Consider the following 57,671-nt stretch of genomic DNA (forward strand, 5'->3'; position numbering starts at 1 on the left):
TTAAATATGGTATCCCATAGGGGATTCGAACCCCTGTTACCGCCGTGAAAGGGCGGTGTCCTAGGCCTCTAGACGAATGGGACACAGTTGATACGTTATACTCTGTATCGAGTGAATACTCATTGATGTCTGTAGGCTAAACACCAGTGCTAGTTACCTATAATGAAGCACAAAACCCTAAGGATTCGAACCCCTGTTACCGCCGACTCTTTACAAACCAAAGTGGGCGATGTCCTAAGCTCTATTTCTAGACGAATGGGACACAGTTGATACGTTATACTCTGTATCGAGTGAATACTCATTGGTGCCTGTAGGCTAAACATCAATGCTAATATCTATTTAAAGATAGTTAAGTAAGTGGTGGAGCTACACGGGATCGAACCGTGGACCTCTTCACTGCCAGCGAAGCGCTCTCCCAGCTGAGCTATAACCCCTCTTACTTAATGCTTTTGGATATGCTACTAGAAAAAACTAACATCATGTCTCAACTGCGAGGCGCATTCTATGCAGCATACCCAAAAGTGTCAACTCGTTTTTTAGGAATTTATTCTATCTGCTACAAATTCAATCGCTTTGGATATTCTTTGTGCAGATCTTTCTTTTCCGATTAAGAACAAGGTTAAATCTAACGCAGGAGACTGCCCTGCGCCTGTCACGGCAACACGTAAAGGCATACCCACTTTACCCATACCGACATCAAGTTCAGTTGCTGTCGCTTCAATAACGTGGTGAATATTCTCTACACTCCAATCATTTAGCTCAGATAATTTTTGATTAAACAATGTTAGAGGCTCTAGTGCAACGCCACGTAAATGCTTTTTAGCTTGGGCTTCATCAAAATCTGCAAAGTCTTCATAGAAGTATCGGCTTGAAGCGGCTAACTCTTTTAGCGTTTTCGCACGTTCAGATAGTGCCGTAACAATTTCAGTTAGCGCTGGGCCATTACTAGTATCAATTTTCTGATCATCCATATGCCACTGTAAATGCGATGCGACATAAACAGGATCGAGAGACTTGATATAATGTTGGTTTAGCCAAACGAGCTTATCAGTATTAAAAGCTGAAGCCGCTTTATTAATATCATCTAATTTAAACAGCGTTTTCAACTCGTCCATTGAAAATATTTCTTGATCACCATGAGACCAACCTAAGCGAACAAGATAGTTTAATAGTGCTTCAGGTAAATACCCGTCATCACGGTACTGCATAACGCCTACAGCACCATGACGCTTAGATAGCTTGGCGCCATCGTCACCTAGAATCATCGACACATGAGCATATTCAGGAATAGGTGCGCCTAATGCTTTAAGTATGTTGATTTGGCGTGGAGTATTATTGATATGATCTTCACCGCGTACAACGCAGGTGATGCCCATATCCCAGTCATCGACTACAACACAGAAATTATAAGTAGGTACGCCATCGGTACGCTTAATAATTAAGTCATCAAGCATATCGTTAGAAATTTCGATACGTCCACGGACGTGATCATCAAATATCACACTGCCTTCGATAGGGTTTTTAAAGCGAACAACAAAGGGCTCATCAGTATCACGAGGTGCAAGGTTACGACAGCAACCGTCATATTTTTGTTGTAGACCTTGTGCAGCTTGCTCTTCACGCATGCTTTCAATACGTTCACGAGAACAATAACATTTATAGGCAGTGCCTTTATCAAGCATTTGCGCAATAATTTCATTGTAACGATCAAAACGCTTAGTCTGGTAGTAAGGACCTTCATCCCAAGTCAAACCTAACCAGTTCATACCATCAAGGATAGCGTCACAGGCTTCTTGAGTTGAACGTTCAATATCAGTGTCTTCAATACGAAGTACAAATTCACCATTGTTAGCACGAGCGTGCAACCATGAATAAAGTGCTGTTCGAGCACCACCTACATGAAGAAAACCAGTTGGACTTGGAGCAAAACGCGTCTTGGTAGTCATAATCGGACACTAACCTATTTATAAACGTCTAAAGAAGACAAACAAAAAAATGTGACGCTATTCTAACAGTCAAACCCAGCAGTTGAAATGGCGGACATCTAAACCTAGGGTTGTTTTTGAATTTTCTTTATTATTGAGTACAATCCCTTGTTCAACAAAGCATCAAAGCGAACAATTTTAGCCCGACTGGCAATATTTTAAATAAAAAGCGTTGACAGGTTTTGCTTGCCCCCTATAATACGGCCCCACACAGCGAGGTCGATTAGCTCAGCTGGGAGAGCACCTCCCTTACAAGGAGGGGGTCACTGGTTCGAGCCCAGTATCGACCACCATATTTTTATTTATGGAACATTACTGTTAATTATATCCCAGGTCGCTTAGCTCAGCTGGGAGAGCACCTCCCTTACAAGGAGGGGGTCACTGGTTCGAGCCCAGTAGCGACCACCATATAATTTTCAGAAGCTTTTGTGTAGAGTCCCAGGTCGCTTAGCTCAGCTGGGAGAGCACCTCCCTTACAAGGAGGGGGTCACTGGTTCGAGCCCAGTAGCGACCACCATATCTTTTATAGATTGATGGACTCAAAAGTAAAATATCCCAGGTCGCTTAGCTCAGCTGGGAGAGCACCTCCCTTACAAGGAGGGGGTCACTGGTTCGAGCCCAGTAGCGACCACCATATTTTACTAACAGTTATAAAAAGATTGATATCCCAGGTCGCTTAGCTCAGCTGGGAGAGCACCTCCCTTACAAGGAGGGGGTCACTGGTTCGAGCCCAGTAGCGACCACCATATCAATTTAGTTTTGCGCTATATCCCAGGTCGCTTAGCTCAGCTGGGAGAGCACCTCCCTTACAAGGAGGGGGTCACTGGTTCGAGCCCAGTAGCGACCACCATCTAGCCTCATCCTCAATATCCAACATAATCAAACACCATCTAGCTTCATCCTCAATATCAAACATCATCAAACACCATCAAAAATAATCCCAACCTAATTAAACAAAACATCATGATTTTTTGATTTCCATTATCATATCTGTTCATTTTTGCTGTTGGTCTAATCGCGAATATAGCTGTTTGTGTTGAATCCTATTGTTTATACCACAATAAAAAAACCACTCATTGTGTGAGTGGCTTTTGCAGTAGAGGTGAGTTACAAACTATCTCGGGTAAGTTTTAATCTAAACCCAAAAAACCACCGGTTTGGTGAGCCCAAAGCTGTGCATATATGCCTTTAGCGTCAATGAGTTCTTGGTGAGTTCCTTGCTCAACAATACAGCCTTTATCTAATACAATTAGCCTATCCATAGCTGCAATCGTCGACAGTCGATGCGCTATCGCTATCACTGTTTTGCCTTCCATTAATTCATACAATGATTCTTGAATCGCGGCTTCAACTTCAGAGTCGAGCGCTGATGTTGCTTCATCAAGTAATAAAATGGGTGCATTCTTTAATAATACTCTTGCAATGGCAATGCGTTGGCGTTGGCCACCAGATAGCTTGACTCCGCGCTCACCAACTTGGGCATCGAGTCCTTTGTTACCAAATGGATCAGTTAAATTATCAATAAACTCTGCTGCTTGTGCTTGAGTGATAGCAGCTACTAGTTGCTCGTCACTGGCATGTGGATCGCCGTACAAAATGTTTTCACGAATTGAGCGATGCAGCAAAGATGTGTCCTGAGTAACCATACCAATGTTTGCCCGTAATGAGTCTTGGGTAATATCTGTTATAGGTTGGTCATCAATGAGTATTTGGCCTTTTTCAACATCATGAAAACGCATTAGTAAGTTTACTAACGTCGACTTTCCTGCACCAGAGCGTCCTACTAAACCGACTTTTTCGCCCGCTTTAATATTCAGGTTTAGCTGTTCAATGACTCCTGCTTTTTCGCCATAATGAAAACTCACTTGGTTAAAATCGATTTTACCCTGATCTACAGTAATGTCTTTGGCGTAGGGTTTATCTTGAATCGCAATCGGTTTCGATAAAGTATTCATTCCATCGGTAACGGTACCAATGTTTTCAAATAGCGAACTGATTTCCCACATAATCCACTGTGACATACCATTTAAACGGAGGGCTAAACTTACAGCAATGGCAATTGCGCCAACCGTAATCGCATTGTCAGCCCATAACCAAATAGATACCGCAGCGATAGTAAACGCCAACACATAATTAATGATTTGTACTAAGACATTAATGATCGTTACCAGGCGCATTTGGCCATAAACAGTTTTTAAGAAATGTGTCATGCTGTCTTGCGCATAGTCAGCTTCTTGGGTGGTATGTGAGAACAGCTTTACGGTAGAAATATTGGTATAACTGTCAACAATACGCCCGGTCATGGTTGAACGAGCATCGGCTTGCTCAGTGGATATCGCCTTTAACTTTGGCACTAATTTCCACTGAATTAAGACGTAAGCAGCCAACCATACCAGCATGGGCAGCATCAGGCGCACATCAGCAGCGGCAATCATCACCAGCATCGAGGTGAAATAAACCAAGATATACATGAGAACGTCGAGTAATTTCATCACCGTTTCACGGACCGCAAGCGATGTTTGCATAACCTTAGTGGCTATTCGTCCGGCAAAGTCATCTTGATAAAATGAGATGCTTTGTTTAAGCAAATAGCGATGTGCTTGCCAGCGAATCGCCATAGGGTAGTTGCCCAATAGTGTTTGATGCACGATAGACGCATGCAGCCAGACAATCAGCGGAATAACCACTAACACAAGCACCGACATGATGATTAATGTTGTACCTTCATCTTGCCATAAAGTTTGCGGGTTTTTGGTCACTAACCAATCGACTAATTTGCCCATAAACCCAAAGAGCGAGACTTCCAACATCGCCAATATGGCCGTTAGCACCGACATCACAATTAAAGGTAACCCAAATCCGCGGGTATAATGGCGGCAAAATGCATACAGGGTATTGGGGGGCTGGGTCGGCTCTTCTTGTGGCAGTGCTTGGGTCAATGATTCAAAAAATTTAAACATCTAATGCTCTAACGTAATGGTGAAAATTCTGCTGACTAGGATAACGTAAATCTACCAAATGTAATCGGTTAAATTGTTACATTATACGAAACGATTGAGTTCCGTTTTCCGCTAGTCGTGGTTGTTGTGTTTAGGTAAGATAATTACTCAAATACGCAGTGCACTGAAAAAGGTTCAGTTTTTCTATTGCACTTGACTAAAGTTAACGAGGTTAACGTAATTAATGGTACAGATTAACAGCGATTGCAATATTACAGCTCAGATCTGCCAACAGGCGAGATTGAGTCGTGATGCACGCTTTGATGGTCAATTTTTTACTGGGGTACTTACCACCGGGATCTATTGCCGCTCAATCTGTCCCGCCCCAGCGGCCTATGAAAAAAATGTTCGTTACTTTGATTCTGCTATAAAAGCGGCGAATGCAGGGCTCCGGCCTTGTCTGAGATGTCGACCAGATAGTGCTCCAAGCTCCTTTGCGTGGTTAGGCACTCAAACAACATTAATGCGAGCCATCAAGTTAATTGAACAAGGCTTTTTAAGTGGCGACAACGCTGGAACTGTCGAGTCGTTGGCACAAAAGCTCGGCATTAGCAGTCGCTATCTACATAAACTCTTTAATCAAGGAATGGGGACATCGCCTAAACGCTTTGCGTTATATCAGCAGTTGATGTTTGCTAAACAGTTATTACACCAAACACAATTATCAATGACTGAAGTTGCTATGGCTGCAGGCTTTAATAGCATCAGGCGGTTTAATGAATTTTTTAAACAACAGTTATTGTTAACCCCGAGTGATTTGCGCCAAAAAAGCCGAGGTTCAACGGACGACACTCATCCTTATAACGATAACCAAGTGAGAACTTACATTAAACCAATTACATTAGCATTATCTTACCGACCGCCTCTGAGTTGGAGTAAAATGTTAGCTTTTTATGCATTTCGTCAAGTCGACAATATGGAAGTTATTGACGATGAATTAGGTCGTTATGGTCGAACATTTTCATTTGATGGGGTTGACGGTTTTTTTTATGTTTCGCCTAATATCGATAAACCCCAGCTGGATGTGAGTATTTACTTACTAGATGCTAACGATATTAAATCATTACATCATATTGTATTGCAGTTACGGCGTATGTTCGATTTAGATGCTGACATGGTCGTTATTCGCCAAGCATTGTTACCCATTATTACATTAGGAGCTCAAATTGACTCTGGCTTGCGTATTCCAGCCACGGGCAGTGTGTTTGAAGCTGCTTGTAGAGCTGTGTTAGGGCAACAAGTGAGTGTATTGCAAGCGACTAAGTTATTAAATTTACTGGTTAAGCATTATGGTACAACACTTCTCATTGATGGTAAGACTTGGCGATTATTTCCGACGCCAGAAACTATTGCTGCAGCATCATTGGATGAACTAAATATGCCTGGTGCTCGAAAATTAGCATTGAATGCTTTGGGGAAATTTGTACATCAACATGCAGACTCAACACCTGACGACTGGCTTGAAGTAAAAGGTATTGGTCCGTGGACTGTCGCGTACGCTAAGATGCGCGGCTTAAGTGATCCAGATATGTTTTTGAGTTCTGATTTAGTTATCAAAAAGCGCTTGTATGCGTTACATGAACAGGCGGGTCAATCCATTGAAACACCAAAATCATATTTAAGTATTGCTGCTGATATGACAAAACAAGCATCACCTTGGGGCAGTTACTTAACCTTTCAGCTTTGGGATCACGATCCTGTCGCTGCCAAAAACGGATAATTTTATGACCCATTTTACGTCGCCTAAGTGCCATGCCTTAGTTACAAGTCCTGTTGGCTTACTGTCGCTTAAAGCATCTGAGCATGGATTAACCCATTTACAGGTTGAGGATCTGGCTCAAAGGAGTTTAACGGTAAACGTTCATGCTCAAGTTGCTTTACCGCAAAGCGATATCGAGCCTGATCGCGCTATATTACTAGAGGCGCAGCGCCACATTGATGAAACTGTGATTCAGTTAGCTGAATATTTCGCTAAGACAAGGCAACAATTTGATGTGACCTTAGCGCCGAAAGGGACTGTGTTTCAACAAGAGGTTTGGCAAGCATTGAGTCAGTTGCCATTTGGAATGCGTTGCAGTTACAGTGATATCGCTAATACCATAGGTAGGCCTAAAGCGGTCAGAGCGGTAGGTGCAGCAAATGGCGCCAATCCGATAGCGATAATTGTCCCTTGCCATCGCGTGATAGGCAAGGGCGGCAAGCTAACTGGTTATGCTTATGGGCTTGAGATGAAACAGTGGTTACTCGACTTAGAAGGGATTGAACAAATTCGTTAATTTATCTGACTGCTGGGGTAAAGTACGTTAAAATGCGCGATTGATATTCATTTTTTGAGCGCATTTGATACATGACCCAAGCTTCTCTCGCGACGACTTTTGCTGAATTTGGCCTGCATACTCCATTGTTGGCAAGATTGGCTGAGCTTAATCACCTTCAGCCGACCCCTATTCAAGCTGAAACTATTCCAAGCACGCTAACTGGTAAAGATTTACTAGCAGGTGCCAATACCGGCTCGGGTAAAACAGCTGCTTTTGCGCTACCAATATTGCATCAATTAGTCAGTCGTCAAGCTGTATCATCTAAAGGAAATTTTGTTAGTGCGTTAGTTTTAGTGCCTACAAGAGAGTTAGCCAAGCAAGTTGCCGACAGCTTTAAATCCTATGCGGTTCACTTAAATGGTGACATTAAAGTGGTTGCGGCCTTCGGTGGTGTGTCTGTTAACACTCAGATGTTAGCATTGCGCGGTGGTGCTGATGTTGTGGTCGCAACACCAGGTCGTCTGCTCGATTTAGTTTCGTCTAACGCATTAAAGCTATCTCAAGTGTCAACCTTAGTGCTTGACGAAGCTGACCGTATGTTAAGCCTAGGTTTTACTGAAGAGCTTACTCAGGTGCTTGACTTACTTCCTAAGAAAAAACAGACGCTATTGTTTTCTGCCACTTTCCCTGATGAAGTTCGCCAACTAACGCAAGCGCTGCTAGTCAATCCGCTTGAGATACAATTACAAAGTGCTGAAGCAAGCACCTTAGTTCAGCGTGTCATGACGGTTAATCGTGAAAAAAAGACTGCCTTACTGGCTCATCTGCTTCAACAACATCAATGGCGTCAAGTGCTCATTTTTGTCGGCGCTAAAAATAGTTGTAATCATTTAGCTCAAAAATTAGCTAAACGTGGTATCACTGCTGAAGTCTTTCACGGAGATAAAGCGCAAGGTGCGCGAAGTCGGGTATTGGAAGGTTTTAAAGCCGGCGAGATTCAAGTGCTCATTGCAACAGACATTGCTGCCCGTGGTCTTGATATTGAAAAATTACCAGTGGTAATTAATTTTGACTTACCGCGCAGTCCAGCAGATTATATGCATCGAATTGGTCGAAGTGGACGTGCAGGAGAGGTCGGTTTAGCGTTGACCTTGCTGTCCCATGATGAGTATCATCACTTCAGTGTTATCGAGAAGAAGAATCAGATCCGCCTTGAGCGTGAACAAGTTGTTGGATTTGAGGCTGATGATGTAGTGCCCGAAAACGTGCTGGAACAACCTAAGCCAATGGCTAAGCCTGAAGGCAGTGGTAAAAAGAAACGTAAAAAGTTGTCCTCAGTTAATGTTGATATTTGGGCTAAAAAACCAGATTAGTAGTAGGTAATATGAAACATATTTTTTGGTTAGTTGATGGACAAGTTGCAGGTCGTAGTGGTCCAAACAAAGATGCATGGAACTTAGCTGAGTTACAGCAAGCGGGTTTCGGTGCAATTGCATCATTAAACAATGGTGAAGGTTGCGACACTAAGGCCATGGCAGAGTTAGGTATTCGTCATAAAGTATTTAATTTACCTGACAATATTCCACCTGAGCCTGAGGATTTAGCCATTTGTGCTGAAATACTACCTCAGGTACTCGCATTTATTCGTGAGTGTGAAGCTGATAATTTACCTGTGTTACTTCATTGTCGTTCAGGCATTAATCGTACTGAAGTGGTAATGGCTTATTACATGATGGAAAATGGTGCTGCGCCCTTACATGCCGTTAGTCAAGTGCGTAATGCCAGTGGTTTAGCGTTTGATGCTGATGGTTGGGATCAGTTTGTGTATGACGTGCTCTACGAGCTCCAATCTGCTTCAAACTAATTGAGTTAAATTTAAATATTGCATCAGGGAGACAATAGATGAGATCAATCATTGATTTCATCTATGTCTCCCTTCGTTGTTTTAAAGGGCCTAGATCAGCGTAAATATTTATGCTCATGAGTCATTTGATATATATTTTAGGCAGTTATGTCAGGTAATGCCTATAATGTGAATTGTCACACAGCATTTAGCTATTTGAAGTTTACGTTATTTTTTGAGCTGCCTTTTCCGTTCTATATAGACTAATCGTGGTGACAAGAGTATTGATAGCAATAGTCATCAGCGGCAAGCGGTTAACGTAACTTGATAAGTCGGTAATATTTATCAAGGATTAATGACAAAAAATGATTTATTGAAGCGTGATCGCAATCGGCATTATATCAGTGCTGACTATTATCAGGTGAATTGCTAATTTTGTGATTTGTAATGCTATTTGTAGATAAATACCGATAAAAGCTAGTCTACATATTGCCAATAAATGCTATAGTGAAGTTGATTTCAGTCTTCAGATGAAGGGGTAATAATGAGTCCTAAAATAAGCAAAGCGAATCAATCACAGGGGCTATTGCTTTTTAAGTTGAATCAAACACAATTATTTGCCTTGGGTACTCTAAAAATTCGTGAACTCGTACCGTATACTCCTTTAACTAAAATCCCGCATTCTCACCCTGCTATTCTTGGCGCGGCGACTATTCGTGGTATGACTATACCGGTTATTGATATGGCGGCTTCTATTGGCTATAAACCTGTGAGTGAATCTGAGCGAAAAGATTGCTACATCATCATTACCGATTGTCAGCGAATGGTCATTGGTTTTCTGGTGCGTGGCATTGATAAGATCATTGAGTGTAATTGGCGTAATATTGAGGCGCCTTCTGGCAACTTAGGCAAAAATGCCTTTTTAACTGGTGTCACTCGTTTTAATGATCAATTAGTGCAATTACTTGATGTCGAATTGTTATTATCGAAAATATTCCCTGATGATCCCATTAGTAATCGAGCAATATTAACCGATGTTCAACGTGAAAAATTATCACCATTGCGTATTTTGTTGGTGGACGATTCCAAAGTTGCCCGTAAACAATTATCCGATGCTCTGGACTCCATTAATATAGCGTATCAAGTCACCGCAGATGGCCGTGATGCATTGCAAATGATGCAGCTAGCCGCCGCAGAAAGAAAACCTATCGACTTATTGGTAAGTGATATTGAAATGCCAGGTCTAGATGGTTACGAATTAGCCTTCGAAGTTAAAAATAATCCGGCAATTGAGCATGCATATATTATTCTTCATACCTCATTATCGAGTGAAATAAGTGTCAGCCAAGCCAAGCAAGTTGGCGCAAATGAGGCATTAACGAAATTTGATGCTAAAGAGCTGATTGAAGCAATGCTTAGAGGCGCACAGGCATTACAACCAAGTTAATGGTGATATTTTTTGATATTTATTCATTTTTAACATGGTTAACAATTTTGTAGCAAGTTGTCGGTAAGCTTCAATTTAATGCTTTCTTTATGAGCGAAGCTTAAATTTTTTTACTCATTTTGTATCAATACTAGACTTATCACACACCATCCTGATATATAGCTATGAGGCTTTTACAGTGTTCAGTATATTCGCTGTTCACAAGGTAATGCTTAACTTTAATGAGGGAGTGCTATCCCTGAAAACGGAATGATTGAAGTGTGTTAATTGAGCGTGTTGAATTGATCGTACATCAATGAGTAAAACAGCAGGGTGTTTTCAGTAATAGCATTGATATTATCAATGATGTTGTCAGTATTAAAACGTATGTTTTATATCACCACATGCAGTGGGTGATAACTGTTCAGATATGATTAACATTTTGATGTTTCCCTTTCTAAAGATAAGTAAAACCTTGATCATAAAAAGCTATAAATATAATAATCATAGGTTAAGTAATGAATCAAAAAACATCACTATTCGCTCGTATCGCTCACGGTAGCCTTGTGCTTCAAATTATCAGCGGGATCATTTTGGGTGTGGTCCTGGCAAGTATTTCCACAACTGGTGCCAACAATGTGGCTTTTTTAGGCTCACTCTTTGTGGGAGCTTTAAAGGCGATTGCGCCAATACTGGTTTTTGTTTTGGTGGCATCATCTATTGCTAATCAAAAGAAAAATAGCCAAACCAATATGCGTCCAATTATTGGACTATATCTTCTGGGAACCTTTGCAGCAGCATTAACCGCAGTGTTATTTAGTTTTGCGTTTCCAACCACTTTACTATTAACCGCCGGAATTGAAGGCTCAAATCCTCCTCAAGGCATTAGTGAAGTTATCAATACCTTATTATTTAAAATTGTCGATAATCCAGTTAATGCATTATTAACCGGTAATTATATTGGCATTTTGGTGTGGGGGGCAGGCTTAGGGATAACCATGCATCATGCCAGTGACAGTACTAAGAGAATGCTTTCTGATGTCAGTGATGCAGTGTCGAATATTGTCCGCTTTGTTATCCGTTTAGCACCTATCGGTATTTTTGGCTTAGTGGCTGCTACCTTTGCCGAAACAGGTTTTGAAGCCATAGCAGGCTATGGTCAATTACTGATGGTGTTAGTGGGATCGATGCTATTTATTGCTTTGGTGGTTAACCCTATTATTGTGTATGTCAAAATTAAACGTAATCCTTATCCATTAGTGTTTAAGTGTTTACGTGAAAGCGGGGTTACGGCATTTTTTACTCGTTCTAGTGCAGCCAATATCCCGGTAAACATGGCTTTATGTGAAGAACTTAAATTGCATAAAGACACCTATTCAGTGTCTATTCCTCTTGGTGCAACCATCAATATGGGCGGTGCAGCAATTACTATTACGGTATTAACTTTAGCTGCTGCAAATACATTGGGAATTCAAGTCGATTTTATGACGGCACTGTTATTGAGTGTTATTGCTTCTGTTTCAGCTTGTGGTGCATCAGGTGTTGCCGGTGGGTCGCTATTGTTGATTCCATTAGCATGTAGCTTATTTGGTATTTCTAATGATGTTGCGATGCAAGTGGTGGCTGTTGGCTTTATCATTGGAGTGATCCAAGACTCTGCTGAAACAGCATTGAATAGCTCTACGGATGTGATATTTACCGCTGCAGCATGTGAAGCCGCTGAAGCGAAAGAAGCTGCTCAAGCTAGTTAATGTTATGACACTGATTAAAAAATGCTGACGTCACCGCGTCAGCATTTTTTTTCGTCTAATCTGGCTTCACTTATATTATTAAAATGGATGTTGACTAAAAAAAGTCATTTCAGCTTGGCTGTAAGGGTGAGTAATTGTCAGTGACTGTGCATGCAAGTTTAAACGTTTACTGGCATTGATCGTTGCTGCATCACCATAAAATTCATCGCCTAAAATAGCATGACCAAGGGATAACATATGCACCCTAAGTTGATGAGTGCGACCCGTATGCGGCTTAAGTTCCATCAAGGTTGAGTGTGGTCTATGTTCAAGTACTTGGAAGTAGGTTAACGCAGCTTTGCCTGTGCTGGTGAGCATTTGAAATGGCGGCGAATCAGGATTTGGGCCGATAGCAAAGTTTACTTTCCCCTGCTGTTCATCGACGTGGCCAGTGACTTCTGCAATATACACTTTTTTGGCTTGGCGATTTTGAAATTGAATTTTTAAATGTGATTCGGCTTTTTTGGTTCGCGCAAAAATCATAATACCCGAGGTGTCGCAATCTAAACGATGGATCAAAATGGCTTCAGGATGGCATAGTTGCAAGCGGGTTATTGCGGTATCAAATGTGTCTGGCGAGCGTCCTGGGTTTGATAATAACCCAGAAGGTTTATTAATCACGATAATATCACGGTCTTTATAGCGAATGTCCAACCAAGGAATAGATGGCGGCTTATATGTAAAGATGTGCATGATAAGGTGTTCTCTTTGATTGAGTCTGATTCAGGTAAGATGTGTGGCACTGATGCTTATGAGTACTCAGCCATGCGCACTTATGGTGCGAATAATAACAAAATTTTGCTAATAACAAAAAATCAATTATCCAATTGATATAGAGATGTTTGGCTAAAGGTTGTTTACCAAGTCGCTAACCACAAGCGCAACGACATGCCCCAACTGCTGGTTACGCCTGAGGTGACAAAGCGAATATTGTTATTCGTATCGATGATATAAATCGCGGGTAGAGCCATTGCGCCCCATTGTTGGCTTAATGATATTGCCTGAGGTTGGTTTTGTTGATTGATCACCTCAAAACGATAATCATGCTGCTGCATAAAGGTTGTTATTTCAGCATCGGTACCTGATGCAACTGCAATAGAAACCACTTGATAATCTTGATCTGAACTGACCGAGTTAACCATAGGCGAGGTGACTTGGCATATCGGGCACCAAGTACCCCAAAAATATACCAACGTAGGTTTATTGCTGATACTCAAAGAGTTGGATTGCTGTTCCATCTCAACAGATGTTGAGGTAAACAGTGATATGGGTTTATTGGTTATCGAGTGTGCTTCAATTGGGACAGCAGCACCTTTGCGCATATCTCGTTGCAAATAACTGGCAATAAAAAATAATGCTATTCCAATGAGTGTGATATCACGAAGGCTTGTAAGCCAAAATCGCTTGGATTTGAGGGTAGATTTTAGGTTGATTACCCATGATGGCATTCTTAATTCACTCCTGTTATTACTCTCTATAATGGTAAATATTCAGCAGGCGTTTTACGACTATACAATCTGCTATAGGCCATCAATTGCGGATAAAAGGTTCTAAATGCAATTTCGATGTCAACATAAATTTTATCAATATCTTTAATGGCATGGTCAAACAATTCAGGTTTTGATAATCGCTTACTTACCCCCTTAATCGCCTGGTTTAACCCTAGTCTTGTTTGATAACTACTTAACCAATCCTGCTCAATAATTTGTGGCGCTATTGCTTGTAATGTCGAAGGGAGTTCAAGTGTCGTATTGAGCTGATGGTAGGCTTTTTGACAAAACTCATCTAGTGGCTGGTGATGGTACTCTTCCCAATAAAAGGCTAAATAATGATCAAATACAAGGTCAATCAATATGGGGGCTACCCGACGTGAGGTTTTAGGGAATAACTTGAGCAAATCGATAATAATTTCATGACTGTCAGTAATTTGGTCTATTTGACGGTGTAGCCATATTCCTTGCTGCAGATGCTTCGGATGTTGGCTAATGTTACCTTTGGCGAAATCTCCCGACAAATTAGCTACTAGGTGAGTATTGCTGATGTCGGCTAAATGTAAGTGAGCTAGAAAGTTCATAAATGGTACTTCTAATTTTATTATTTTACAGTATGATACAAGCCGTTTGTAACGAACTGTTACAATTAGGCTAGAGTGTGAACTTAATCATAACGATTTATATAAAAATGTCATTGAGTATTGGACATCATTATTGTTGTGACATGCTCAAATATAACAGCCGTTAAAGGGTATATGATTAATCTTAAGGGTCAAGGATGATGAAGAGTTTGATAAAAAAGTTATTAGGTCGGTCTACAGTACCTAAGAGAAATAAAGTACACATAGATATGCGCTACGAAGAGCATTCATATAAGTCGAATCAACCATTTAATGACGCTAAGCCTAATTCGATTGATATAGATGATATTGCTACAGAGGTTATTAAACAAAAACCGACAAAAAAGTAATCAGTAAACTTGATCTTAACCGGCGCTCGCCATAGACTAGCGGCCGTTTTTACTGTTGAGATTATACCATGCGCGTTGCAGATTTTTCGTTCGAACTCCCAGATGAGCTGATTGCTCGCTATCCGACAGCACAACGCAATGCTTCGCGTTTACTCACGCTAAGTGGCGAAAACGGTCAGCTTGCCGACAAACAATTCACCGATTTACTCAATTTGATCAATACTGGTGATTTGATGGTGTTTAATAACACTCGAGTTATTCCAGCGCGATTATTCGGGCAAAAATCTACGGGTGGGAAGCTTGAAATTCTCGTAGAACGTATGCTTGACGACAAACGTATTTTGGCCCATGTTCGCAGTTCTAAATCCCCTAAAGTTGATACTCTTATCGACTTAGATGGCGGATATCAAATGAAAATGTTGGCCCGTCATGATGCCTTGTTCGAACTTGAACTACTGTCTGATAAAAGTGTTTTAGCAGTGCTTGAAGATGTCGGTCATATGCCTCTGCCTCCTTATATCGACCGTCCAGATGAAGACGCTGACAAAGAGCGTTATCAAACGGTATATAACCAAACGCCAGGTGCTGTGGCTGCGCCAACGGCAGGTTTGCACTTTGACGATGCCATGTTGGCTGAATTAAAAGCTAAAGGTGTCAATATTGCTTTTGTGACCTTGCATGTAGGTGCAGGTACGTTTCAACCGGTTCGAGTTGATAATATTCTTGAGCACAAAATGCATTCAGAGTGGGCTAATGTTGGCCAAGATGTCGTTGATCTCATCGCGCAAACCAAAGCCAATGGTCATCGTGTGATTGCCGTCGGAACAACGTCTGTTCGTTCGCTTGAAAGTGCAGCCAGAGCCAGTGGCGATGGCCCATTACAAGCCTTCTGTGGTGATACAGATATTTTTATTTATCCCGGTTTTCAATTTAAAATCGTTGATGCCATGGTGACCAATTTTCATTTGCCTGAGTCGACATTGATCATGCTATTAAGCGCTTTTGCTGGTTTTGATGAAGTGATGAACGCTTATCAACATGCTATTACGCAGAAATATCGCTTTTTTAGCTATGGTGATGCGATGTTTGTGACGAAAAAAGCCCCCTAAGCAACGAATTTGATTTAAAATACTCGCCCACAATAGTGGGCGTTTTTTTGATTTAATGTCTCAGTAACCTTGAAGCATTAAGATTTGCCCTCATTACTATAGAAACTAAACGAGTCAGACTGTTTATCTGGCAAGGTGATTTATGAAATTTGAATTAGATACAACAGATGGTCGTGCACGTCGCGGACGTCTTATTTTTGATCGTGGCACCGTAGAAACGCCAGCATTTATGCCTGTGGGAACATACGGAACCGTAAAAGGGATGACGCCGGAAGAAGTGCGCGCGACGGGTGCCGATATTTTATTGGGTAACACCTTCCATTTATGGCTTCGTCCAGGTGAAGAAATCATGCGTAAGCATGGTGACTTGCACGATTTTATGAATTGGCAGCGTCCAATTCTAACGGACTCAGGCGGATTCCAAGTGTTCAGCTTAGGTGACATCCGTAAAATAACCGAAGAAGGTGTGCATTTTCGTTCACCGATTAACGGTGAAAAGATTTTCTTAGACCCAGAAAAATCAATGCAAATTCAGGATTCTTTGGGTTCTGACGTGGTGATGATTTTTGATGAATGTACTCCATATCCAGCAACTCATGACGAAGCGCGTAAATCGATGCAAATGTCATTGCGTTGGGCAAAACGCTCGCGAGATGAGTTTGACCGCTTAGAAAATCCAAACTCTTTGTTTGGTATTATTCAAGGTGGAGTATTTGAAGATTTACGTGACGAGAGTATAAAGGGTCTTTTAGATATTGGTTTTGATGGCTATGCCGTTGGTGGTTTAGCCGTGGGTGAGCCTAAAGCTGACATGCACCGCATTTTAGAGCATGTTTGTCCGCAGATCCCTGCTGACAAACCTCGCTACTTGATGGGCGTAGGTAAACCTGAAGACTTAGTTGAGGGCGTGCGTCGCGGTGTGGATATGTTCGACTGTGTTATGCCAACGCGTAATGCCCGTAATGGTCATTTATTTACTAGTGAAGGTGTGATTAAAATCCGCAATGCGCGTCATCGCGATGATACATCAACATTAGATCCTAAGTGTGATTGTTACACCTGTAAAAACTATTCACGTGCATATTTATACCATTTAGATCGTTGTAATGAAATTTTAGGTGCGCGTTTAAACACCATCCATAATTTACGATATTATCAAATGTTGATGGAAGGTTTGCGTGGCGCAATTGAGACAGGTACATTAGACACCTTTGTTAAGGAGTTCTACACCAGTTTCGGTCGTGAAGTACCTGAATTAACCGTTTAATTTTAGCTAATAAGAAGAGAGAACTATGTTTATTTCAAATGCATATGCAAACCCAATCAGTGGCGCTGCCGGTGGCGAAACCATGCAGTTAATTTTCATGCTAGTCATGTTTGGATTAATTTTTTACTTCATGATTTTCCGTCCGCAGTCAAAGCGTGTTAAAGAACACAAAAACTTAATGGCCTCTATTTCAAAAGGTGATGAAGTATTAACCAGTGGTGGCATTCTAGGCAAAGTAACCAAAATCGGTGAAGAAAGTGATTATGTGTTATTAGCTATTAACGATAACAACCAAATCACGATCAAAAAGGATTATATTGCAGCGGTATTGCCTAAAGGTTCTATCCAGTCGTTATAAAGCCAAGAGGGCTATGGTGTGTTAAATAAATACCCAATGTGGAAAAATATCATGGTGATGCTCATCATCGCCATTGGTAGTTTTTATGCAATACCAAATTTGTTTGGTGAAGATCATGCAGTACAGATCGTCGCAACCCGCGGTGCTGAAGTCACTGCATCGACTCAAACGACTGTGGTTGATTTATTAGATAGTCAGGGTATTGCGGTAAAGCGTGCCGAGCTTGAAAATGGTCAGTTATTAGTTCGTGTGCAAAATCCTGAGCAGCAGCTGTTGGCAAAAGAGTCTATTGCTGAACTGCTTGGCCAGAAATATACCGTTGCATTGAACTTAGCACCGGCAACCCCAAAATGGCTTGAAGCTGTTGGTGGTTCGCCGATGAAATTAGGTTTAGATTTGCGTGGCGGTGTTCACTTCTTAATGGAAGTGGATATGGGCGAAGCAATCCGTAAAATGGAAGAAGCTAAAATAGCAGATTTCAGAAGCCAACTTCGTGAAGAGAAAATTCGTTACGCAGGTATTCGTAAAACCCCAAAAGGGATTGCGATTAAGTTTCGTGACGCTGCAACTGTTGACCAAGCTGAGACATATTTAAAAACTCGCAGTAAAGACATGACCTATACCGATGCTAGCAGCGGTAATGAGTTTATGCTGCTTGCGACTATGAGTGATGCTTATCTTAAACAGATTAAGGAAGAAGCACTTCAGCAAAACATTACCACTATCCGTAACCGTGTTAACGAGCTTGGTGTTGCTGAGCCAGTAGTTCAACGTCAAGGCGCTGAGCGCATTATTGTTGAATTACCAGGTGTGCAAGATACCGCGCGTGCAAAAGAGATTTTAGGTGCAACAGCATCGATTGAATTTCGTATGGTTGACGACAAAGCTGATGTAAGTGCAGCGGCAAGTGGCCGTGTACCTGCTGGTGCTGAAGTGTACCAACGTCGTGAAGGTGGGATTGCCGTATTGAAGAAAGAAGTGATGTTAACTGGTGATCATATTACTGGTGCGCAACCAACTTTCGATGAATATAGCCGTCCACAGGTTGCGATTAACCTAGACGCTAAAGGCGGCTCGATTTTCTCAAACGTCACCAAAGACAATATCGGTAAACCAATGGCAACATTGTTTATTGAATATAAAGACAGTGGTACACGTAATCCTGATGGCACAGTGAAAATGACTCGTATTGAAGAGGTCATTTCAGTTGCTACCATTCAAGCGCGTTTAGGTCGTAATTTTGTGATTACGGGTCTTGAACACACTGAAGCACAAAGTTTAGCGTTATTGCTTCGTGCTGGTGCCTTAATTGCGCCTGTGACTATCGTAGAAGAAAGAACTATTGGCCCAAGCTTAGGTGCTGAAAACATCCAAAATGGTGTTCAAGCAATGATTTGGGGTATGGTTGTTGTACTTGTATTCATGATGGTTTACTACCGTGCATTTGGCTTTATTGCCAACCTTGCATTATTGGCGAACTTAATCATGGTTGTTGGTGTGATGTCGATGATCCCAGGTGCGGTATTAACCCTACCAGGTATTGCTGGCATGGTATTAACTGTGGGTATGGCGGTAGACGGAAACGTGCTGATTTTTGAGCGTATTCGTGAAGAACTTCTTGGCGGTCGTAGCGTTCAACAAGCCATCCATGAAGGTTATGGTAATGCATTTTCAACCATTGCAGATGCCAACATCACTACCTTTATGACAGCATTAATTTTATTTGCTGTTGGTACCGGAGCGGTGAAAGGCTTTGCTGTTACCTTAATGATAGGTATCGCGACTTCTATGTTTACTGCCATCGTAGGCACACGTTCAATCGTGAATGCGGTTTGGGGTGGTAAGCGCGTTAAGTCATTGTCTATCTAAGGGAGACGTTGAATATGTTACAGATATTTTCAGTAAAGAACACAGTCGACTTTCTTCGTCATGCTAAAATCATCAGTATTATGTCGATGCTTCTTGTTATTGCCTCACTAGGGTCGCTTGCGACTCAAGGCATTAACTGGGGTTTGGACTTCACTGGCGGCACTGTAGTCGAAATGGAGTTTTCAGCTCCTGTCGACTTGAACGCTTTGCGCGGCACTATGACTTCAGCGGAAGCTGAAGGTGCAGTAGTACAGAACTTTGGTTCAAGCCGCGATATATTGGTGCGTTTACCAGTCAGAAATGAGCTAAAAAGTGATGTTCAGGTTGCCGCGGTATTAGCCGCAGCGCAATCAATTGATGCGGGCGTGATTCAAAAGCGAGTTGAGTTTGTTGGTCCTCAGGTAGGTAAAGAGTTAGCAGAGCAAGGTGGCTTAGCGGTTATTGTTGCCCTAATCTGTATTCTTATCTATGTGTCATTTCGTTTTGAGTGGCGTTTAGCAGCAGGTTCTGTTGCGGCGTTAGCCCATGACGTTATTGTTACTTTAGGGGTGTTTTCGGTATTACAGCTTGAATTTGACTTGACCGTATTGGCAGGTTTGTTGACAGTTGTGGGTTACTCACTTAACGATACTATCGTGGTGTATGACCGTATCCGTGAAAACTTCCTCAAAATGCGTAAAGGCACACCTGAAGAGATTGTGAATACCTCAATCACCCAGACCATGAGCCGTACCGTTATTACTACGGGTACCACATTAATTACCGTTATTGCGCTGTTCTTAAAAGGTGGCACTATGATCCATGGCTTTGCAACTGCATTGCTATTAGGTATTTTTGTCGGTACATATTCATCAATTTACGTGGCAAGTTACTTAGCCGTTAAATTGGGTATTAACCGTGAGCACATGTTACCTGTAGAGATTGAAAAAGAAGGTGCTGACCAGCCTTCAATGATGCCTTAATATGCATTGTTAATTATTTAATCGCTAACAATAAACCCCAGCTTGCTGGGGTTTATTGTTTATGGAAGGTCACTATTTTGAGATGTTAAATATGTTTTACAGGCCACCAACAAGGTTTTGTACCACAGGGTTTGCGGATCGATTATTAGTGCTTCCCATCCGTCGCTACCGAGGATTTCAACGCCGCTAAAAACCAATCTTGTTTGTATGAGGTTTGCTGATACTCTAAATGTGCCGATATCAGTATCTAAACGAGAAATAGTTATTTTATTCATGTTGTAGAGTGATGATGTAATCAGCTTGACCATTTTCGGTTGAAGTAAATTCGCCGTGGCCAATATATTGCAGCAGGTTATCGGTCCCTGAATCAGCGATTACGTTAAATTGGCTCTGTGCCACGCCTTGTGAGAATACGCCATTGTGTTGCAGAACTATACTGCCTGCTATTTCTGGCGTATCAATGGTTAAGTGTTCTATGCCAACAAATACAGCCGAACCTTCTTTTTGATATGACATAATATAGCGGATTTGCGCAGAACCACTGACGTCACCAGAATATGTTTGGCTAATTTCTGCTATGGTTTGTTTGCTGTCGTTGTGGTGTTCTGCATAAGTCGATTCATTCCAGGTGGTGATTTGAAATACACCTTTTAAGACTATTTTTGTCATGTAGAGTCCCGTTTTTGATGTTATAGAGTGCAATGACCCATGTAGCATTAAGATAATCATTGTTTGTTATAAATGTCCAATTTATAAACAATACTCGACAGATTTTGGCTTAGGCAGTAGGATGACATAAATTTGCCAGCAAGAGCAATGACATAGGATATCGCATGGAACAACGAAAAGTATTATTGGCTGGTGGTAACTTACTGCAGGCTCACACATGGAAAGGGTTACTTGAAACCAGTGGAATAGACGTTGATCTTAAAGGAGAAGCGCTTATTGGTGGTGTTGGCGGTTTGCCTATTGAAATGCAGACTGTTGAGTTATGGGTTGCAGATAGTCAGCTTGTGGCAGCACAGAGTTTATTGGATGCACTTGATATTGAAAAACCTCAATGGCAATGCGTTCAGTGCCATGAAATAAATGAAGGAAGTTTTGAGTTGTGTTGGCAATGTAGTTCGCAAAGAAGTGAAATGCATAACGAATAAGCGCTTGTATAAGTTTATTTTTTTCATAAACTACAGACTAAACCACTTTGCGGTTTATGACGTATAAAGTACTCATTTGTTACTGATAAGCGACTTTACCTAACTTAAGGATACCTATGCAAGCATCTCCAGCTTTCGCCCGTTTAGTTGATTCAGTTATGCCTCATGTTACCTTGCTAACGATTGATCAATATCAACAACAAGACCAGTGGCAATTAATTGATGTTCGAGAAGATAATGAGTGGCTGCAAGGGCATTTACCCAAAGCAAAACACTTGAGCCGTGGCATTATTGAGCGTGATATAGAGCATCGATTCCCTGACAAAGATACCCCATTACTCCTTTACTGCGGTGCCGGCCAACGTGCAGCATTATCGGCCTATAATTTACAGATTATGGGATACACACAAGTCGCCTCGATGATTGGTGGATACCGCGCTTGGATACAACATCAATTCCCTATCGTTGAAGACTGAGTAGATTAATGCAATATTTCCCATTATTTGTAGATACCCAAGGATTACAGGTCTTATTGGTTGGCGCAGGTGAGGTCGCTACACGTAAACTAGATCTCTTGTCTCGTACTGATGCCAATATTCATGTAATTGCGCCAGACGTCGCCAATGAGATTGAAAGCTATTATTCTCAGGGACGTATTAAACTTTCGCGCCGCGAAGTGTGCAGCGCTGATTTTGCCAATGTCGACATTATTTATTTGGCCACAGCTAATGAACAACTTAATATGGACTTTGCCGAATTAGCCACTGAGCGTGGAATTTGGGTTAATGTGGTCGATAACCCTAAGTTTTGTCGATTTATTACGCCTTCTATTGTTGACCGAGGCCGGTTAGTCGTGGCAATAAGTACTGCTGGAGCAGCCCCAGTGTTTGCGCGAACGATTCGTTCGAGACTCGAAACCATGTTACCACCATCGTTAGCACCATTATTTGATTTTGTTGCTAGCAAGCGAGAAGAAGTTCAACATAAATTATCAGCAGGTAAAGATAGACGTTTATTTTGGGAACAGTTTTTTACCACTAACCAAGATAAGTTTGATGGCTTAACTGAACAGCGTTATCTTGATGCTTTTGATCATTTGAGTATTAAAGGCGACATTATCTTATTAACTGAGGACACTCCGACGCATTTGTTGCCTATAGCCGCAATGCCTTTGCTACAGACATTAGATGTGGTTTACAGTGATAACCCGCTCGATGGCGAGATTAATGAACTATTAAGGCGCGATGCTAGCAGAGAAAAGGTACCGTTATTAAGTGATATTACTCATCAATATGAGCATGGTAGTCGTATTCTAATTGTGTCTTCATTGGCTAAAATCAGTCAGCTTAGCGCACATTTCCCGATGGCAAAACATCTTCGTCCAGGCGCAATTTAACTCGATAAGAATGATGTCCTATTATACCGAGTCTACTTTGTAGTAGACTCGGTTTTTTTATATGAGTTGGAACCCTTCATGGCCGCAAAAGCTACCGTCTTTAAAGTCTCTTTGCAGATAGCAGATATGGATCGTCATTATTATGCCGATCATCAATTTACCTTAGCCCAACACCCATCTGAGACCGACACCCGCATGATGGTTCGTTTGCTGGCATTTGCGATTAATGCATCAGAATCATTAGTGTTTAGTAAAGGTTTGTGTGTTGATGATGAAGCGGAACTTTGGGATAAAAACCTCAGTGGCGAAATTGATCTTTGGGTTGAATTTGGTCAAGCAGATGAAAAGTGGCTCAGAAAAGCGTGTGGTCGTTCAAAACGAGTCATTCTTTATACTTATGGCGGCCGAAGTGTACCTATTTGGTGGCAACAAAATCAGCAAGCATTCGCGCGTTACGATAATTTAAGCGTGATTAATTTTCCTGAAGATGCAGTTAAACAAATGGATATATTTGTTAATCGTAACATGGCGTTACAAGTAAGCCTTAGTGAAGGGCAAGTGTGGTTTTCAGATGCAAATAACAGTGTGTTAATCGAACCTGAAGTCTTAAAGTGATGGGAATTACCTAAATTTAGCGCCTAACATACTCCGAATCACAACAGTGTGAATTAAACCTTAATTTTATGAAAATTAATTAAGTTTAATCAAATGTGCCTTGTGCTAATAAAAACACAGGCAGATAATCAAGATATCTAGTAAATACCGAAAAAATATAAATAACTGATAATAATAGTTTTATTTTAACGGTAGCTGTTGATTAAGGATGTTGTTGTGAAAAAATTAGCCCTATACCCAGTAGAAAAAATTGACCAATTAACTTCACCAGAAGCCCATGAAGACATATCAGTACAGTCTTCGGCATTAAACGTGTTTACTGATTTCAAGAAAGTGACGCCTATGGTTATTGAGTCAAGTACATCGGCTGTGAATGTTGAGCACTTAATGCAAAAGTCACATGTCCGCCTTAAATTAGTCATTGACCATCACGATCAGTTTATTGGCTTAATCAGTTTTGAGTCATTACATAATCAAGAGATATTAAAACGAGTGGCCGCAGGACATCAGCGTGAACACCTCAGTGTTGCTGATTTTATGATCCCTAAAGAAGATCTTAAAGCGATCGATTTTGAAGATTTAAATTATGCTCGAATCGGTGATGTAATTGAAACATTGCAATCAGCAGGGCAACAACATTGTTTAGTGATTGATCGCGAACAACATGCTATTCGCGGAGTATTATCAGCCAATGATATTGCAAGGCGATTAAAACTTGCTGTTGATGTGAGCACACCAAACTCATTTGCCTCAATATTCAAGGTTATTGCCAATACTCAGCAGCCAGCAGTATTACAAATACCACAGCCTCACTTTTAGGTTTTCAATCAGTTAATGAGTAAAGCGTAAAAAAATAGCCACATTTCGTGGCTATTTTTGTATTGAACAAGAGGAGATTACTGGAAGCTTAAACTCCAAGTATCGATATACCCAGTATCTTGTTTGGCATTATCAACTGCTTTTAAAGTCCATACACCACTAGACTCTACACCAGCCATATTAGCTGTGTAAGTCTGGGTTAAGTTATCGGTTCCACCACCAGTATTGTTGTGCAGGACAACCGTTTGACCTGTAGGACTCACTAACTGGATTTTTAAATCACCAATATACGTGTGAATGATACCGATAGACACTGATACCGATCCTGAATCGCCAGTACGACTAACCGTGATTGGGCTAGTGATACCAGTGGTATTATTATCTGGAATCGTATAATTACCAGTATTGGTATAGCTTGCTGGACCGCCAGTATTGCCACCACTGCTTGTTGCCGCGGTATAATTAGCCACTAGGTTGACGTTACTAAATGCGCTATAACCTTGCACCATCACATAATAGGTACCCGTTTGTGGTGTGGCAATAGGACAAGATTCTGCATTACCACTCTTCCATGGACGACAGTCGTAACTGCTGTTGGTCGGTGACGCACCATATTGTACATACAGGTCAGCATCGCCAGTACCGCCACTCATGGTAAAGGCTAAGTCTTTTGCGCCTGCAGGGACGTCTAACGAGAAATATAGCTCATCACTTTTAGCGCCAGCTAGACCGGTTTTTGCGACACCTTTTACCAGTACACTGTCACCAGTACCAGGGCCTGTGCCAGGATCGGTTGGACCAGTACATGATTCGTCTAAGTAGGCCTTTGCTGCAACGGCATTAATCATCCCATAACCGGTTTGGTTATCACGTCCCGCAACACTTAAGTCATCAGCTGTTGCATTAAGTGCTGCACGCACTTGGCTTGCACTACATTCAGGGTGGTAACTCCACACTAATGTAGCAACCCCTGACACATGCGGTGTGGCCATAGAGGTACCATTATAATATTCGTAATCTTGGTTACCTTGATTACTCACTGTCGTTGATTGTCCCAACTTAGCTTTAAGTGCAAGCCCTGTTGCTCTATCTACTGACACTGAAGGAACCGTAATATCACTGTTGGCATCAACTAAGAATGGGTTTTGTAGGCCAGGTAGGGCACTATTACTGTACACAATAATACCTTTAGCGCCTGCAGTTTTACATGCTTTAGTTGAGTTGATTTCAGGGTAGCTTGAACCTTGGTTGCCTACGCGCTCAACAAGACAAATCTTATTCGCCATATTGCCACATGAAAAACTGGTTCCATTGACGGTACACTCTGCTAAGGCTCCGGTTGCACTTGCATTGATAGGGGCAGGAGCATAACTGGTTCCTGATGGAGTCAGACGATTGTGCGGTACTACGCCATTGCTAAAATAGGACTGACCACCAATAGTGATATCTGCTAAACGTCCTTCACCAACGGTAACGGTTGACAGAATTGCTTCACCAGGACCTGAAATTTCAACTTGATCCGTGTACTGTGAAAATGCTGCATGATCAAGGTTACTGTCAACGGCGGCCACTGACATCACACTGTCATATGAAGCAGGGTAGCTATAACTGCTGTCACCAGCATTACCAGCAGCTGCAATTAATAATACGCCATTATTGTAGTGAGTATTTAATGCATTACGCTCGGTTGTGGTTGAACCACTGCCACCCAAGCTCATTGTGACGACATTTGCACCACCTGAATTAACACAAGTGTCGATAGCGGCTACTAATGATGATGAGTAGCCCCATCCTGCTTCGTTAAACACTTTTACGATATGAATATTGGCGTTTTGGTTAGGCATAACCCCGACCACACCTTCATTGTTTGCAATGGCAGCAATAGTACCTGCGACATGAGTACCATGAGCATTATTATTACCCGGTTGATACCAGTTGCCCGTTCCGGAATTATTGGTTCCGGTGACGTTGTTTGCATTTAAATCGTTATGACTACGATCGTAACCAGAGTCAATAATACAGATAGTGCGATTACCCGCTTGGCTGTCGCTTAGTACAGTTGCACCAACAAAGGTTTGTCCCCAAGGAGTTGTCTCGGCAAGCAATCTACGTGGTAAATCTTCTTCAACATATTCAACGTCTTGACGTAAACGCAATGCTTTGATTGATGGCGAGTCGAGTTTTACAGAATAACTATTGCTTCGACCAACACGCTTCATTTCTCGCGCTTTTACACTGTTCAAAGCACGAAATTGACTGAATACTTCGTTTGAGCGAGGCTGATAAGACATACTATTTGTTTCAGGTTGTACGCCCACATTTTGCGTTACAGAACTGCTGCTTAACGTTTGTGCCGCATTATCATTCTTAAATTTAACGATATAACGTTTAGGTAACGGAGATTGTTGATCAATTTGTTGGTTAGTAGCAGAAAGCTGTAAAGGGGATGGGGCAGCATTGACTTGAGTTGAAATAGCCAAAGCAAGAGCGGTCATGCTAAGCACGACCGCTGAGTTTTTATTCTTTTTCATATTATCTTCCATGTTAATCAGAGTTAAATAACGTCTTTTATAATTATGTTTACCGATAAGCTTATTTTGCCTATCTATTTAAAAGGTAATCATATTTTCACCAAATGTAAATAACTTGTTAACCTTGACTTTGGTAATACAAGTACTTTTTATGATATTTTCGTGAATTATTATGTAACATTTGTGAATTTAAAATTTATTAAGCAGTATTTTGATAAAAGTTATCTGTATAACTTTTATCAAGTTACCTAGATGTAAGCGCTTAACCGAGAAATGAATAAGTGAAGTTGTTAATGCTAATAAATAATTAACTTAAATACAGTGTAAATGATAGTTTACGATTTTTGGTGTTATTGAAATAATAACAGTGGTTTACTCTGTAGTGCTGGTGATGAGTAGGATGCTATTGAAGCATAATATTAAGCCACAGGATTAGCTCTGTGGCTTAATTTATTGCTGATATTATCGTGCAGATATTAAACTGTTAAAACCACCTGCATTATAGGTGTTGCTGTATCCTTGTTTAACGAGTGATTTTTGTGCCATATCACTGCGATTACCGCTGCGACAATAAAGCACTATTTCAGTGTCTTTAGTGATATTGAGCTTTGCTAACTCGGGTACGATATTATTGAATGGGATATTCATAGCACCGTCAATATGTCCTTCTGCAAACTCTTCAGCAGTACGCACATCAATCAACATGACGCCACGGTCGATCTTCTCCCATGCAACGCTGGGCTCTTGCTCTGCCGCCCAAGTCGGCATGAGTGATGCTGCTAATATCACTAATATCACTAATAGCGCCAATACCGATTGAATAGACAACAGCATAGATTTCTTAAACACGATAAATTCCTTGTTATTTATTTAAGGCTATTTCCGCTGCAGTTTTGATGCCTAATTTTTTCATTACCATCGCCGCAGGACAAAAGCCTGTGAATGCACTCTGAAATAGATTAGCGCCTACAAACACCGTTAGCCAGACAAAGTGTGGACTGACAGTTGCGGTTAACACTATCGATAATAAAACCATGAAGCCTGCAAAGGCCATAATACTTCTTTCTAATGACATGTTTAGATCCTTATTGGGCGTTGCCCAGTTAACGAATAATCTTGTTACTTAGCTGTGATAATGTGTTTATTTTTCATAACCGAATAATACAATACTGGGATTACTACCAAGGTTAAAATGGTCGAGATAAAAATACCAAAAATTAAACTAATAGCTAAACCATTAAAAATAGGGTCGTCAATAATAAATAATGCGCCAATTATTGCCGCTAATGCTGTCAACATAATCGGTTTGGCACGCACAGCTCCAGAATGGATAACGGCTTGTTCTAATGGTATTCCAGCAGCTGTTTGCTGATTAATAAAATCGACCAGCAAGATAGAGTTTCGAACAATAATACCTGCTAGCGCAATCATGCCTATCATCGATGGGGCCGTGAATTGAGCACCCAATAAAGCGTGTCCTGGCATCACGCCAATGATGGTTAATGGTATTGGCGCCATAATGACTAACGGCACCACATATGATTTAAATTGCCCCACAACTAACAAGTAAATTGCAATCATTCCAACAGCATAAGCAATACCCATATCGCGGAAAGTTTCATATGTGATTTTCCATTCACCGTCCCATAAAATAGCCACGTCAGTTAATCCATCAGGTTGATTAACCAGATTTTGTTGAATTGGGTAACTTGAATCACCTTGTTCATTTTGTTGATTAATTTGGCTGACCATGTCAAACATACCGTACAGTGGGCTGCCAGTAGGGCCTGCCATATCAGCAATAACCATGATCATAGGAACCATATTTTTGTGGATAATTGGTGCATTAATAACCTGTTGTTGTACCTTGACTAACTCTGTCAATGGCACGGTTTCACCCGATTGAGTTGGTAAGCGTAATAACAACACTTGCTTGAGATCTACTTTAGATGCCTCATCAAGTTGTAATCTAATTGGCGTGGGCTGAGCTAACTGTGCTTGATACAAATAACTCACATCTTTACCATCAACGGCTGTGCTGATGGTATCAACGATACTGGCGTACGAGACTCCCAATAAGCGAGCTTTATTACGGTCAATAATTACCTGCCATTTTTGTTGCTGTGCTGGCAAATAAATATCCATATCAACAACATGTTCTGTGTCCTTGAATCGTTGTAGTAAGTCATTGGCTGCTCGTTCGCGTAGCTCAGTGTTCGGTGCATAAACCTCTGCCACAATAGGTGACCACACTGGCGGTCCGGGGGGCACTTCAACAATCTTAATATTTGCATGGTAGCGAAGACCAATTTTTTGTAATGGTTCACGTACCGATGAAGCAATGGTGTGGCTGTCGCGGTCGCGATGTTTCTTATCAACCAGATTAACCTGGATTTCACCGAGCTCTTGGCTACTGCGCAAGAAATAATGTCTTACTAAGCCGTTAAAGTTCATCGGTGCATGAGTACCTGCGTACAATTGTAAATGCTCAATTTCTTTAACCGTCGTGAGATATTGACTGAGATCTTGCAATACTCTTTGAGTTTGCTCTACTGGTGTTCCTTCAGGCATGTCGACCATCACCTGAAACTCTGACTTGTTATCAAAAGGCAGCATTTTTAATATTACCGCTTGCATTACTGGCAAGGCGACAGCAAAAGCTATCAATAGAGCTATGCCTAACGCCAAACCTTTACGGGCTTTTGGTGCATGTTCGCCAATTAAAAAAGGGCTCATTATGCGGGTAAACAAGCGTGTTAATCGATTGTCTTCTTCTACCACAATGTCAGTACTTGCAGTTGAATTAGCTGAGTTATGAGATTTTTTGTGAGGCTTTAATAACTTATTGCTCAGCCATGGCGTCATAATAAAGGCGATTAATAACGAAATGATCATTCCCATACTGGCATTTATCGGAATAGGGCTCATGTATGGGCCCATGAGTCCCGATACGAATGCCATTGGCAAAAGGGCGGCAATAACCGTAAAAGTAGCCAGTATGGTAGGTCCGCCGACTTCATCAACGGCGTGTGGGATAAGTTCGCTAATGGGTTTATCACTCATTGCCATATGTCGGTGGATATTTTCGACCACAACAATTGCGTCATCAACCAAGATGCCAATCGAGAAAATAAGCGCAAATAACGAAATACGGTTGAGGGTGAATCCCCAAGCCCAAGATGCAAATAAAGTAATAGCTAGGGTAATAATAATAGCCACACCCACCACGGCAGACTCACGAACTCCCATAGTGAATAAAACTAACAGTACCACTGCCGATGTAGCAAAAATCAATTTAAAGATAAGTGTGTTCGATTTATCCCCAGCTGTTTTACCGTAGTTACGAGAGATCGCAACATCAACATTATTGGGAATTAATACATTATCGACAGCCTTGATTTTCGCTAAAACCGCATCAGCAATATCGACAGCATTGGTGCCTGCTTGTTTGCCTATCGCAATCGTTACAGCAGGATAAGTTCCCTTGTCGGTGACATGCCAAACATGTTGTTTGGGTATATCACTTTTGAGGCTTACATCGGCAATATCAGATAAATAAACGGCATGGGGAGTTGAGCTTCTAGCCGATGTTGCATCTGGTTGATTGACTTTTATCAGTAAATTATTGACATCATCAAGCGTACGTAAAAACTGTCCAGTTTGTAGTTTTATTTCTTGATTAAACTGTGTCAAGGATCCTAGCGTAGACAGCTGGTTATTATCTTGTAAAGTGGCACTAATATCGTTGAACGTGACGCCGAAACTGCTCATTTTGACAGGATCGATACGCACATTTAACACCATTTCGTGGCCACCCTGGCTGTAAATCTCTCGCGTGCCAGGTATCCGCTTTAGTTCGGTTTCCAAGCCAGATGCCACTAAGGTAAGCTGTTCTGCGGTGATGTTTGGGTCTTTAGACCAGAGGGTTAGGCCTACAATAGGCACATCATCAATGCCTCTGGGTTTAATTAATGGCTCACCAATGCCAGCGGCATGATTAAATTTATCTCGGTTAGAGTACAGTTGATTATATAAATTAACCACGGCCTCATCACGTGGAATACCGACATCAAAAATCGCGATAATCAACGCACCATCAGGTTGAGAGAATGAATAAAGAGTATCAATCCCTTTTATTTGAGAAATGATACGTTCAGCAGGCAAGGTGACTTGATTTTCAACTTCCGTCGGCGTGGCGCCAGGATAGGGAATAAACACATCTGCAAAAGTGACATCTATTTGTGGTTCTTCTTCTTTTGGTGTAATAATTACCGCAAAAAGACCCAGTAATAAGCCTAAAATAGCCAATAATGGGGTGATAGCACTTTGTTGAAATGCCTTTGCTATTGAGCCTGAGATGCCGAGTTTATTTGGTTCGTTGGGGGTTGTCATTCGGGCTACTCCTGAGCTTTTGTTGCTGAGGAATTAATTAAATAACGTCCTGCATCAATAACAATTTCATCGCCTTCCATAAGACCTGACAGCACTTCTACAGTATTTGTTTTAGTATCTATTCGGCCAATTCGTACCTGATTTAATACTATTTTATCGTTACTTACACGATACACAGAGGTTAAGTCACTGACTTGATGAATCGCCGATAATGGCACCACCAGACTCTTTCTACTGGGAAAGGCCACGGTTACTTTGATCCATTGCCCCACGATGATATCTTCGATATCAGCGGCATTTAGATTGACTCGCACTTGATGTTGATGAGTGAGTGGATCGGCAAATTGATACACATTAATATCACCGGAAGTGATTTCATTACCATTAGGTAATTGAATCGCAACTTGTGCTTGTTGTTGAAGCTGAGCAATATCTTGTTGTGGGACTTGAAATACCGCTCTGAGGTGTTGAGTATCATAACCAGAGAACAGTGCCTGACCATAAGATATTGTTTCACCTTGCTCAACAAAACGTTGAGTCATTCGGCCACTAAAAGGCGCACTCACGACTGTGTAATTTAAGCTTTCTTTGGCTTGTATTAATTGTGCTTGAGCAGCACTCACAGCTTGTTTGCTTGATTTTGCTTTGGCTGTGGCTTCATCCATGGCGCCTTTTGATATAGCCCCTTTAGGAAATAGGGCTTTATAGCGCGCATATTGTGCTTGTGCCTCAGTGTTTAGTGCTTCTGCTTTAGCCAGTTCAGCTTCCGCTCCCGCGAACCCAGCACCTTGCTCTTTATTAGTGATTTCCAGTAAAGACGCGCCTTGTGGTACTAAATCATTAACATCAAAATGGATATTAATAATCCTTCCTGAGGTTTGGGCTGAAATCGTTGCCGCTTTAATTGCTTCAATTTTTGCATCGTATATTCGCGGTTGATTTTGTTCGGAATATGCTAATTTTAATGTATTAACATCATAGGCTTGCACTGCAAGAGGTAATGCTATTGTGGTGAGGATAACACCGAGGAATAAATAATTTGTTAACCGAGACATATGAAAAGCCTATTTTTGAGTCTATAAGAAAATTCTAATGGACTTTATGCCGTTACGCAACCGATATATTAGAATTATTTTATATATTAGATCTTAATCATATTACGGAGATAAAAAAACCGCCAATTATTGCTAAATGGCGGTTTGGATAAAAAAGGATGATACTTTTTTAGTCCGTGGTGAATGAGCTAAAAAAGGCAGTCAATACTCATGGTTAAAGAGCACTGATTAACAAGTGCTAACTAAAAGCTGTAGTTATATTGTACTGAATAATAAACAGCATTTGATCGCGTTTGTGCTGAAATTTCACTGCTATAACCAGGTATTTGAGCAAGAAGCTTACTGTCTTCTAATACGGTAACATCTTCTCCGCGCACAAAAGCGATGCCTAAATCAACGCTCGATTTTTGGCTTAAGTCGTAACTGACGCCAGCGGTATACCAAGTACGATCAGAATCAGGAATTGATAATGATGAATGCTGATTCACAACACCTTGATCCGATGCTAAACCTGCGCGCAAAGTGAGATCTCGAGTGAGATTATAAGTTGCCCCTAAGCTTAAAAACCATGAATCCTTCCAGTGGTATTCTTTTAAGTCGGCTTGGTCAACACCATTGGCACCATCTTTAACGACGATTTTGTCAAACGAGCTCCAATTGGTCCACTGAGCCGTATAATGTAGCGCGAATTTATCCGTTAGCTGGTGAAAACCGGCAAACTGAGCAATATCTGCGATAGGAATATCAATTTTATTGTATTCAGTGTACTGATAATTTACATCGCCTTTGGCGGTAAGTTTTGGGCTAATGCGGTAGCTTAAACCAAAACGATTATCTGGATTAACTTCATACACCACACCAACAATCCCACCTAAAGCCCAACCATCGGCATCAACATCCACTAAGTTGCCGATCTGTGGATTGTCGCTTTTACGTGTGAGGGTTCCGCTACCATAAACGGCATCAACACCGAAGCCAAAACTGAACTCATCATTGACGCGATAAGACATGCTCGTGTTGAAATTAACGGTAACGACTTCTGTGTTACCTAATAAATCAACTGGAGTTGGAAGTGGCACAGCATTGCCACTTATAGTCGGTGTTTTATTGGCTAAGTTGCCTAAATCAGTGCCGGTGCCATAGTTACTGAATACCGCAACTCCGAAGGCCATTTTGTCGTTAATCGGGTTGATATAATAGAAATTCGGAATAACTTTTGCGTCAGCAGCGCTGTGTTCACTGCCAAAGGCGACATCTTGACCGCCAAAATTGCCTTTTGCATCCGATACCGACACATCGATATCAGCATAAACGACACCTAAAGATAATGCGGTTTCATCAAAGAGAGCCATAGCTGCAGGGTTACGAGATAAAACTGAGGCATTGTCAGCAATAACAGCATCCCCAGCCATTGCACGACCGATACCGGTAGCTGATTGACTATTTAACTGAAAACCGGCGGCTGAGGCTTGTACACTGATTAAGCTTATTGCGGTAGCAATGAGAGTCTTGTGGAATTTATTCATTATTATGTCCATTTATTATTACCGTTTTGTTCAAAGTTTATCCGCTTCAAACATTTGACGGTCAAAATTTAGGGCATCTTAGGTAAATGTGAACTATGTAACAACTCCGACCAGATGTTAGTTATTGTTAATATTAAGTTAATTCTAGTTTTTAGTCGTGAATTAGGTGTTTGATAGCATGGCAGTATATGTGAATTTCAGCTCCATTTTCGGCGATAACGACACCCTGGTTAGCTAAAGTTAAATTTTATTCATCGTGGATGTTAAGTAACTGCTGGATTAAATTCATAGTATTAAGTTGCTCATAAATACTCAATTAGCCGTCATGGTAGGGGTTGTTTTTACAGCTTATTTACTCGGGTTGAGTTGGGCAAGGTATGATGAGAAGGTAACTCAACTTCTATTAAAGAAGCTGAGTTACCAAGAAAACTTTTAATGCCATTATTGCGTTTTCAAAGACTCACGAAAAGCACTGAAATCAGCGATAGTTTTATCAGTGGGTGGTGATATTTTACTGACGATTACGCCCACTAACATAGCGAAAATAAACCCTGGGACAATTTCATATAGCTCAAAAATACCGCCAGTCATTTGTTTCCAAACCACAACAGTTATAGCACCTACTAAAATCGTTGCAATTGCACCGTTGCGGCTATAGCCTTGCCAAAACAGCGATAACAGCACTACTGGACCAAATGCAGCACCAAACCCGGCCCATGCATAACTGACTAGCCCTAAAACACTGCTTTCTGGATTAAGCGCAACAACTCCAGCCACTAATGCGATGGCTATAACGCCAATACGACCGACTAACATTAATTCTTTACTACTGGCTTGTGGACGCAACCATTTAAGATAAAAATCCTCGGTGATCACGCTAGAGCAGACTAACAACTGCGAATCGATAGTACTCATGATGGCAGATAAGATAGCTGCAATAAGCAAACCACCAACCCAAGGGTTAAACGCGGCATGGGCTAAATGAATAAACACGGTTTCTGAGTTTTCAAGTGGTTCGGCGGCAAAATAAAGGCTGCCGGCAATGCCTGTTGCTAAGGCACCAAATAGTGACACTATCATCCAAGTCATGGCAATACGCCGAGAAAGGACTAAGTCTTTTGGGCTGCCGATAGCCATAAAACGAGACAAAATATGCGGTTGCCCGAAATAACCTAACCCCCAAGCCAGTAAAGACACAAGGCCAATAACAGTGGTGTTCTCATTAATAAACGACAACATCGCCGGGTCTATCTGTTCAAAACCTGCTTGTGTATCTGGCTGACTAAAGATGGATACGGGCACAATAATTAAGGCTATTAACATTAAGCAGCCTTGAAAGAAGTCAGTCCAACTAACCGCAAAAAAACCGCCGACAAAGGTATAAGATACAATAATAAATGAGCCTATTAATAAGGCGACGGTATAATCGAGACCAAAGACTTTTTCAAATAATATTGCGCCGCCGACCATGCCTGAGGAGGCATAAAAAGTGAAAAAGATCAGAATCGTTAATGCGGAGACTAATTTTAATAGCCCATGAGAGTCATTAAAACGGTTCTCAAAAAAGTCGGGTAAGGTTAGTGAATTATTGGCCACTTGGGTATAAATACGCAGACGCTTAGCGACAAATAGCCAATTAAGCCAAGCGCCAAATACTAATCCAAAACCAATCCATGCTTCACCCAAGCCACTTAGATAAACTGCCCCTGGCAAACCCAGTAATAACCAGCCCGACATATCTGATGCACCCACACTAAGTGCGGTGACTGCGGGCCCCATTTTTCGTCCGCCAAGAATATAATCATCGACAGTATCGGTTTTGCGGTAGGCCCAGTACCCAATACCCATCATTAAGGCCAAGTATCCTATAAAGGTAATGAGGATCGGTGTTTGAATATCCATATAGTTCTCAAGAGATTATTTTTGTGTTCGACATGCTAGCAGAAGTTAGAGATAGTTCACACTTTGAATTATTCAAGTGTAAAAAAAATCCGCTATTCAATGAAGTAGCGGATTTTAGATTGTCACCGACAGTGTTTAAATAAAGGTATTTTCAACTTCTTTTTTGACAAACTCAAGATTAGAAGCTGGTTCTCCCACCAAGACCATATAGGCATCGGCTGTTTGAAAACTTTGACCTTTATATTGGTTATCAGCAAAAGCTTCTTCTAATACAATACGCTTCTCAATGGGCACAATGAACAAGGTGACCTTATTGCCATTCTCGTCAGCCATGACTAAATGCAATGATTTGACACCTTGAAAATCACAATATGAGGTGAAAAAAACACGCCCTGGTTGTTTGATAAACTTTGAGTCATTCAATCCATCGACACTGGCGAGTTTAAAATTAACATCATTAAAGCCAATATCCTGTTCCATGATTAATGCTTTGGTTTCATGGTGTACATGAGCTAGCGAGTTTTCGCTTAAGTTTACTGGCGTAAAACGTAATAAACTAAAACTGACTCCGACGATAAAAGCCACTGATGCAGCCATCGCCATCATGTAGCGAGTATGTTTTTTACTTTGTTGATGTTGGCTTAATTGCTGTCGCAAAATCAATTTATCAGCCAAATCATCTGGGACACTAATATTGAGTGCTTGCATGAGTTTATGGTCAAATGCTTTTAGATCTTTGATAAATTTTGCATCATCTTCATGTTCAGCTAAATGAGTTAAAAATTCATCTGACTGATTATTGGGGTCACCGTATGCTTGGCGACGAAACTGTAGATCATCCATTTGATTGACCTCTTACCTCAGGTGCTTCGAGAGCGTCTTTTAACTGGTTTCTGGCTCTAAATAAGCGCGTCATTACCGTATTTCGATTCAGTTCAAGTATGGCGGCAATTTCATCGCCACTAAACCCGCCAATAAGCTGCAATAACAAAGGTTCTCGGTATTCAATATCGAGTTTACCAATTTGACGACGCAACCAATACTGTTCAGTGTCTTCTTCATGACTTGTGGATAATACATCCTCAAGTAAATCTTGTTCTACGTCGCTGTAGTTAAATTGTTTACGTTCAAAACGTCTGGCATTTTCACGCCTTAAAATTGTGATCAGCCATGCCTTAGCAGCTTTATCATCGTTTAACGAGTCTAAAGACCGCCACGCTCTTAAGAACGTCTCTTGGGTGATATCCTCAGCAACATGTTTATCACCACATAACCAAAAGGCGTAGCGAAATATGTCGGTATGAAGTGCCCTGACAAGGCTATCGTATCGTCGTTGTTTTGTTAGCATCTCAGATAAGACCGCGGGTTCGGACTTTTTCTTTCGCAGGGAATCGAACATTTTTTAACTTTGTTGAGTTAATAATAACTAACAGCTTAAAAAGCGGGGGGATTAATAGCAAGCTAAATAGCAGAACCTGTCTGCTATTTAGCGTTTAAATATTAGGGATTTAGTTGTTTAATTAATGATTTTTTACCTGCATCAGGTTGCCGATAAGCCAAAATGGCATCCATAAGTGATTTTTTGTCAATTGCTTGTGGATGATTACTGTATTTATCTGCTTGTAATTTATTCAGTGCCGCCGACAATTGCTCAGATAATCCACTGATTTGCGTTAGCGTCATAAATTTTCCTAAGCGTTCACTAAAATAGCCTTGTACTGCGACAATAGCAGCACTGCTATCGTTACGGTCACATGCATCGATAATGGCATCGAGGCCTTTTGCGGTTGTTTTAGGCTTTGTGTTTTGACTTTTATTGTCATCATCTGTGTATGGCTGTGCTCGGTTTGCCGATACCGCCTTACGCCATAATACTAAGGTGATAAGCCATAACATCCCCAGAACGGCACTCAATAGTGGCCAATATCCGCGACCTTGAACTGCGCTAAAATTATCAACGGGTGGAATGTCTGTGGTTGCCGTTGAGCTGCCGATTACGTTAATTGTTCGTTCTGGTAACGTGGCAAATTGTTGTTTTTTAAGATGTGGGTTCCACCAAGGTACACGGATCTCAGGTAGGGTATAGGTTCCTGGTTTTGTTGGCACAATCGCGGTAGTGATACTGTATTGCGACACGACTTGGTTGTCGCGAACAAAAGTTTGTCTTACTGGTTTTTCTGGGTAGGCTTTTAAGCCTTCAGTCAGCGGAATATCAATATCTGGTAAACTGGTGTCATCAGTATTGGATGCGATTAAACTAATTGAACGGGTAATTGGGCTACCGACTTCAAATTCACTAACATCTTCTGGCCAAGTTTCTTTTAATACAGCAATATCACTGACTAACCATTTTCCTTTATAGCTTGGGGGAATAGGGTTGATTTGAATTACCTGCCTTTCGGCTGCAGTTTGTATTGGTCGACTTTCATTAAAACCAAACATACCTCCACGCCTAGGAGCCTCGACAATAACATCACCCGAAAAGCCGGCGCCATTAATCACCAACTCTCCAGGCAGATCAGCAATAATCCCATAAGTACGTTCAATCACTCTAAAACGGCGGCCATCGACAATTTCGCTTCCGTCTTTATCCTCACCGATTTGCTTGATTTGTGCCCCTTCAATGGCTGGAGCACTGAGCACTCCACGTTGTAATTCTACTGCAAGATACAATTTTACTTTATAGGTGATTAACTGGCCGACATAAGCATCAGAGGCACTCGTCGATATTCTCATGAATACATTTTCAGCTTTGTCGGCTGTTGTGCCTTGTGGGATCACTTTAAGATTAATCGGGTTTGAACTCACGCCTTTGATGTTAAATGCGGGAATAGTGATATTACCTACTGATTTAGGTGATAATAATATCTGCCAACGAGTTTCTTTTGTGGTGTCAAAATTAACCATTTTGGTACTGCGACCTACACTGGTTCTGCCGACAATAAAGTTTTTCAGTAATATCGAAGTGTCTAATTCGTTGGCACTGAGATCGTCGTCAGCAGTTACATCGAGTACGAAGTATTCACCTGCAACCACAGGGTTACGGTCTACAGTTGCTTGTACTTGGCTCATTGCAAATACAGGGGCTGCAATAATCAATAGCAATAAGCTAAAAAAAGTTCTAATTACCACTGTTCATTATCCTCACGTGGTTGACTGTTTTGACGACGTTTTTGATATTCAAGTTGCATTTTATTACGGATTAATACTTGGGGATCTTCATTGATAGCGCGAAGAGCCCTTTCCATGTCCGCTGGCAGTGAATCTTGATTCATCTGCGATGCTGATACCATTTCAGCTGGTTTATCTTGCGAATTACCTTCGGCGTTTGCAAGGTCAGAAGCCTTAGCTGCGCTCATTTTCTGTTTATCATCAGTAGGCTGATCTTCATTTTTGCTCGCACTGGCTTGCATGCTAGATTCATTACTTTCAGGTGAGTCTTGCGATTGATCATTTTTGGGTGAGCCCTTGTTATCATTAGTATTTGGTGATGATTGTGGCTCTGAGCTATTTTGTTGTGAGTCATTTTTTTGCTCACCTGACGGCTGATCATTTGATGCTGATTGAGATTGTTTTTCATCTTGCTTTTGATCTTTTTCAGCTGACTTATCGCTGTCAGAGGAGCTATCATTACTGTCTTTAGATTGAGTTTCAGCGCGCTGATCTTGGTTTTGCTGACTCGATTGGTCTTGCTGATCTTGCTGGTTTTTTTGTTCACCGGGCTGAGACTTATCCGGTTCTGACTGTGGTGATTTGTCTTTATTAGAAGATTGCTCAGAAGATGAGTTTTGATCATCTTTTGAGTCGGATGAGCCTTGTTGTGATTTATCCGACTCTTGTTCTGATGAGTCTTTTTTCTGTTGTTCGAGCAGTTGTTGAGCTAAGGCTAAATTCTGTTCAGCTTCGATAAAAGGTGATTGCGCGGCAATCGCTTTTTGATAACGAGTAATGGCTTCTGGGTAGTCTTTCAACTGCATCAATGCATTACCTTGGTTGAATAATCCTTGGGCAGTATTATTTTGTTCAAACTCAGCCAGTGCCTGTTGATAATTACCCGCTTTGTAATGTGCAGAGGCGCGCCATTGAGTGTCTTTAAATGTGTCAGCAGCTTGAGCAAACTCACCTTGCTGAAAGGCCGATTCGGCTTGTTGATCTTGGGTTTGCCATAAATCTTGCCACACCGACGCTTGTGCTGGTTGACTGTGAGTTAGGCCAAACGCCATTGCTGCAGACAATAGCAAAACAGGATTAAGCATAACCGTTAATAATCCTTGTCTAAAACTCATTAATATTGGGATGACTAATAACATTGCCAGATATGGCCCGAGATCTTGCCAAGTCTCACCAGCGAGTTCTGTTTCACTCGCTTTGCCGTCTGAGGCTAACCATTGTGTAAGAGTTGAAATATCGCTGCCATCTGTTTGCGCTGGCACTAGGATACCCTGATGTTGCTTTACTAGTTTTTGTAATAAACCATAATCGGTTTTAGCGACAACCACTTCATTACTGTTATCTCGCAATAACTGACCATCAGCTAAACGGATCGGGGCGCCTTGTTTACTGCCAAATGCCATAATGGATAAACGATAGCGGTCGTTGACAGCACTGGTTGCTTGATTAAATTGCTGTGCAGAAATGCCATCGGTCATCACTATAATGTCGCCACTGACATGGCCACCTTGAGCTAATAGTTTCTCTGCCAGTGATAATGCTGCTGCTAAATTAGATCCTTTGGTTGGCATAATATCAGGTGATAATGTGGGTAATAAATTTAAAATGGTGCTGCTATCACGAGTTAACGGGCTGATAGTGTAAGCGTCACCAGCGTAGGCAATGAGTCCTGTTTCGCCTTCTTTGAGTTCGTTTAGTAAATCGGTAGCTCTAAATTTGGCATAAGATAAGCGATTCGGGCTTAAGTCCGTGGCATACATAGACTGCGACATGTCCATAATGAGCACTCTACCTTGCTCAGTAGCAAATACCGGCAAACTTTGTTTATTCAACGCTGGGCCGGCAAGCGCAATCACTGCAATTATCCAGCAGGCAATCAGTATCCATTTAGGTTGATGAGTTTTCTCCACGGTTTGGGTCACCAGTAACTGACTTAAATGCGGGGAGATATATTGTTTCCATGCTGATTGCTGGCTATGTCTACGCCAAAATAATGCACTTAATATCAATACTGGAATCATGCCCAATAGCCATTCAGGGCGAATGAAATGTATCATTGTTGATCCGCCTCTTTGCTAGACTTGATTTTAGGCCATAACTGATTTGGCCATTGTTGCTGCAGACTAATTAAGAAGCTGATTAGTAATGACATTAATAAAGGCCAATAAAATAATTCACTTTTTGGGCGGTAACTTAATTGATCTCGGCTTACCGGCTCTAACTTGTCTATTTCTTGATAAATGCTGTTTAACTCTTCACTGTTACGAGCTCTAAAATATCGACCTTTAGTGATGCTGGCTAATTTTTTGAGTTGCTCCTCGTCTAAATCCATTGAAGGATTAATTCGCTCTTTACCAAAAATAGTACGCCGTTCTAACATTTCAGCGCCCACGCCAATAGTGTAAATGGTGACATTACGTTTAGCCGCAATTTGGGCTGCGACTTCGGGGTCAATATTGCCAGCATTATTAGAACCGTCAGTGAGGAGAATTAGTACACGGTTACTTTCATCGACTTTATCAAAACGTTTTACCGCTAAGGCAATCGCTTCACCAATAGCGGTTTGCTTGCCTACTAGGCCTATTTGCGCATCATCTAAAAACGTGGCTACAGAGCGGCGATCTAGGGTCAACGGTGCTTGTAAATAGGCATGGTCTGCAAATAATATGAGTCCGAGCCGATCTCCTTTTCGACGCTCAATAAAATCACTTAATACATGCTGAATTAACGTAAATCGATTAACCGTTTGCCCGTTTATCACCATATCTTCAATTTGCATACTGCCTGATAAATCAACCGCCATCATTAAATCACGACCTTTGGCGGGTAATTCAATCGGGTCTCCTAACCATTGTGGCCTTGCGATTGCTAATAGAATAAAAGTCCACATTAACCAATACCGTTTACGACTCACTTTGTGTTTGACCGCCCTTGAGTGCGTCATCGTAGTAGCGATGCCTGGTAACTGTAAATGTCCACCGACACTGTCTATATTAATACGCTTAATCAATAACGGCAGTGGCAGTAAGAGTAATAACCATGGCCAGTAAAATGCTAACATTTGGCCTCCTGATGTGGATTGTTGGATATTAAGGTCGCATCACTAAAAGCATGCTTATTGTTGAGCCAAGCTTGTGCTAACTGGAGTAATTGGGCTTTTTCGGCTTGATCTAAGCCGCTCGCTTGGTGACGCTTAACGAGTAATTGTCCTATTTTATGTTGTTGATCTGGCGCGAGACGAGTATCTAACCAATCAAACCAAGGTTGACCATTGAGTTTAGCGAGGTGTTCTCGTGGTAGATAAGTTAATGCGGTACGCTTGAGTAAGCTATTGACTTGTGATGCAAAGCTATTATCTTCGACATTATAACTTTGTAAAAGTGTTAGGGCTATTTTGCGTGGTGCATGATATTGATGTTGTTTATATAAACGCTTGCCCAACCAAACGGCTAAAATAATCAATACGGCTGCGATTATCCAATATCCTGGCGCAATCGGCATGGTGCTGATCGGGGCGGGTAACGCAATATCGTGCAATTGAGCTAAAGCCGATGCGTTGGCATCAATTGGCATTGGTTGTGATGGTATGTTTGGCGTGGTCATTTAACGTAAAATATCCAATTGGGCACTGAGCGGTTTAGCGGCATCAATTAATTTTGGTTGCACTTTAATCAAATTCATTAAAGCAAAAAATTGTTGTTGCTGCGCTTGTTGATTCGCTAACCAAGCCTCGTAACTTTGCCGAGTTAAGGTCAATTGTTGTTGGCCATCTCGAACGGGTAAGGCAAATTGTTTTGGTAACGCCAAGGTTCCTTGTCTTAATGGATCGGTTACCACAAATGCTCCGATATCACAGTGACGTGATAACTCAGTTAATGGTGCTAAGCATTGTTGGTTAATATGTTGACCGTCGGTAATAATCCAGATTAGAGAACCAGGTTTTGCAATACGTTGTAAACGTTGACAGGCTTTAAACATATGGCCTGGATCAGGTGACAATTGATTAATTTGCTTTAATTGCTGCTGATGAACATCAATTAACCCCGACGTTAATTGCAAAATACCTTGGCGGCGACTTCGCGGTTTAAGTTCTAAGTGATTAGTTTCACTGGCGATTAACGCCCCAAGCCTGTCGCCATTATTGATTGCATTCCAACCTAATGTGGTCGCTAAATGGGCTATCTGGACAGATTGAAGTACTAATTGCGAGCCAAAATATGAGCTGTGGCTCAAATCTATCAACAGCAGGATAGGACGTTCGCGTTCCTCCACAAATAACTTAGTGTGCGCAACTCCGGTTCGCGCAGTTACTCGCCAGTCAATGGTTCGAACATCATCACCATTTTGGTAATGACGAACTTCAGCAAACTCCATACCGCGGCCTTTTATTTGACTGCTTCGATGACCCGACAAGGCTGCTTTTGCCCGCGACTTATGATCGGGGAGGGCGCGCGACAAGCTTTGGCAAGCAATTAATTCTTGCTCATTTAAGCTCATACCATCACTGTAAAGGGGTAATGAGTAGGTTTGGTTCATCATAATCTAATTATGCTCAATAATAAGTGCACCTATTGCAACATCTACGGTACGGCAACTTGACTCAGAATATGATCAATCACTTGATCTGCCGTAACACCTTCAGCTTGAGCTTGATAGCTGAGTAACAAGCGGTGCCGTAAAACATTGGGCGCAACCGCTTGAATATCTTCTGGCGATACAAAGTCTCGTTCATACAGCCAAGCGCGTGCTCTTGCACAACGTTCTAATGAAATCGTGGCGCGTGGACTGACGCCATACTCGAGCCATTTTGCTAAATCTGCGCCATATCTTGCTGGTTGGCGAGTCGCCATAATAATCTCAACGATGTACTTTTCGAGTGGCTCAGCTAAATAAATATCTAATGCCTGATCTCTTGCTGCAAAAACATCTGCTTGCGCAACAGGATCTATCGTTGGTAATTGGTGTGTCTTAGCCTCTTTACGGGACTGGCGTAAGATTTCGCATTCGGTTTCGGCATTGGGGTAATCGAGGTTTAAATGCATTAAAAAACGATCTAACTGTGCTTCAGGTAAGGGGTAGGTACCTTCGTTTTCGAGTGGGTTTTGAGTTGCCATGACTAAAAAAAGTGGCGGCAGAGGATAACTGTGTTTTCCTACAGTAACTTGGCCTTCAGCCATGGCTTCTAATAAAGCAGATTGTACTTTGGCAGGGGCTCGGTTAATTTCATCTGCAAGGATTAAGTTATGGAAAATGGGCCCTGCTTCAAATTCAAATGTACCGGTTTGTTGGCGATAAATATCGGTACCGGTTAAATCGGCAGGCAGCAAATCGGGCGTAAACTGAATACGATGAAACTCACCTTCGACACCGTCGCATAGTGCTTTTACGGCTCGCGTTTTTGCTAAACCTGGTGGACCTTCAACTAATAAATGACCATTTGCGATAAGTGCTATCAGCAAGTTTTCTGTTAATACGGGTTGACCTAAGACAACAGTATCTAAATAGGCGCGGAGTGAGTGAAAACGACTTAACGGCATAGTAGTACTCAATTTATTTAGTTGGCATTGGGTGTATTAAATCCTATGTTATGAATTCTATTGGTTTTTGGCTAGTAGGATTAACACAATTTAACTCTTTATGAAGTAGATAGTTGTAAACGCCTGTTTAAAACCGTTCAATAAAAAGTTAGAATCAGGTCACACTTTGATGGTCTGACCAGATTATCTGGCAACATATAAACTTACCGGCTGAGCCGAGATGAGCTAACAATAATAGAGGGTGACACATGAGTGATAGACAACAAGTAACGAATTCCCGGGGTGAACGCATTGCGATTGTTGCCGGTTTAAGAACACCATTTGCAAAACAAGCAACAGCCTTTCATGGCGTATCTGCGCTAGATATGGGCAAAATGGTGGTAAATGAGTTGCTGTCTCGCTCTGAAATTGATCCTCAATTAATTGAACAACTAGTGTATGGCCAAGTTGTACAAATGCCAGCAGCGCCAAATATAGCCCGTGAAATTGTACTGGGTACCGGAATGAATGTGTCAACTGATGCCTATTCTGTCACTCGAGCTTGTGCAACTAGTTTCCAGTCTGCGGTTAACGTCGCTGAGTCAATTATGACTGGCAACATTGAAATCGGTTTAGCGGGTGGTTCGGATTCTTCTTCTGTGTTACCGATTGGTGTATCAAAGAAGCTGGCACATGCTTTAGTCGACTTAAATAAAGCACGCACTTTTAAGCAGAAATTTGCGATTGCACGCCGTTTAGGTTTGAAAGACTTAATGCCTGTCCCGCCTGCGGTTGCTGAATATTCAACGGGTTTGTCTATGGGGCAAACCGCAGAACAAATGGCTAAGACTTATAGCATCAGTCGTGCCGATCAAGATGCATTAGCGCATCGTTCACATACATTAGCCACTGACACCTGGAATTCTGGCGTGCTTCAACAAGAGGTGATGACAGCTCATATTCCACCTTTTAAACAATTTATTGACCGCGATAATAATATTCGTGAAAACTCTGTATTAGAGTCTTATGCCAAATTACGTCCCGCATTTGATCGTAAACACGGTACCGTGACTGCCGCGAATAGTACGCCATTAACTGATGGTGCATCGGCAATCATTTTAATGAGTGAAGGTCGAGCCAAAGCTCTAGGTTATCAGCCAATTGGCTATATCAAAAGTTATGCATTTACCGCTATTGATGTTTGGCAAGATATGTTAATGGGGCCGTCTTATGCCACGCCATTAGCACTAAAACGCGCAGGAATGGAATTAGAAGATTTAACCCTCATTGAAATGCACGAAGCATTTGCGGCGCAAACATTAGCTAACATGCAAATGTTTGCTTCAAAGAAATTTGCTGCAGAGAAGTTAGGTCGTAGTCGCGCCATTGGCGAAATCGACATGAGTAAGTTTAATGTTTTGGGGGGCTCGTTGGCTTATGGCCATCCTTTTGCGGCAACCGGAACACGTTTGATTACCCAAGTGTGTCGAGAGCTTAAGCGTCGTGGTGGTGGAACTGGATTAGCGACAGCTTGTGCCGCAGGTGGTTTAGGTGTTGCAATGATTTTAGAGGTGGAGTAATGAGCATGGAAAAAACATTTAATTTAGCTCGTCGTGACGATGGTATTGCGATTTTAACAATGGATGTTCCTGGTGAAACCATGAACACCTTAAAAGAACAATTTGGCCCTGAAATTAGTGACATCTTAACCGAAATTAAAGCTGATAATAGTATTAAAGGCTTGGTAGTTATTTCTGGCAAGGCGGATTCATTTGTTGCTGGTGCTGATATCACAATGTTAGCCGCTTGCAAGAGTGAAGCTGATGCCAAAGCATTGTCACAACAAGGTCATGTGGTTTTTTCTGAGCTTGAAGGCTTATCCATTCCGGTTGTTGCCGCTATCAACGGTGCTTGTTTAGGCGGTGGTTTAGAGTTAGCGCTAGCGTGTCATTTACGTGTATGTAGCGATGATAAAAAAACCATGCTAGGAGTGCCTGAAGTACAACTGGGTCTGCTGCCTGGCGGCGGTGGTACACAGCGTTTACCTCGATTAGTCGGAATTGCAACTGCGTTAGATATGATGCTTACTGGCAAGCAAATTCGTCCTAAACAAGCATTAAAAATGGGTTTAGTGAATGATGTTGTCCCTAACTCTATTTTGCTTGAAACTGCGATTGAGTTAGCAAAAAAAGGCAAACAAGCTGCAAAACCTGTGGTGCAATCTAAAATTAATCAGTTTTTAGAATCATCTTCGTTTACTCGCGATATTATGTTTGATCAAGCTCGTAAACAGGTAATGAAGAAAACTCAGGGTAATTATCCTGCACCTGCCAAAATTATTGATTGTGTTCGCCAAGGTATGAATAAAGGCATGGTGAAAGGGCTTGAGGTTGAAGCGACCCATTTTGCTAATTTGGTGATGTCAAAAGAGTCTGCTGCATTACGTAGCTTGTTCTTTGCCACTACGGAAATGAAAAAAGAAACCGGTGCTGAAGGCGCTGTGCCACGTAAAGTTAAAAAAGTAATGGTATTAGGTGGTGGTTTGATGGGCGGTGGTATTGCCTCTGTTACGACTACTAAAGCTAAAATTCCAGCACGTGTAAAAGACATTTCAGAGCAGGGACTCAGTAACGCACTATCATATGCTTACAAGCTTTTAGATAAAGGCGTAAAACGTCGTCATATGACACCCATCGCGCGTGATAATGTCATGGCATTAATGACAACAACCACTGAATATACCGGTATTAAAGATGCCGATATCGTGGTTGAAGCGGTATTTGAAGACTTAGCGCTTAAACATAAAATGGTTCAGGATGTTGAGCGTGAATGTGGTGAAAACACCATTTTTGCATCGAACACTTCATCTTTACCTATTGGTCAGATTGCTGCAGCGGCAAGCCGTCCTGAAAATGTGATCGGTTTACATTATTTCTCTCCGGTAGAAAAAATGCCCTTAGTTGAAGTGATTGCGCATAAAACCACATCACCCGAAACCATTGCTACTACAGTGGCGTTCGCACGCAAGCAAGGAAAGACACCTATCGTAGTTCAAGATGGTGCTGGTTTTTACGTTAACCGTATTCTAGCCCTGTATATGAACGAAGCGGCACAGTTATTACTTGAAGGTCAGCGTGTTGAGCATCTAGATCGCGCGTTAGTCAAGTTTGGTTTCCCTGTGGGGCCAATGACGTTGCTCGATGAAGTGGGCATTGACGTAGGAGCTAAAATTTCGCCAATTTTAGAAAAAGAGCTCGGCGATCGTTTTAAAGCCCCCGCAGCCTTTGACAAGTTATTAGCCGATGACCGTAAAGGTCGTAAAAATGGCAAAGGTTTCTACCAATACGGGCCTAAAGCTAAAAAAGCCAAATTGGTTGATGAATCAGTTTATAAGGTACTCGATATCGCAATAGCTTCAGATAAAGAAGCAAAAGATGTTGCAGAGCGTTGTACCATTCAAATGCTTAATGAAGCCGTTCGTTGTCTGGAAGAGGGGATTATTGCCTCTTCAAGAGATGGTGACATCGGTGCGATATTCGGTATTGGCTTCCCCCCATTCTTAGGTGGCCCGTTCCGTTATATCGACACCTTAGGTGCAAGCAATTTAGTGGCAACTTTACACGGCTATCAATCACTCTACGGTGACCGTTTCGCACCGTGCGACACTTTAGTCAAAATGGCCAGTGATGGAAGCCAATTTTATAAAAAGTAATAAGGCTGTTTTTATTTAGCGAATAAAAAGTTATCAAGTTGTAAAAAAGCGGCAATTGTTTGCCGCTTTTTTATTTATTTAAGGCATGCTTTTGCCTGATTTTTAATCAGATAGATGCCTCTTTAGGGTGTAATACTCATTGTTGATGATGATAGCGTAAACTATTATGTGGGTGATATTTCGCCATTAAGCTGTCATAACTTGGATCTGATGGCGTTAATATTATGACTTGCGAGTCAAAGATGAGTCGTAATGATGTGCTGGTAGGGATGAGATTTACTGAGTTATTTAATTTACTGACTTATTTGGAGTTAGCGATAATGCAGTTCAGTTGGTTATTCATGCTTGTTTTATTGAGTATTAGTAGTGGTTTTCTATTTGGTTTTGCAGCTTATAAGCATGGATTAGCAGTAAAGCGGTGGGGATGTGTTGGTTGTATACTAGGGCCACTTACTTACCCATTGTTTAGCACACACAAACGCTTAGCTGATATGAAGGTTTGGCGATATGGCCGTTATAGCATAGAAGGCTAATCTCATTTCAGTTTGTTATATCAAAATTCACATTTCAAATAACAAAAAAGGAGCTTATGCTCCTTTTTTATGGCTGATGGTTAACCATCAGTATTTTAAGAATTACTTCCACCAAGCTCTGGCTTGGATAACTTCAAGGTGATTTAAACCTTCAGGCAATTTTACTTTTTTACGAGCTGGTTTTGCTAAACCAAGTGCTATTTTTAGAGAAGTAAACATAGGGTTCTCCTTAAGCTATTTGAGTGTCTAGGACTTTGATGTATGGAATGCCAGCAGTTTGAGTGTCTAGGACTTTGATGTATGGAATGCCAGCAGTTTGGGTGTCTAGGACTTTGATGTATGGAATGCCAGCAGTTTGGGTGTCTAGGACTTTGATGTATGGAATGCCAGCAGTTTGGGTGTCTAGGACTTTGATGTATGGAATACCAGCAGTTTGGGTGTCTAGGACTTTGATGTATGGAATACCAGCAGTTTGGGTGTCAAGGACTTTGATGTATGGAATGCCAGCAGTCTGGGTGTCAAGGACTTTGATGTATGGAATGCCAGCAGTTTGGGTGTCAAGGACTTTGATATATGGAATGCCTGTTATCTGATCCACATTATTCTGAACAGTAGTATTTATTAGTAGAGTTTTAGCTTTTACATTATCTACCGCATTAGGCATAGCAATACTTGCAAAAGTTAACGCAGATAAAACTGCTACTGTAATCATTCCTTTAATCATTTTAATCTCTCTTATATTTAGTAATTCAGGCTCAGGGTTAAATAACAATATTATTTTGACAACTGAACTTGTATTTGCATTTGTTATGCCAAATATAAGAGAGAGTGATTTATTTTTTTATTTGGATTTCGTTGATGGTATCAAACTTAAGTTTATCGGCAGCAAGCATTAGCTCAAAGTCGGCTTCTCTAATAGGTTTGCTGTATATATATCCTTGAATTTCCTCACAATTAAGTGCTTTTAAGATGTTTAATTGAGCCGTTTGTTCTACACCTTCACCTACCACAGTCAGTCCCATATTGTGGGCTATGGTAATAATTGAATCGACCATCTTGAGATCTCTGTCGGATTTATCAATGTCATCGACAAAGGTTTTATCAATTTTTAAGCAGTTAATCGGGAATCTTTTTAGATATGACAAAGAGGAGTAACCGGTACCAAAGTCGTCAAGTGCCAAGCTAACGCCCATTTTTGCTAATTGTTGCATCACCTTAATCGCTTGCTCTGGATTTTTAATCACAGTCCCTTCAGTGATCTCAAGTTCTAAGTGTTTAGCTGGTAATTTTGTGAGTCGTAAAATTGACTCTATTCGTTGTTGCAGATCAGGAAGAGCAAATTGCCTTGACGATAAATTGACAGCGACTCTGCCACTAAACAGGCCTGATTCGAGCCATTTTTGCGCGGCAAAGCAAGCTTTTCTTAGCACCACGTCACCAATTTCAACAATCAAACCATTTTCTTCGGCCAAAGGAATAAATTCATTCGGTCCTATCAAGCCTAATTTAGGATGATTTAATCTTACTAATGCTTCCATACCGGTGAGACGATCTTTCTTCACATCAATTTTAGGTTGGTAATAGACTTCAAATAAATCGTCTTTGAGTGCTTCTCTGATTAAGGTTTCTATTTCAAGTTGACGTAATGCGTTTTGGTTTAATGATTCTGAATAGAACTGATAGCGATTACCACCGCCAGATTTTGCGTGATACATGGCGATGTCTGCTTTACGTAATAATGCTTGCTCGTTTTGCTCATCTTCAGGGTAAAGCACAATACCAATACTAATACCGAGTACGAGTGAATCATTATTAAGAATAAAAGCCGGCTTTAAACAATTAATCACTTGTGTGGCAATGGCGGCGCATGCACCTATATCAGGATGTTGATCGACGAGTAAGGCAAATTCATCTCCTCCAAGGCGGTATAGGCTGGCATGTTTGGGAATGGCTAATTTAATTCTCTCTGCTACACCAATTAATAAATCATCACCAATCTGATGGCCTAAAGAATCGTTAATACGCTTAAAATTATCTAAATCAAGCACCATTAACGTATGATGAATATCTTTTTTGACTAGGTTACTTAGTGTGACTTGCAAACTAGAACGATTAGGTAAACCGGTAAGTAAGTCATTGTTGGTCAGCTTTCTGAGCTCTTCTTCCTGTTGTTTACGACGTGTTATATCTGAGAAAACACCGACATAATGGCTGGTTTCACCTTGTTCATTGTAGATGGCATCAATGGTTAGCTCCATTAAGAAAAAATTGTCTTTACCTTTACTGGCTTCAATTTCGCCGCTCCAACGACCTTGTTGTTTTAGTAAGTTTCTTATTTGTTCAGAATAGCTCGCTGGATAGCGAGAGAAGTTGAGTATTTCATCGACAAATTTTTCTCTTGTTAATTCACTGAGTTCACAGCAAGCTTCATTTACTTCAACAAATTGATATTTTTCATCAAGAATAAACATCCCCTCAGAGATATTTTCAATAGCTCTTGCGAATAAACGCAATTGCTCTTCTGCTTGTTTTATATTATTAATATCTTTAATCGTGCCAGTCATACGCAAAGGTCGATCTTTTTGATCGCGCTCGACAATTTTTGCTCTATCTAAAATCCATATCCATTGCTGGTTACGTGCTTTGACTCGATATGCTATTTCAAAATGGTCTGTCAGTGCGCTAAAGTGATCATTTAACGCTTTGGTCACCCGTTCTCTATCGAGAGGGTGGATATTACTTTCTTCATCAGGATTACCCGAGCGACGGCCGTCTTGAGGGAAGTCTAAAGAGCCCCAGATGTTCGAGCGGTAAATTTTGCCACTTTCAATATCCCAATCCCACATTTCATCGCCACTTCCCCACAAAGAAAGTTTTAACCGCTCTTCGCTTTGTGCTATTTGTTTTTGGATTTGTCTACGGCGGATAATTGCTCTAACAGATAAAGATATTATTATTATAAAAAATAAACTGTATGCAAGTTTAGCTTGTATGGATAACCACCATGGGGGCGTAATAAAAACAGATATACTTCTAACATCAGATTCTTTACCTGATAATATGTCTACAGCATAGACTTTGAATGTATATTCCCCAGCTGATAAATTAGTATATGTTACAGTATTATTCCCTTTGGTAGATAGCCAGTCTTTTTCCAAATCTTCTAAATAATAAAAAAAATCATAGTTGTTATTTAGATTCCCTAATATATTAAACTTTATTGTGAAAGGGTAGTCTGAATACTTTAACGTTATTTCACCCTGTTCATTTAATGGTTTATTTAGTATACCTTCTCCTATTCCTACTGGGGTGTTAAATAGAAGTAGTTCTTGAAAGATAATTCCTTTTCTTTTTTCGGTTTTCAACTTTTTTATAATATCATCAGGATTAATTAAATTAACTCCATTGTTACTGCCTAGTAATACATTATCATTTAATACCAGTGCTGCTTGAGTGTTATAATCTTCTGATGAACCATTGTTCATTCCGAGAGTATAGTTAATATTATCATCAAGATCTATAATGTTAACTTCTCTATTGGATGCGGCAATTATTTTGTTATTTATTTTTGTTAATGAATATATTATTTTATTTCTATCAAGAACTTTTGATATTTCTAAATTTTTTTCATCTTTTATTAAATAAACAGAGTTTCTAGTACCAAAATAAATACCCTTATCGCCTTTAAGTATGTTGAAAACAAAATCGCCGTCAAATATGGATGTGATTTTATTGTTTTTATATCTGAGCAAGCCATTTTGAGACGCGATCCACAGAGAATCATTTATTACTAGAGTGTCATAAACTGGATATCCTGACTTTGTATTTATAACGTCATATACTTCTCCACTAAGTTTCATTTTGTACACATTGCCTGTGAATGTAGAAACATACAAAAAATCATCAAACTTCTTTATGTTAAATACTGTTTCATTGATTATTTTTTTCTCAACGCCAGTGTTTAAATTAAATTGGTACAGCCCGGATGATGTCCCAATAAAAATATTTTCATGGTCGACTAATATTGATTTAGGACCATGAGGGACTTTAATTTTTTTCTTATCTATAAGTGTTAGGTTTTTGTTGTAAATGTTTAGAGTACTATTGTCGCCGATTAAAAATATTTTTTGTTCATTCGATGTTAATGACCAAATGCTTTTTTCGATATTTATCTTTTTTATGTAGTTTGCATTGTGCGCAATTTTTAAAAAACCATCGTTATAATTTGATATATAAAAATTATTGTCGTATTCTTTTATGAATGTTTTCTTTAGTTTTTCTTTTTGTATGTTTATTTGCCCTGTTTTTTTTGCAATAAATTCATCATTATAACTTAAAATGTATATTTCATTCGTATTTATAGCTAATGATTTATTACCAATGTAAGGGGTTATACTTGTTAGTTTAATGTTAGATATTTTTTTGGGGTAGGTGGCAATATCAAATACACCTTCGTTGGTGACTGCAATAATCTTTTCGTTGATTAAAGAAATATCATTTGTATTTGATAGTATCTTGTTAAGTGTTCCATCAATAATGAAAAACAAGACACCTTCATAGTTTCTTAAATATATTTTATTATTAAATTTAATAATGTGTTTTATTTCACCTAATATACTATTATCAACGGAATAGTTTATTTTTAAGTTTTCATTGTTATAAGATATAAATTTGCCATTCAAGCCAATAAAAACTTCATCATCTTGCTTTGATATTGACCAAATGGCTTGTTCACCAATTTGAGTTGAGATACTGTTTTTAGTGAATGATTCTGTTTCTTTGTCAAATTGAACGAGACCTTTATCTGTCCCGATTTGCAGAACACCATTGTCATCAATCAGTAAATTACGAATAAATGAGCTGGGTAGAGAATTTGCATTATCATTGGCATAGAATTGCTTAAATTCATTACCGTCGAAACGATTTAAGCCATTGATTGTACCAACCCATACATAACCCTCCGCATCTTCAACGATCGCCGTTACGGTGTCCTGGGATAAACCATCTGCAACGCCGTAGTTAGTATAATTTAGCAGTAGATCGAAGTTTGATTCTGTTTTTTCAGCTTCAATGGCTGTAGCGCCGAAGCTAAAAATAAAATAAACACATATGAAGAGTAAAATTTTAGGCATAATTTTTATACTTATTCTCTTTCGATGCCGCAAAGAAGTCGATGATTTGTCTACTTTTTCAGAAACTAAGGGCTTTGTCAAAAGCATGTTAACAAAAAAGGTCTGATTGATAGAATATTAGTCAATTATTACCATAAAATGCTTAAATAACTATTTTTTAATCAACTGGTTAACTAATACGAAAGTTTTATTTGGTATTTCGTACTATTAATTGTAGCTAAGACGATTTGTTAACATAATCGTAGCCTACTTGGTATATGACGCCTTTTAGCTAAAGACATTTGCTAAAACTGAAATTTATCAGCTTGCTGTTTAAATGTTTTTAAGTCTTCGATCATATTATCTGAACTTAAGCTTGCTTGATTGTGATGTTGATCTCCACTGTTAAATAGGACTAAACGATCACAATCTTTACTGCGCATGTGCGCAACCATAAACTTAATCAAGTCTGCTCTGGTGAGCTTTTCGACTTCCGATACGACCAATTCACGTTGATTAAATTTATAGTCTCGATTACCTAAGCTTACCCAGTAGCGTTGGCTGCGGGTTTTTAGGTTGGTATCGTGTTCCATGATTTGGCTAATCATGCCTTGCTTGGTGCTTTCCCATTGTTCATTCGTTATTTGCATCACTGCATAATTAAAGTCAGCGATGAATTCATCTATAGCTTCAAGAAGTTGCCTTGGCCCCGTAGTAGGAGACTGCACATAAAAAATTATTCCAGGGTGTCTGTTTAACGGTAAGTAACCTGTTCCCACCATATAGCCCAATTGCTGTTTTGTGCGCAGTTCATGAAAAAAGGTTGATGACATTGTATGGTTTAATAAACTGAATAATGCAACACGTTCGGGAGTCGCCTTTCGGGACTGATAGTAAACAATAATCGCGCTATCTTGATGAGCAATTGTTTTCTCCCGCAGTAATGAACCTCTTTTATCCAGATTAATCAATTCGCGTGATGCTTCTGCGCTTGGTTTTGTGACTAATGATAATAAATGCTGTAAGCGCTTGCCTAGTTGCTGCGCTTCTTCAACCAGCCAGTCACCGTATACTAGGCCTTCAAGATAAATTTTTTCATAAAATACACTTACATGTTGATGTAAATCATCAAGGCTTAGCAGCGTAAGTTCTTCAGCCATTCTGGCCGGTTCAAAACTTCTTTTTTGCAGTGTCACGGTTAGGCTGGTAAATAACTGTGATATCGGTTTGGCTTGAGCAACGTTATTCCAACTACGTAATATCTGATTTTTAATCATGTTAAAGCGTTGTTCGGTAAAGTTACGCTCGCGGGCTTTATTGATGATTAGAGTGAGCAGTTTTTCTTGGTTACCAGTAAAACCGGTTAAATGCAGAGTAATACCACCTTGGTGGGGGTAAATATTATAGTTAAGCCCAGCAACCTCTGCTTGGTATGTTGGTTCTGCTAGGTAATCAATTAGCATTTCAACGTACAGTCTTGTTAATGCTGCTTGTCTTGGTGTTGAGCTAGCTTGCTCTGAGTCTAGCGATAAATATAAATGCCCTTTAGGGACATTAAATTCATCATCTTTTTTATGCCAAATGCGATAACCTTCGCCTTCAGCAACAATGGTTGGTACTTGTGTATTGCTTTTGTTTGCTCGAGCTTGCGGATTGGCGACAATAAACGGATTTTTTTCAGGCAGCTTGAGCTCATCTCTTATGGAGACTAATGACCATTTTGCGATTTGCTGAGGCTGTAATGCTCTAACCTGATAAGGAGTGTTGTACCAATCAGCGTGACTATCGACTTGAGACTCTTTCGCTACCGTGAGCAAACGCATATTGCTCACCGACATCATGCCAAGCAGTTGTGTAGTTTCATCCTCGAGCATCTCATCCATACGATAGTCGCCATAGATAATGTCTTCAATATCGTAATGGTGCATGTTAATACTAAGATGACTCGCTAGATCCAAGGTTTTAATTTGTTCTTGAAACCGAAATGCCGTATCAAGTAAGTTGGCTCGTTCTTGGTAACGCCACGCTTGAATACCTTGCTGTTTAATTAGCTCTATGTATTCAAAAACACAGCTAACCACTTCATCAAGTTCTATCAATCCTTTATCGGTTAATTGTATGCTGATTGAGTAATCTTTAAAGTTGTAGCCGTTAACACCACCGCCAGCAGATAAATTATTGGCTAGCCCATGTATTTTTAAATACGAAAGCAAACTTCCCGGACTTTCATTACCGAGTAAGTGGCTGATAAATGTAAGCGGTTTACGTTTATAAAATTGGTCTATCTCTGGCAGGGAAAAACTAATACTGACTCGTTTTTGATCTTTTAACGGTATTATTTGTATGTGCTTTTGTTGTTCAGCCTTTGTTATCAAAGCTTCACAAGGATAGTGTTTACTTACATTTCTATTGAGGATGTTTGAAAAGTATTGCTCAACAATGCTTTCTAGTTTGGCTATAGGGCAGGGCGCTACCACGCATAATGTCATGATATTTGCGCTGTAATGTTGTTGATAAAAAGCCAGCAGTTCATCTCTTATGCCTGCTTGTTTGCCTGCTAAGGTTTTTTGGTTACCTACAGAGAATTTTGAAAACGGATGCTTTGGGTTAACGGTTTCTTTTTGGACTTGATAAACACGGCGAATGTCATCTTTTAATTTCAAACTGAATTCAGATTCGATTGCTTGCCTTTCTCTATCAACCAGCTCTAAATCAAACTTAGGTGCAATGAAAAATTGACTAAATCTGTCTAGTGAACCTTCTAAGGCTTCAGCGTTAATACTGTAGAAAAAATTTGTTTGTTCAGTACCTGTCCATGCATTATTACTGCCGCCATGTTGATTAATGTAAGCATGATACTCGCCTGAGTCTGGATATTTTTCAGTCCCTAAAAACAACATATGTTCAAGAAAATGTGCCATACCAGGACGCTCAACCGGATCGTCAAAATGACCAACACTTACCGCCATAGAAGCAGCGGCTTGATTTGATTGCATATCTTCAACCAGCAGTACTTTGAGTTGGTTATTTAACACTCGATATTGGTACTGGCGATGATCATTTTGGCTTTTATAAACTGCTGGAAATTCAGGCAAGAGGAGGCTCCAGAAAAGATAACTTGTTATATATTGATCTTGTTATTACTTTTTAGCAAATTACCTTGGGCAGTTTTATCCTATTATCGACTAAAGTTTATCTTAATATGCTTAATTCTAGGTTTGTTGTTACGAGGATTAACGCTACAATTGGGTCATAATGAGAATAAAAATATCTTGAGAGAAGTATGCAGCTATTTTTGATGCGCCATGGTGAAGCGAGTTTGAATGCACCGTCAGACAGAGAACGAAAGTTAACTGACAATGGTCGAATTCAGACGGGCGATATGGCTAATTGGTTAGCAAGACAAGTCAGTCATTTTGACTTGGTGATTGTGAGTCCGTATTTACGATCTCAGCAAACATGGCAAAAAGTCAGTAAACACTTACCTGAACCGCGTAAGTTGCTGGTACTTGACGATGTTACTCCTTCCGGTGATGCAATAAGAGCGGTTGATCTTGTCTTGGCTTATGCCGAACAATATAAGGCAGATAATGTCTTGGTTATTGCTCATATGCCTCTTTTAGGCTTTATGGTTAGTGAGCTTGTGGCTGGTATGGAACCGCCTTTGTTTGCTACTTCTGCAGTGGCTCATATTGACAAACATGCTCAAAATGCCAGTTTCGTAGCAATGACAGCACCACATCAAGTTGTTGTGTAATGGTAATTGCGTGTTGAATAAAACCAGTTTGCAAAAAAGGTAAGTGATTACTTACCTTTTTACTGTCCACGCTTATTTTCTCAAATTAACGTCGGTGAGGATGATCACCAATATCAATCAATACTAACAACGCTGCATCGCCGCCCCATTCT

Annotated in this window: 45 protein-coding genes and 8 tRNA genes (1 of these 53 running past the window's edge); 26 read left to right on the plus strand and 27 right to left on the minus strand. The window is 40.7% G+C overall.

Translation table 11 applies throughout. The features are described 5' to 3' along the window. Positions 1-7: 7 nt before the first annotated feature. The 3 genes from H5114_RS14325 to gltX all read right to left on the minus strand — a co-directional run bounded on the left by H5114_RS14325 (position 8) and on the right by gltX (position 1,946). Positions 8-83, minus strand: a tRNA-Glu gene (locus tag H5114_RS14325). Between the two features lie 275 nt (positions 84-358). Next, positions 359-434: transfer RNA gene (locus H5114_RS14330), tRNA-Ala, on the minus strand. A gap of 102 nt (positions 435-536) precedes the next feature. Beyond that, entirely contained in the window at positions 537-1,946 is a 1,410-nt protein-coding gene (gene gltX / locus H5114_RS14335) for a glutamate--tRNA ligase (RefSeq protein WP_124016283.1), read from the minus strand. Between the two features lie 256 nt (positions 1,947-2,202). Here gltX and H5114_RS14340 point away from each other — a divergent pair. From H5114_RS14340 to H5114_RS14365, 6 genes are all read left to right on the plus strand, one after another. After that, positions 2,203-2,278: transfer RNA gene (locus H5114_RS14340), tRNA-Val, on the plus strand. A 39-nt stretch (positions 2,279-2,317) separates the two neighbouring features. Continuing rightward, positions 2,318-2,393: transfer RNA gene (locus H5114_RS14345), tRNA-Val, on the plus strand. 33 nt (positions 2,394-2,426) lie between these two features. After that, a tRNA-Val gene (locus tag H5114_RS14350) sits at positions 2,427-2,502 on the plus strand. Between the two features lie 41 nt (positions 2,503-2,543). Next, positions 2,544-2,619 (plus strand) — tRNA-Val (locus H5114_RS14355). 36 nt (positions 2,620-2,655) lie between these two features. Next, positions 2,656-2,731 (plus strand) — tRNA-Val (locus H5114_RS14360). A 28-nt stretch (positions 2,732-2,759) separates the two neighbouring features. Further along, positions 2,760-2,835: transfer RNA gene (locus tag H5114_RS14365), tRNA-Val, on the plus strand. Positions 2,836-3,115: 280 nt separating this feature from the next. Here H5114_RS14365 and H5114_RS14370 read toward each other — a convergent pair. Next, on the minus strand, positions 3,116-4,945 hold the full coding sequence (locus tag H5114_RS14370; RefSeq protein WP_182723280.1) for an ABC transporter ATP-binding protein: 1,830 nt from the start codon (positions 4,943-4,945) through the stop codon (positions 3,116-3,118). Positions 4,946-5,168: 223 nt separating this feature from the next. Here H5114_RS14370 and H5114_RS14375 point away from each other — a divergent pair, with 223 nt between their 5' ends. The 6 genes from H5114_RS14375 to sstT all read left to right on the plus strand — a co-directional run bounded on the left by H5114_RS14375 (position 5,169) and on the right by sstT (position 12,262). Next, on the plus strand, positions 5,169-6,704 hold the full coding sequence (locus tag H5114_RS14375) for a DNA-3-methyladenine glycosylase 2 family protein (protein ID WP_182723281.1): 1,536 nt from the start codon (positions 5,169-5,171) through the stop codon (positions 6,702-6,704). Positions 6,705-6,708: 4 nt separating this feature from the next. After that, positions 6,709-7,260, plus strand: coding sequence for a methylated-DNA--[protein]-cysteine S-methyltransferase (locus H5114_RS14380; protein WP_124016286.1), 552 nt, complete (start codon positions 6,709-6,711; stop codon positions 7,258-7,260). 71 nt (positions 7,261-7,331) lie between these two features. Next, a complete protein-coding gene (locus H5114_RS14385) occupies positions 7,332-8,615 on the plus strand; it encodes a DEAD/DEAH box helicase (RefSeq protein ID WP_124016287.1) in 1,284 nt (427 codons plus the stop codon). An 11-nt stretch (positions 8,616-8,626) separates the two neighbouring features. Then, a complete protein-coding gene (locus H5114_RS14390; RefSeq protein ID WP_124016288.1) occupies positions 8,627-9,106 on the plus strand; it encodes a dual specificity protein phosphatase family protein in 480 nt (159 codons plus the stop codon). A gap of 523 nt (positions 9,107-9,629) precedes the next feature. Next, positions 9,630-10,532: a chemotaxis protein CheV gene (locus H5114_RS14395; protein ID WP_124016289.1), complete on the plus strand. Its 903-nt coding sequence runs from the start codon at positions 9,630-9,632 to the stop codon at positions 10,530-10,532. Between the two features lie 497 nt (positions 10,533-11,029). Continuing rightward, on the plus strand, positions 11,030-12,262 hold the full coding sequence (sstT, locus tag H5114_RS14400; protein WP_182698087.1) for a serine/threonine transporter SstT: 1,233 nt from the start codon (positions 11,030-11,032) through the stop codon (positions 12,260-12,262). Positions 12,263-12,340: 78 nt separating this feature from the next. Here the strand turns inward: sstT and H5114_RS14405 are convergent, their stop codons facing one another. From H5114_RS14405 to H5114_RS14415, 3 genes are all read right to left on the minus strand, one after another. Continuing rightward, complete coding sequence (locus H5114_RS14405) at positions 12,341-12,994, minus strand: RluA family pseudouridine synthase (RefSeq protein ID WP_182698086.1); 654 nt, start codon at positions 12,992-12,994, stop codon at positions 12,341-12,343. 164 nt (positions 12,995-13,158) lie between these two features. After that, a complete protein-coding gene (locus tag H5114_RS14410; RefSeq protein ID WP_182723282.1) occupies positions 13,159-13,749 on the minus strand; it encodes a protein disulfide oxidoreductase in 591 nt (196 codons plus the stop codon). A 26-nt stretch (positions 13,750-13,775) separates the two neighbouring features. Beyond that, positions 13,776-14,375, minus strand: a complete 600-nt coding sequence (locus H5114_RS14415) for an ACP phosphodiesterase (RefSeq protein ID WP_182698084.1) — start codon at positions 14,373-14,375, stop codon at positions 13,776-13,778. Positions 14,376-14,832: 457 nt separating this feature from the next. Between H5114_RS14415 and queA the strand changes: the two genes are divergently transcribed. The 5 genes from queA to secF all read left to right on the plus strand — a co-directional run bounded on the left by queA (position 14,833) and on the right by secF (position 20,329). Continuing rightward, positions 14,833-15,873, plus strand: coding sequence for a tRNA preQ1(34) S-adenosylmethionine ribosyltransferase-isomerase QueA (gene queA, locus H5114_RS14420; RefSeq protein ID WP_182723283.1), 1,041 nt, complete (start codon positions 14,833-14,835; stop codon positions 15,871-15,873). Positions 15,874-16,015: 142 nt separating this feature from the next. Further along, on the plus strand, positions 16,016-17,140 hold the full coding sequence (tgt, locus tag H5114_RS14425) for a tRNA guanosine(34) transglycosylase Tgt (RefSeq protein ID WP_124016295.1): 1,125 nt from the start codon (positions 16,016-16,018) through the stop codon (positions 17,138-17,140). A 25-nt stretch (positions 17,141-17,165) separates the two neighbouring features. Continuing rightward, positions 17,166-17,498, plus strand: coding sequence for a preprotein translocase subunit YajC (gene yajC, locus H5114_RS14430; protein WP_124016296.1), 333 nt, complete (start codon positions 17,166-17,168; stop codon positions 17,496-17,498). Positions 17,499-17,516: 18 nt separating this feature from the next. Continuing rightward, the gene (secD, locus tag H5114_RS14435) at positions 17,517-19,367 is read left to right on the plus strand and encodes a protein translocase subunit SecD (RefSeq protein WP_182723284.1); all 1,851 of its coding nucleotides are present in this window, start codon (positions 17,517-17,519) and stop codon (positions 19,365-19,367) included. Between the two features lie 14 nt (positions 19,368-19,381). Further along, entirely contained in the window at positions 19,382-20,329 is a 948-nt protein-coding gene (gene secF, locus H5114_RS14440) for a protein translocase subunit SecF (RefSeq protein ID WP_124016298.1), read from the plus strand. Positions 20,330-20,596: 267 nt separating this feature from the next. Here secF and H5114_RS14445 read toward each other — a convergent pair whose 3' ends face one another. Continuing rightward, positions 20,597-20,998, minus strand: coding sequence for a DUF3224 domain-containing protein (locus tag H5114_RS14445; RefSeq protein WP_124016299.1), 402 nt, complete (start codon positions 20,996-20,998; stop codon positions 20,597-20,599). 164 nt (positions 20,999-21,162) lie between these two features. On the opposite strand from H5114_RS14445, the gene H5114_RS14450 reads away from it, so the two are divergent. From H5114_RS14450 to H5114_RS14470, 5 genes are all read left to right on the plus strand, one after another. Further along, complete coding sequence (locus H5114_RS14450) at positions 21,163-21,483, plus strand: putative signal transducing protein (protein ID WP_124016300.1); 321 nt, start codon at positions 21,163-21,165, stop codon at positions 21,481-21,483. A 116-nt stretch (positions 21,484-21,599) separates the two neighbouring features. Further along, positions 21,600-21,959: a rhodanese-like domain-containing protein gene (locus tag H5114_RS14455; protein ID WP_182723285.1), complete on the plus strand. Its 360-nt coding sequence runs from the start codon at positions 21,600-21,602 to the stop codon at positions 21,957-21,959. Positions 21,960-21,967: 8 nt separating this feature from the next. Next, positions 21,968-22,879, plus strand: a complete 912-nt coding sequence (locus tag H5114_RS14460) for a bifunctional precorrin-2 dehydrogenase/sirohydrochlorin ferrochelatase (protein WP_182723286.1) — start codon at positions 21,968-21,970, stop codon at positions 22,877-22,879. A 78-nt stretch (positions 22,880-22,957) separates the two neighbouring features. Continuing rightward, positions 22,958-23,494 carry a YaeQ family protein gene (locus H5114_RS14465; protein ID WP_124016303.1) on the plus strand — a complete coding sequence of 179 codons (537 nt, stop codon included), beginning with the start codon at positions 22,958-22,960 and terminating at the stop codon, positions 23,492-23,494. Positions 23,495-23,710: 216 nt separating this feature from the next. After that, the gene (locus tag H5114_RS14470) at positions 23,711-24,313 is read left to right on the plus strand and encodes a histidine kinase (RefSeq protein ID WP_165870087.1); all 603 of its coding nucleotides are present in this window, start codon (positions 23,711-23,713) and stop codon (positions 24,311-24,313) included. A 77-nt stretch (positions 24,314-24,390) separates the two neighbouring features. On the opposite strand, the gene H5114_RS14475 is transcribed toward H5114_RS14470, so the two are convergent. From H5114_RS14475 to H5114_RS14545, 15 genes are all read right to left on the minus strand, one after another. Next, the gene (locus H5114_RS14475) at positions 24,391-26,844 is read right to left on the minus strand and encodes a S8 family serine peptidase (RefSeq protein WP_182723287.1); all 2,454 of its coding nucleotides are present in this window, start codon (positions 26,842-26,844) and stop codon (positions 24,391-24,393) included. Between the two features lie 462 nt (positions 26,845-27,306). Next, positions 27,307-27,693: a rhodanese-like domain-containing protein gene (locus H5114_RS14480; RefSeq protein ID WP_310736396.1), complete on the minus strand. Its 387-nt coding sequence runs from the start codon at positions 27,691-27,693 to the stop codon at positions 27,307-27,309. Positions 27,694-27,706: 13 nt separating this feature from the next. Further along, complete coding sequence (locus tag H5114_RS14485) at positions 27,707-27,919, minus strand: DUF2892 domain-containing protein (protein ID WP_124016307.1); 213 nt, start codon at positions 27,917-27,919, stop codon at positions 27,707-27,709. Positions 27,920-27,963: 44 nt separating this feature from the next. Beyond that, the gene (locus H5114_RS14490; RefSeq protein WP_182723288.1) at positions 27,964-31,236 is read right to left on the minus strand and encodes an efflux RND transporter permease subunit; all 3,273 of its coding nucleotides are present in this window, start codon (positions 31,234-31,236) and stop codon (positions 27,964-27,966) included. A 5-nt stretch (positions 31,237-31,241) separates the two neighbouring features. Continuing rightward, the gene (locus H5114_RS14495) at positions 31,242-32,291 is read right to left on the minus strand and encodes an efflux RND transporter periplasmic adaptor subunit (RefSeq protein WP_182723289.1); all 1,050 of its coding nucleotides are present in this window, start codon (positions 32,289-32,291) and stop codon (positions 31,242-31,244) included. A gap of 242 nt (positions 32,292-32,533) precedes the next feature. After that, entirely contained in the window at positions 32,534-33,817 is a 1,284-nt protein-coding gene (locus H5114_RS14500) for an OmpP1/FadL family transporter (protein ID WP_182723290.1), read from the minus strand. Between the two features lie 441 nt (positions 33,818-34,258). Continuing rightward, positions 34,259-35,719 (minus strand): sodium/proline symporter PutP, encoded by a 1,461-nt coding sequence (gene putP, locus H5114_RS14505; RefSeq protein ID WP_124016311.1) that lies wholly within the window; start codon positions 35,717-35,719, stop codon positions 34,259-34,261. A gap of 135 nt (positions 35,720-35,854) precedes the next feature. Next, the gene (locus H5114_RS14510; RefSeq protein ID WP_182723291.1) at positions 35,855-36,562 is read right to left on the minus strand and encodes a DUF3379 domain-containing protein; all 708 of its coding nucleotides are present in this window, start codon (positions 36,560-36,562) and stop codon (positions 35,855-35,857) included. Further along, entirely contained in the window at positions 36,555-37,118 is a 564-nt protein-coding gene (locus tag H5114_RS14515; RefSeq protein ID WP_124016313.1) for a sigma-70 family RNA polymerase sigma factor, read from the minus strand. Before H5114_RS14515 ends, H5114_RS14510 begins: the two co-directional genes overlap by 8 nt. Before the next feature lie 101 nt (positions 37,119-37,219). Continuing rightward, positions 37,220-38,851, minus strand: coding sequence for a BatD family protein (locus H5114_RS14520; RefSeq protein WP_182723292.1), 1,632 nt, complete (start codon positions 38,849-38,851; stop codon positions 37,220-37,222). Next, entirely contained in the window at positions 38,845-40,947 is a 2,103-nt protein-coding gene (locus tag H5114_RS14525; RefSeq protein ID WP_182723293.1) for a VWA domain-containing protein, read from the minus strand. The genes H5114_RS14520 and H5114_RS14525 overlap by 7 nt, the downstream gene beginning before the upstream one ends. Continuing rightward, positions 40,944-41,951 carry a VWA domain-containing protein gene (locus tag H5114_RS14530; RefSeq protein ID WP_182723294.1) on the minus strand — a complete coding sequence of 336 codons (1,008 nt, stop codon included), beginning with the start codon at positions 41,949-41,951 and terminating at the stop codon, positions 40,944-40,946. The genes H5114_RS14525 and H5114_RS14530 overlap by 4 nt, the downstream gene beginning before the upstream one ends. After that, a complete protein-coding gene (locus H5114_RS14535; RefSeq protein ID WP_182723295.1) occupies positions 41,945-42,493 on the minus strand; it encodes a DUF4381 domain-containing protein in 549 nt (182 codons plus the stop codon). Before H5114_RS14535 ends, H5114_RS14530 begins: the two co-directional genes overlap by 7 nt. Next, positions 42,494-43,429 (minus strand): DUF58 domain-containing protein, encoded by a 936-nt coding sequence (locus H5114_RS14540; RefSeq protein ID WP_182723296.1) that lies wholly within the window; start codon positions 43,427-43,429, stop codon positions 42,494-42,496. Positions 43,430-43,470: 41 nt separating this feature from the next. Beyond that, complete coding sequence (locus H5114_RS14545; RefSeq protein ID WP_182723297.1) at positions 43,471-44,427, minus strand: MoxR family ATPase; 957 nt, start codon at positions 44,425-44,427, stop codon at positions 43,471-43,473. A gap of 248 nt (positions 44,428-44,675) precedes the next feature. Between H5114_RS14545 and fadI the strand changes: the two genes are divergently transcribed. The 3 genes from fadI (at position 44,676) to H5114_RS14560 (ending at position 48,651) form a co-directional block, all read left to right on the plus strand. Further along, entirely contained in the window at positions 44,676-45,986 is a 1,311-nt protein-coding gene (gene fadI / locus H5114_RS14550) for an acetyl-CoA C-acyltransferase FadI (protein WP_182698072.1), read from the plus strand. A 5-nt stretch (positions 45,987-45,991) separates the two neighbouring features. Further along, positions 45,992-48,118 (plus strand): fatty acid oxidation complex subunit alpha FadJ, encoded by a 2,127-nt coding sequence (gene fadJ, locus H5114_RS14555; protein WP_182723298.1) that lies wholly within the window; start codon positions 45,992-45,994, stop codon positions 48,116-48,118. Between the two features lie 242 nt (positions 48,119-48,360). Beyond that, entirely contained in the window at positions 48,361-48,651 is a 291-nt protein-coding gene (locus H5114_RS14560) for a hypothetical protein (RefSeq protein ID WP_235781780.1), read from the plus strand. A gap of 229 nt (positions 48,652-48,880) precedes the next feature. Here the strand turns inward: H5114_RS14560 and H5114_RS14565 are convergent, their stop codons facing one another. The 3 genes from H5114_RS14565 to H5114_RS14575 form a co-directional block, all read right to left on the minus strand. Further along, complete coding sequence (locus H5114_RS14565) at positions 48,881-49,363, minus strand: hypothetical protein (RefSeq protein WP_182723299.1); 483 nt, start codon at positions 49,361-49,363, stop codon at positions 48,881-48,883. A gap of 121 nt (positions 49,364-49,484) precedes the next feature. Continuing rightward, positions 49,485-53,783: an EAL domain-containing protein gene (locus tag H5114_RS14570; RefSeq protein ID WP_259395307.1), complete on the minus strand. Its 4,299-nt coding sequence runs from the start codon at positions 53,781-53,783 to the stop codon at positions 49,485-49,487. Positions 53,784-54,067: 284 nt separating this feature from the next. After that, on the minus strand, positions 54,068-56,857 hold the full coding sequence (locus H5114_RS14575; RefSeq protein WP_182723301.1) for an insulinase family protein: 2,790 nt from the start codon (positions 56,855-56,857) through the stop codon (positions 54,068-54,070). A gap of 188 nt (positions 56,858-57,045) precedes the next feature. On the opposite strand from H5114_RS14575, the gene sixA reads away from it, so the two are divergent. After that, entirely contained in the window at positions 57,046-57,519 is a 474-nt protein-coding gene (gene sixA / locus H5114_RS14580) for a phosphohistidine phosphatase SixA (protein ID WP_182697072.1), read from the plus strand. An 85-nt stretch (positions 57,520-57,604) separates the two neighbouring features. On the opposite strand, the gene smrB is transcribed toward sixA, so the two are convergent. Then, positions 57,605-57,671: the end of an endonuclease SmrB gene (gene smrB / locus H5114_RS14585; protein WP_124016323.1), read on the minus strand. It continues 461 nt past the right edge of the window; only the last 67 of its 528 coding nucleotides appear in the window; its start codon lies beyond the right edge, outside the window; the stop codon is at positions 57,605-57,607.

It is taken from the genome of Shewanella sp. SR43-8, assembly GCF_014163775.1.
Taxonomy (GTDB): Bacteria; Pseudomonadota; Gammaproteobacteria; order Enterobacterales; family Shewanellaceae; genus Shewanella; species Shewanella vesiculosa.

Excerpts from the sequence above, each read along its gene's own strand:
- queA (WP_182723283.1), top strand. The coding sequence starts at position 14,833 with ATGCGCGTTGCAGATTTTTCGTTCGAACTCCCAGATGAGCTGATTGCT.
- H5114_RS14515 (WP_124016313.1), bottom strand. The coding sequence starts at position 37,118 with ATGTTCGATTCCCTGCGAAAGAAAAAGTCCGAACCCGCGGTCTTATCT.
- sixA (WP_182697072.1), top strand. The coding sequence starts at position 57,046 with ATGCAGCTATTTTTGATGCGCCATGGTGAAGCGAGTTTGAATGCACCG.
- H5114_RS14380 (WP_124016286.1), top strand. The coding sequence starts at position 6,709 with ATGACCCATTTTACGTCGCCTAAGTGCCATGCCTTAGTTACAAGTCCT.
- sstT (WP_182698087.1), top strand. The coding sequence starts at position 11,030 with ATGAATCAAAAAACATCACTATTCGCTCGTATCGCTCACGGTAGCCTT.
- H5114_RS14530 (WP_182723294.1), bottom strand. The coding sequence starts at position 41,951 with ATGTTAGCATTTTACTGGCCATGGTTATTACTCTTACTGCCACTGCCG.
- fadJ (WP_182723298.1), top strand. The coding sequence starts at position 45,992 with ATGGAAAAAACATTTAATTTAGCTCGTCGTGACGATGGTATTGCGATT.
- H5114_RS14570 (WP_259395307.1), bottom strand. The coding sequence starts at position 53,783 with ATGCCTAAAATTTTACTCTTCATATGTGTTTATTTTATTTTTAGCTTC.
- H5114_RS14385 (WP_124016287.1), top strand. The coding sequence starts at position 7,332 with ATGACCCAAGCTTCTCTCGCGACGACTTTTGCTGAATTTGGCCTGCAT.
- H5114_RS14495 (WP_182723289.1), bottom strand. The coding sequence starts at position 32,291 with ATGTCTCGGTTAACAAATTATTTATTCCTCGGTGTTATCCTCACCACA.
- H5114_RS14475 (WP_182723287.1), bottom strand. The coding sequence starts at position 26,844 with ATGAAAAAGAATAAAAACTCAGCGGTCGTGCTTAGCATGACCGCTCTT.
- H5114_RS14465 (WP_124016303.1), top strand. The coding sequence starts at position 22,958 with ATGGCCGCAAAAGCTACCGTCTTTAAAGTCTCTTTGCAGATAGCAGAT.
- H5114_RS14460 (WP_182723286.1), top strand. The coding sequence starts at position 21,968 with ATGCAATATTTCCCATTATTTGTAGATACCCAAGGATTACAGGTCTTA.
- yajC (WP_124016296.1), top strand. The coding sequence starts at position 17,166 with ATGTTTATTTCAAATGCATATGCAAACCCAATCAGTGGCGCTGCCGGT.
- H5114_RS14410 (WP_182723282.1), bottom strand. The coding sequence starts at position 13,749 with ATGCCATCATGGGTAATCAACCTAAAATCTACCCTCAAATCCAAGCGA.
- H5114_RS14490 (WP_182723288.1), bottom strand. The coding sequence starts at position 31,236 with ATGACAACCCCCAACGAACCAAATAAACTCGGCATCTCAGGCTCAATA.
- H5114_RS14485 (WP_124016307.1), bottom strand. The coding sequence starts at position 27,919 with ATGTCATTAGAAAGAAGTATTATGGCCTTTGCAGGCTTCATGGTTTTA.
- H5114_RS14405 (WP_182698086.1), bottom strand. The coding sequence starts at position 12,994 with ATGCACATCTTTACATATAAGCCGCCATCTATTCCTTGGTTGGACATT.
- H5114_RS14415 (WP_182698084.1), bottom strand. The coding sequence starts at position 14,375 with ATGAACTTTCTAGCTCACTTACATTTAGCCGACATCAGCAATACTCAC.
- H5114_RS14395 (WP_124016289.1), top strand. The coding sequence starts at position 9,630 with ATGAGTCCTAAAATAAGCAAAGCGAATCAATCACAGGGGCTATTGCTT.
- fadI (WP_182698072.1), top strand. The coding sequence starts at position 44,676 with ATGAGTGATAGACAACAAGTAACGAATTCCCGGGGTGAACGCATTGCG.
- H5114_RS14445 (WP_124016299.1), bottom strand. The coding sequence starts at position 20,998 with ATGACAAAAATAGTCTTAAAAGGTGTATTTCAAATCACCACCTGGAAT.
- H5114_RS14525 (WP_182723293.1), bottom strand. The coding sequence starts at position 40,947 with ATGATACATTTCATTCGCCCTGAATGGCTATTGGGCATGATTCCAGTA.
- secF (WP_124016298.1), top strand. The coding sequence starts at position 19,382 with ATGTTACAGATATTTTCAGTAAAGAACACAGTCGACTTTCTTCGTCAT.
- H5114_RS14545 (WP_182723297.1), bottom strand. The coding sequence starts at position 44,427 with ATGCCGTTAAGTCGTTTTCACTCACTCCGCGCCTATTTAGATACTGTT.
- H5114_RS14450 (WP_124016300.1), top strand. The coding sequence starts at position 21,163 with ATGGAACAACGAAAAGTATTATTGGCTGGTGGTAACTTACTGCAGGCT.
- H5114_RS14375 (WP_182723281.1), top strand. The coding sequence starts at position 5,169 with ATGGTACAGATTAACAGCGATTGCAATATTACAGCTCAGATCTGCCAA.
- H5114_RS14535 (WP_182723295.1), bottom strand. The coding sequence starts at position 42,493 with ATGACCACGCCAAACATACCATCACAACCAATGCCAATTGATGCCAAC.
- H5114_RS14560 (WP_235781780.1), top strand. The coding sequence starts at position 48,361 with ATGAGTCGTAATGATGTGCTGGTAGGGATGAGATTTACTGAGTTATTT.
- tgt (WP_124016295.1), top strand. The coding sequence starts at position 16,016 with ATGAAATTTGAATTAGATACAACAGATGGTCGTGCACGTCGCGGACGT.
- H5114_RS14540 (WP_182723296.1), bottom strand. The coding sequence starts at position 43,429 with ATGATGAACCAAACCTACTCATTACCCCTTTACAGTGATGGTATGAGC.
- H5114_RS14390 (WP_124016288.1), top strand. The coding sequence starts at position 8,627 with ATGAAACATATTTTTTGGTTAGTTGATGGACAAGTTGCAGGTCGTAGT.
- H5114_RS14510 (WP_182723291.1), bottom strand. The coding sequence starts at position 36,562 with ATGGATGATCTACAGTTTCGTCGCCAAGCATACGGTGACCCCAATAAT.
- H5114_RS14370 (WP_182723280.1), bottom strand. The coding sequence starts at position 4,945 with ATGTTTAAATTTTTTGAATCATTGACCCAAGCACTGCCACAAGAAGAG.
- H5114_RS14455 (WP_182723285.1), top strand. The coding sequence starts at position 21,600 with ATGCAAGCATCTCCAGCTTTCGCCCGTTTAGTTGATTCAGTTATGCCT.
- gltX (WP_124016283.1), bottom strand. The coding sequence starts at position 1,946 with ATGACTACCAAGACGCGTTTTGCTCCAAGTCCAACTGGTTTTCTTCAT.
- putP (WP_124016311.1), bottom strand. The coding sequence starts at position 35,719 with ATGGATATTCAAACACCGATCCTCATTACCTTTATAGGATACTTGGCC.
- H5114_RS14500 (WP_182723290.1), bottom strand. The coding sequence starts at position 33,817 with ATGAATAAATTCCACAAGACTCTCATTGCTACCGCAATAAGCTTAATC.
- H5114_RS14565 (WP_182723299.1), bottom strand. The coding sequence starts at position 49,363 with ATGATTACAGTAGCAGTTTTATCTGCGTTAACTTTTGCAAGTATTGCT.